Annotated in this window: 41 protein-coding genes, 1 tRNA gene and 2 pseudogenes; 16 read left to right on the top strand and 28 right to left on the bottom strand. The window is 63.1% G+C overall.

The genetic code is table 11. The annotated features are described in order from the left end of the window. The 8 genes from AC630_RS16305 to proB form a co-directional block, all read right to left on the bottom strand. A partial coding sequence (locus AC630_RS16305) for a divergent polysaccharide deacetylase family protein (RefSeq protein ID WP_074119525.1) occupies positions 1-820 on the bottom strand: 820 nt, incomplete at its 3' end. 185 nt (positions 821-1,005) lie between these two features. Beyond that, entirely contained in the window at positions 1,006-2,367 is a 1,362-nt protein-coding gene (locus AC630_RS16300) for a S41 family peptidase (protein ID WP_074119524.1), read from the bottom strand. Further along, positions 2,364-3,671 (bottom strand): murein hydrolase activator EnvC family protein, encoded by a 1,308-nt coding sequence (locus AC630_RS16295; RefSeq protein WP_074119523.1) that lies wholly within the window; start codon positions 3,669-3,671, stop codon positions 2,364-2,366. Before AC630_RS16295 ends, AC630_RS16300 begins: the two co-directional genes overlap by 4 nt. A gap of 33 nt (positions 3,672-3,704) precedes the next feature. Then, positions 3,705-4,187, bottom strand: coding sequence for a 23S rRNA (pseudouridine(1915)-N(3))-methyltransferase RlmH (gene rlmH / locus AC630_RS16290; protein ID WP_074119522.1), 483 nt, complete (start codon positions 4,185-4,187; stop codon positions 3,705-3,707). Positions 4,188-4,301: 114 nt separating this feature from the next. Beyond that, positions 4,302-4,658 (bottom strand): ribosome silencing factor, encoded by a 357-nt coding sequence (gene rsfS, locus AC630_RS16285; RefSeq protein WP_074119521.1) that lies wholly within the window; start codon positions 4,656-4,658, stop codon positions 4,302-4,304. 203 nt (positions 4,659-4,861) lie between these two features. Further along, a complete protein-coding gene (locus AC630_RS16280) occupies positions 4,862-5,506 on the bottom strand; it encodes a nicotinate-nucleotide adenylyltransferase (RefSeq protein WP_074119520.1) in 645 nt (214 codons plus the stop codon). Positions 5,507-5,525: 19 nt separating this feature from the next. Next, positions 5,526-6,821 (bottom strand): glutamate-5-semialdehyde dehydrogenase, encoded by a 1,296-nt coding sequence (locus tag AC630_RS16275; RefSeq protein ID WP_074119519.1) that lies wholly within the window; start codon positions 6,819-6,821, stop codon positions 5,526-5,528. A 224-nt stretch (positions 6,822-7,045) separates the two neighbouring features. Continuing rightward, positions 7,046-8,167 carry a glutamate 5-kinase gene (gene proB / locus AC630_RS16270; RefSeq protein WP_074119518.1) on the bottom strand — a complete coding sequence of 374 codons (1,122 nt, stop codon included), beginning with the start codon at positions 8,165-8,167 and terminating at the stop codon, positions 7,046-7,048. A gap of 192 nt (positions 8,168-8,359) precedes the next feature. On the opposite strand from proB, the gene AC630_RS16265 reads away from it, so the two are divergent. Continuing rightward, positions 8,360-9,325 carry a Bug family tripartite tricarboxylate transporter substrate binding protein gene (locus AC630_RS16265; protein ID WP_074119517.1) on the top strand — a complete coding sequence of 322 codons (966 nt, stop codon included), beginning with the start codon at positions 8,360-8,362 and terminating at the stop codon, positions 9,323-9,325. 381 nt (positions 9,326-9,706) lie between these two features. Here the strand turns inward: AC630_RS16265 and AC630_RS16260 are convergent, their stop codons facing one another. Both AC630_RS16260 and obgE read right to left on the bottom strand, forming a co-directional pair. After that, positions 9,707-11,341 carry an alkaline phosphatase family protein gene (locus AC630_RS16260; protein WP_074119516.1) on the bottom strand — a complete coding sequence of 545 codons (1,635 nt, stop codon included), beginning with the start codon at positions 11,339-11,341 and terminating at the stop codon, positions 9,707-9,709. Between the two features lie 109 nt (positions 11,342-11,450). Next, the gene (gene obgE, locus AC630_RS16255; RefSeq protein ID WP_074119515.1) at positions 11,451-12,491 is read right to left on the bottom strand and encodes a GTPase ObgE; all 1,041 of its coding nucleotides are present in this window, start codon (positions 12,489-12,491) and stop codon (positions 11,451-11,453) included. Between the two features lie 206 nt (positions 12,492-12,697). Here obgE and AC630_RS16250 point away from each other — a divergent pair, with 206 nt between their 5' ends. Further along, on the top strand, positions 12,698-13,639 hold the full coding sequence (locus tag AC630_RS16250) for an ABC transporter substrate-binding protein (RefSeq protein WP_167561223.1): 942 nt from the start codon (positions 12,698-12,700) through the stop codon (positions 13,637-13,639). Between the two features lie 3 nt (positions 13,640-13,642). On the opposite strand, the gene AC630_RS16245 is transcribed toward AC630_RS16250, so the two are convergent. Beyond that, positions 13,643-14,122 (bottom strand): MaoC family dehydratase, encoded by a 480-nt coding sequence (locus tag AC630_RS16245; RefSeq protein WP_074119528.1) that lies wholly within the window; start codon positions 14,120-14,122, stop codon positions 13,643-13,645. A gap of 260 nt (positions 14,123-14,382) precedes the next feature. Here AC630_RS16245 and AC630_RS16240 point away from each other — a divergent pair, with 260 nt between their 5' ends. Beyond that, on the top strand, positions 14,383-15,297 hold the full coding sequence (locus AC630_RS16240) for a DMT family transporter (RefSeq protein WP_074119513.1): 915 nt from the start codon (positions 14,383-14,385) through the stop codon (positions 15,295-15,297). A gap of 77 nt (positions 15,298-15,374) precedes the next feature. Here the strand turns inward: AC630_RS16240 and AC630_RS16235 are convergent, their stop codons facing one another. The 3 genes from AC630_RS16235 to AC630_RS16225 form a co-directional block, all read right to left on the bottom strand. Then, positions 15,375-16,292, bottom strand: a complete 918-nt coding sequence (locus AC630_RS16235) for an MBL fold metallo-hydrolase (protein WP_074119512.1) — start codon at positions 16,290-16,292, stop codon at positions 15,375-15,377. Between the two features lie 101 nt (positions 16,293-16,393). After that, positions 16,394-17,599 (bottom strand): NAD(P)/FAD-dependent oxidoreductase, encoded by a 1,206-nt coding sequence (locus AC630_RS16230; RefSeq protein ID WP_074119511.1) that lies wholly within the window; start codon positions 17,597-17,599, stop codon positions 16,394-16,396. Between the two features lie 43 nt (positions 17,600-17,642). Beyond that, entirely contained in the window at positions 17,643-18,473 is an 831-nt protein-coding gene (locus AC630_RS16225) for an alpha/beta fold hydrolase (protein WP_074119527.1), read from the bottom strand. Between AC630_RS16225 and AC630_RS43865 the strand changes: the two genes are divergently transcribed. Beyond that, positions 18,472-18,675: a hypothetical protein gene (locus AC630_RS43865; RefSeq protein WP_143198077.1), complete on the top strand. Its 204-nt coding sequence runs from the start codon at positions 18,472-18,474 to the stop codon at positions 18,673-18,675. The two genes, AC630_RS16225 and AC630_RS43865, sit on opposite strands and share 2 nt — an antisense overlap. 56 nt (positions 18,676-18,731) lie before the next feature. On the opposite strand, the gene AC630_RS16220 is transcribed toward AC630_RS43865, so the two are convergent. The 4 genes from AC630_RS16220 to AC630_RS16205 all read right to left on the bottom strand — a co-directional run bounded on the left by AC630_RS16220 (position 18,732) and on the right by AC630_RS16205 (position 23,069). Beyond that, positions 18,732-19,682, bottom strand: coding sequence for a helix-turn-helix domain-containing protein (locus AC630_RS16220; protein WP_074119510.1), 951 nt, complete (start codon positions 19,680-19,682; stop codon positions 18,732-18,734). A gap of 191 nt (positions 19,683-19,873) precedes the next feature. Next, positions 19,874-21,889, bottom strand: coding sequence for a PAS domain-containing sensor histidine kinase (locus AC630_RS16215; RefSeq protein ID WP_074119509.1), 2,016 nt, complete (start codon positions 21,887-21,889; stop codon positions 19,874-19,876). Positions 21,890-21,929: 40 nt separating this feature from the next. After that, positions 21,930-22,346, bottom strand: coding sequence for a response regulator transcription factor (locus AC630_RS16210; RefSeq protein WP_245330419.1), 417 nt, complete (start codon positions 22,344-22,346; stop codon positions 21,930-21,932). Positions 22,347-22,406: 60 nt separating this feature from the next. After that, positions 22,407-23,069: a response regulator transcription factor gene (locus AC630_RS16205; protein ID WP_074119507.1), complete on the bottom strand. Its 663-nt coding sequence runs from the start codon at positions 23,067-23,069 to the stop codon at positions 22,407-22,409. A gap of 483 nt (positions 23,070-23,552) precedes the next feature. Between AC630_RS16205 and AC630_RS16195 the strand changes: the two genes are divergently transcribed. Then, positions 23,553-24,473: an AraC family transcriptional regulator gene (locus AC630_RS16195; protein ID WP_074119505.1), complete on the top strand. Its 921-nt coding sequence runs from the start codon at positions 23,553-23,555 to the stop codon at positions 24,471-24,473. Between the two features lie 247 nt (positions 24,474-24,720). Here the strand turns inward: AC630_RS16195 and AC630_RS16190 are convergent, their stop codons facing one another. The 3 genes from AC630_RS16190 to rplU all read right to left on the bottom strand — a co-directional run bounded on the left by AC630_RS16190 (position 24,721) and on the right by rplU (position 26,201). Next, positions 24,721-25,314 carry a GNAT family N-acetyltransferase gene (locus tag AC630_RS16190; protein ID WP_074119526.1) on the bottom strand — a complete coding sequence of 198 codons (594 nt, stop codon included), beginning with the start codon at positions 25,312-25,314 and terminating at the stop codon, positions 24,721-24,723. Between the two features lie 140 nt (positions 25,315-25,454). Continuing rightward, positions 25,455-25,724 carry a 50S ribosomal protein L27 gene (rpmA, locus tag AC630_RS16185; protein ID WP_074119504.1) on the bottom strand — a complete coding sequence of 90 codons (270 nt, stop codon included), beginning with the start codon at positions 25,722-25,724 and terminating at the stop codon, positions 25,455-25,457. Between the two features lie 102 nt (positions 25,725-25,826). Beyond that, the gene (rplU, locus tag AC630_RS16180) at positions 25,827-26,201 is read right to left on the bottom strand and encodes a 50S ribosomal protein L21 (protein WP_074119503.1); all 375 of its coding nucleotides are present in this window, start codon (positions 26,199-26,201) and stop codon (positions 25,827-25,829) included. 332 nt (positions 26,202-26,533) lie between these two features. On the opposite strand from rplU, the gene AC630_RS16175 reads away from it, so the two are divergent. Beyond that, on the top strand, positions 26,534-27,664 hold the full coding sequence (locus AC630_RS16175; RefSeq protein ID WP_074119502.1) for an ROK family protein: 1,131 nt from the start codon (positions 26,534-26,536) through the stop codon (positions 27,662-27,664). A 265-nt stretch (positions 27,665-27,929) separates the two neighbouring features. On the opposite strand, the pseudogene AC630_RS16170 reads toward AC630_RS16175, so the two are convergent. Further along, positions 27,930-28,254: pseudogene (locus tag AC630_RS16170) on the bottom strand (alpha/beta fold hydrolase); the annotation flags it as partial. Between the two features lie 134 nt (positions 28,255-28,388). Here AC630_RS16170 and AC630_RS16165 point away from each other — a divergent pair. The 8 genes and pseudogenes from AC630_RS16165 to AC630_RS16135 form a co-directional block, all read left to right on the top strand. Continuing rightward, positions 28,389-28,478, top strand: a tRNA-Ser gene (locus AC630_RS16165). A gap of 156 nt (positions 28,479-28,634) precedes the next feature. Beyond that, entirely contained in the window at positions 28,635-29,438 is an 804-nt protein-coding gene (locus tag AC630_RS16160; RefSeq protein WP_074119501.1) for a HipA family kinase, read from the top strand. An 11-nt stretch (positions 29,439-29,449) separates the two neighbouring features. Next, the gene (locus AC630_RS16155) at positions 29,450-30,241 is read left to right on the top strand and encodes a DUF3037 domain-containing protein (protein WP_074119500.1); all 792 of its coding nucleotides are present in this window, start codon (positions 29,450-29,452) and stop codon (positions 30,239-30,241) included. 59 nt (positions 30,242-30,300) lie between these two features. Then, positions 30,301-30,786, top strand: a complete 486-nt coding sequence (locus AC630_RS16150; protein WP_074119499.1) for a hypothetical protein — start codon at positions 30,301-30,303, stop codon at positions 30,784-30,786. Between the two features lie 237 nt (positions 30,787-31,023). After that, the gene (locus AC630_RS16145; RefSeq protein ID WP_074119498.1) at positions 31,024-31,473 is read left to right on the top strand and encodes a hypothetical protein; all 450 of its coding nucleotides are present in this window, start codon (positions 31,024-31,026) and stop codon (positions 31,471-31,473) included. Positions 31,474-31,524: 51 nt separating this feature from the next. Then, complete coding sequence (locus tag AC630_RS16140) at positions 31,525-32,007, top strand: hypothetical protein (protein ID WP_074119497.1); 483 nt, start codon at positions 31,525-31,527, stop codon at positions 32,005-32,007. 199 nt (positions 32,008-32,206) lie between these two features. Next, positions 32,207-32,425 carry a restriction endonuclease gene (locus AC630_RS48335; RefSeq protein WP_083636290.1) on the top strand — a complete coding sequence of 73 codons (219 nt, stop codon included), beginning with the start codon at positions 32,207-32,209 and terminating at the stop codon, positions 32,423-32,425. Next, positions 32,365-32,667 (top strand): annotated as a pseudogene (locus tag AC630_RS16135) (restriction endonuclease); the annotation flags it as partial. The gene AC630_RS48335 and the pseudogene AC630_RS16135, both read left to right, overlap by 61 nt. Positions 32,668-33,142: 475 nt before the next feature. Here AC630_RS16135 and AC630_RS16130 read toward each other — a convergent pair. Beyond that, positions 33,143-34,519, bottom strand: a complete 1,377-nt coding sequence (locus AC630_RS16130; protein ID WP_074119495.1) for an aminotransferase-like domain-containing protein — start codon at positions 34,517-34,519, stop codon at positions 33,143-33,145. A gap of 162 nt (positions 34,520-34,681) precedes the next feature. Here AC630_RS16130 and AC630_RS16125 point away from each other — a divergent pair, with 162 nt between their 5' ends. Next, a complete protein-coding gene (locus AC630_RS16125; protein WP_074119494.1) occupies positions 34,682-35,542 on the top strand; it encodes a DMT family transporter in 861 nt (286 codons plus the stop codon). A 10-nt stretch (positions 35,543-35,552) separates the two neighbouring features. On the opposite strand, the gene AC630_RS16120 is transcribed toward AC630_RS16125, so the two are convergent. Further along, positions 35,553-36,764: an EAL domain-containing response regulator gene (locus AC630_RS16120; protein ID WP_074119493.1), complete on the bottom strand. Its 1,212-nt coding sequence runs from the start codon at positions 36,762-36,764 to the stop codon at positions 35,553-35,555. Between the two features lie 694 nt (positions 36,765-37,458). Further along, positions 37,459-38,622, bottom strand: a complete 1,164-nt coding sequence (locus tag AC630_RS16115) for a hypothetical protein (protein WP_074119492.1) — start codon at positions 38,620-38,622, stop codon at positions 37,459-37,461. A gap of 338 nt (positions 38,623-38,960) precedes the next feature. Between AC630_RS16115 and AC630_RS16110 the strand changes: the two genes are divergently transcribed. Further along, positions 38,961-39,584 (top strand): helix-turn-helix domain-containing protein, encoded by a 624-nt coding sequence (locus AC630_RS16110; protein WP_074119491.1) that lies wholly within the window; start codon positions 38,961-38,963, stop codon positions 39,582-39,584. A gap of 59 nt (positions 39,585-39,643) precedes the next feature. On the opposite strand, the gene AC630_RS16105 is transcribed toward AC630_RS16110, so the two are convergent. The 3 genes from AC630_RS16105 to AC630_RS16095 all read right to left on the bottom strand — a co-directional run bounded on the left by AC630_RS16105 (position 39,644) and on the right by AC630_RS16095 (position 41,224). Further along, the gene (locus tag AC630_RS16105; protein ID WP_074119490.1) at positions 39,644-39,892 is read right to left on the bottom strand and encodes a hypothetical protein; all 249 of its coding nucleotides are present in this window, start codon (positions 39,890-39,892) and stop codon (positions 39,644-39,646) included. Between the two features lie 97 nt (positions 39,893-39,989). Next, on the bottom strand, positions 39,990-40,367 hold the full coding sequence (locus AC630_RS16100; protein ID WP_074119489.1) for an Hpt domain-containing protein: 378 nt from the start codon (positions 40,365-40,367) through the stop codon (positions 39,990-39,992). 155 nt (positions 40,368-40,522) lie between these two features. After that, positions 40,523-41,224 (bottom strand): Crp/Fnr family transcriptional regulator, encoded by a 702-nt coding sequence (locus AC630_RS16095; RefSeq protein WP_074119488.1) that lies wholly within the window; start codon positions 41,222-41,224, stop codon positions 40,523-40,525. Positions 41,225-42,347: the final 1,123 nt, after the last annotated feature.

Below are 42,347 nucleotides of genomic sequence, written 5' to 3'. Positions count from 1 at the left end.
CCTGCATCCGGCTCAGATGCCAGTACAGGCGGTCCATGTTCTGGTCGGTACTGAGCGAGGTCAGCAGCGTCTGCGGCCCCGGATCGTTGTCGGGGAAGTCGTAGGGCTCCATCGGGATCTGGAGGAAGATCTCGTGGCGCTGGGCGCGGGCCCGCTCGGCGAGCTTGCCGGGATCGGTGCCATAGGGCGTGAAGGCGAGCGTAATTGCCGGCGGCAGCTTCATGATGGCGTCGGTGGTCTTGGCGGCGCCGACGCCGAGACCACCGATCACGATCGCGACCACTGGCAACCTGGCGGCCTTGGCGCGGTCGGCGTCCGCCGCATAGACGTTGAACGGCTTCAGCCCGTCGGAGACCACCGGGATCATGCCGTAGCGTGATTTCTCCAGAAGCTTCGGATCGATTCCGGCCATGACGGGCGGCGGTGCGGAAGCCGCCTCGCCCATATCCGCTGCATCGCCGCTGCCGATCACCACGTCATGGCGCGCGCCAGTGGAGCCGTCGATCATGGTGACGGTCTTCTGATCGCCCGGGGTGGCCTGCTTCGGCGTCTCCTTGATTTCGCGCTTGCTTTCCTGGCCCTGGCTGGAGGCGGCCGGCTTCTGGTCCGTGGCTTTGGGCTCACGGATCGCGATCCGCGTCATCGGCTCGCCGCCGAGCGGATCCCTGTTGAAGATGGCGAAGCCGGCGAAGGAGACCAGGAACAGGCCGAGAAGGACGGCAAGCGCCTGCATGGCCGTGAACGGCAACCGCAGCCGGCGTTTCCGGCGCGGGCTGTTCTGTCCGAGCGGGGCGCTCAGATCATCGGCCGTTTCAGTCATGCGCGATCCCGAATCACTCACGCCGAAGATACCACGCCGAGGTCAAGTGGCGGCAGGCCGGGATAGGCCGGGGACGGGCAGACTTCCAAGCAAAAAGAGCGGCTCCGGGAGCCGCCCTTTTCGAGAGATCGCGTGGGTTGCGCCGACCTGTTCGCCGGCCGGGTTCGCAGCCCTAATTCGCAGCCTTAATTCGCAGCCTTGGGCTTGTCGGTCGTCGTGCCCTTGTTGTCGCTGCCCGGCGTCGGTGCCGCGGAGGCGCTGTTCTTGATGCCGTGGAGCAGGTCGTCGGCCATCTTGAGCGCCTTGTCGTCCTTGGCGTCCGGCGGGACGTAGGACTGCGAACCGGTCTTCTCGTCGCCGTCGTTCTTCAGGTGGCCGCGCAGTGACGCCTCGCCCTTGGTGTCGGTGCGCGACTTCAGTTCGTCCGGCACGTCCTGGAGCACTTCGATGTCGGGCACGATGCCCTTGGCCTGGATCGACTTGCCCGACGGCGTGTAGTAGCGCGCCGTGGTCAGCCGCAGCGCGCCGTTGCCCGAGCCGAGCGGAATGATGGTCTGGACCGAGCCCTTGCCGAACGAGCGCGTGCCGACGATGGTCGCGCGCTTGTGGTCCTGGAGCGCGCCGGCGACGATCTCGGACGCCGAGGCCGAGCCGCCATTGACCAGCACGATGACCGGCTTGCCCTTGGTCAGGTCGCCCGCATGCGCGGTACGGCGCTGGGTCTCCTCGGCGTTGCGGCCGCGGGTCGACACGATCTCGCCCTTCTCCAGGAACGAGTCGGAGACGGTGACCGCTTCCTCGAGCAGGCCGCCCGGATTGTTGCGGAGGTCGATGATGTAGCCCTTGAGCTTGTCGCCGATCTGGTTCGAGAGGTTGGTGACCTCGCGTTTGAGGCCTTCGGTGGTCTGCTCGTTGAAGGTGGTGATGCGGATGTAGGCGATGTCGTCGGCCTCGATGCGCGCGCGCACCGAGCGGACGCGGATGTTGTCGCGCACCAGGGTGACGTCGATCGGATTGTCCTGGCCCTTGCGGATGATCTTGAGCTTGATCTTGGTGTTGACCGGACCGCGCATCTTCTCGACCGCCTGGTTCAGGGTCAGGCCCTGCACCGCCTCGTCGTCGAGATTGGTGATGATGTCGTTGGCCATGATGCCGGCGCGCGAGGCCGGCGTGTCGTCGATCGGCGAGACAACCTTGATGAGGCCGTCTTCCATCGTGACTTCGATGCCGAGACCGCCGAACTCACCGCGGGTCTGCACCTGCATGTCGCGGAAGCTCTTGGCGTCCATGTAGCTCGAATGCGGATCGAGGCCGGTGAGCATGCCGCTGATGGCGGATTCGATCAGCTTGGTGTCGTCGGGCTTCTCGACATAGTCGGAGCGCACGCGCTCGAAGACGTCGCCGAACAGGTTGAGCTGGCGATAGGTGTCCGCGGTGGCGGCTCGCGCGCTGGAGCCCATGAAGACCGCGCGCGGCTGGGTCACGAACAGCGTCAGCGCCGCGCCGGTGGCCGCGCTGAGGAGGATAACTGAAGTCTTGCGCATCATCCGCGAACCTTCTCGCCTTCATTTGCGGCCCACCATGGGCCTGGATCGATTGGAGTGCCGTCTTTGCGGAACTCAACATAGAGCACAGGTTGACTCGCGTTCGTGGCGAGAATGGAGGCGACTTGAGAGGTCGATCCCATGGTCGCGACCGGCTCCCCCGTGAGCACAAACTGTCCGATATTGACCGAAATGCGCTCCATCCCGGCGATCAGGACATGATACCCGCCCCCGGCATTGAGGATCAAGAGTTGTCCATAGCTGCGGAATGGGCCGGCGTAGACCACCCAGCCATCGCATGGCGTCGTGACCTGGGAGCCGGGCCTGGTTGCCAGCGAAATGCCCTTCTGGACCCCGCCGATCCCGTCGGAACCGCCGAAATCCCTGATCTTGTTACCGTTAACCGGAAGAGGCAGGAGACCCTTGGCCGAGGCGAAGGCGATCGCCGGGCTGGTCCGGGAACGGTCCTTGAAAGCGGCCGGGCCGGACTTGGCGCTGGCGGCCGCTTTCGCCTCGGCCTGCTTTGCGGCCTCGGCCGCCTTGGCCGCGCTTTGCAGATCCTGCTCCATCTTGGAGATCAGCCCCTGGAGATCGCCAACCTGCCTTGAAAGCGTGATTGCGCGCGAGTTCTCGGCATCGAGGTCCTTTTCCCGCGACGCCTGCTGGCGCTGCCGCTCGTCGACCAGGGCGGTGAGCCGGGTCTGATCGTTGCGGATCCTGTCGCGATCTAGGGCGAGCTGGTCGCGCTCGGTGGCGATGGTCTTGCGCAAGGCGACGAGCTCGCCGAGCTCACTTGCGAGTTTCTCCGCGCGGCCGCGCAATTCCGGCACGACGGCGCCGAGCAGCATCGCCGTGCGAAGCGATTGCAGCGCATCTTCGGGGCGTACCAGCAGCGCGGGCGGCGTGCGCCGGCCGGCGCGCTGCAGGGCCGCCAGCACCTCGATGATGTCGGCGCGGCGCGAATCAAGCGACGAGCGCATCTGCTGCTCGCGGCCGTTCAGCGACTGCAGGCGTGCTGCGGCTTCGTCGATCTTGCTCTCGACGGTGCGCACATTGGCGGCGGTATCGATCAACTGCTGATTGAGCTGGGTGCGGTCCTGGCCGAGCGAGGTGATCTCGGCCTTCAGCTTGGCCTGGGCTTCCTCCGCGCTCTTCTGCCTTGCACGGGCGGCTTCCAGCTCCTGCTCGCGCTGCTTGATCGCGTCGGGCGAGATCTCCGCGCTCTGCGGCGCCGCCGTCTGAGCTTGCGCGAGGCTTGCGCCTATGAGGCTTGCGATCAGCAGCAGGTGGAGGATCGGCGCTCGCATCGCTTTACGCAAAGGTGCTCGTTGTGGCGCGCATCACGCGCGGTGATAGGGGTGGCCGGCCAGAATGGTGGCGGCCCGATAAAGCTGTTCCAGAAGCATGACGCGGACCATTTGATGCGGCCAGGTCGCAGAGCCGAACGCGATCGCGAGCTTGGCCTTACGGCGTAATTCGGGCGAAAGTCCGTCCGCCCCTCCGATCACGAAGACAGTATGACCGGCACCCTCGTCGCGCCAGCGCCCGAGATGCCGTGCGAATACGGTGGAATCGAGATTCTGGCCGCGCTCGTCCAGCGCCACCAGGATCGATTTTTCCGGAATGTGCGCGCCGATCGCCGCGGCCTCTTCGGCCATCCGTGTCGCGGCGTCGCGCGCGCGGCTTTCGGGAATTTCGTGGATCGACAGCTCGCGGAATCCGAGCTTGCGGCCGGCCTCGTCGAACCGCTCGAAATAGCGGTCGGCAAGCTCCCGTTCGGGGCCCTGCTTCAGCCGGCCCACCGCAATGACAGCAACACGCATAACGTCTTCAGGACCACGTCTTCAGGGTCGCGTTTTCAAGACCGCGCGCATCTCGCGCGCGCACGACGCTAGCATGCGCGCCAGCCGATTCGAAATCGGCCAGTAGTAGCCCCTCTAGATCGCCTTCGCCGCCCCTGGGCCCTGCGTGTACAATCTCTCGAGATTGTAGAACTCGCGGACTTCGGGTCTGAACACGTGCACGATCACATCGCCGGAATCGATCAGCACCCAGTCGCAATTGGGCAAGCCCTCGACGTGGATGCTCTTGATACCGTTTTCCTTGAGGCTCTTGGTGACGTTGTCCGCGATCGCGCCAACGTGCCGGTTAACCCGGCCGGTGGTGACGATCATGTAATCGGAGTACGTCGATTTGCCGCGAAGGTCGATGGTGACCGTCTCTTCCGCCTTCATATCCTCGAGGCGGGAGAGGATCAGGCTCAGCGTCTTGTCGGCGTCGGGTTGCGCCTTCAAGGCCGCAGCTTTGGTCGATGTTTTACGCGCGGGTTTAGCTACCTTGGGTAAAACAGACTTGGACAATACAGATGTGGCCAGGGACCATTCCTTTCACTGTATCGCGAATGCCGAATCCGGCACTCACTGGTTATACTACATCATGTGGGGTTAAGGGTTTCAATATGCCAGAGAGCCCCGCTTCCACACACTCTGTATCAGTATCACTTCGTACCTTTCCAGCTCCCGTCCGGGTTCCGTAGGCCCGTCGAGGAGAGATTAAGCTTCAATCCGGTCAGGAAGACCCAGGCCGGCGTCGGCCGGTCTGCAAGGAATGCTGCCTCACTCTCGGGCATGCGATAGCGCGCCAGCGCCTGGGCGGCGGGTGAGGCGAGGGCGCGAAAACTCTGCGGCGGACGATCGATGACTGCAATCGGCACCTGGCCGGCGATGCGCCGCCAGTCCTGCCAACGATGGAATTGAGCGAGGTTGTCGGCGCCCATAATCCAGACAAAGCGCAAGCCGCTGAAGCGGCGGCGCAGGGTGTTGATTGTGTCGATAGTATAGCGGGTGCGAATGACGGATTCGAGACAGCTCACACCGATCCTGGGATCATCAGCGACATCGCGCGCCGCCTGCATGCGCTCGCCGAGCTCATGCAGGTTGCCGTTCTCCTTCAGCGGATTGCCGGGGGTCACCAGCCACCAGACGCGATCGAGTTGCAATCGCTTGAGTGCGAATTGGCTGATCGCGCGATGAGCCTGATGCGGCGGATTGAACGAGCCGCCGAGCAGGCCGATGCGCATGCCCTCGGTGTGGGGCGGGACCGCTTGCGCCACGGAACGCGGCACGACGAATTTGTTACTCAATGCCCGCGCCTCGCGCCGTTTACGGCCGCGTCTGCCCTGTGCCGTGGACGCGATACTTGAAGCTCGTCAACTGCTCGGCGCCAACAGGGCCGCGAGCGTGGAATCGGCCGGTAGCGATGCCGATCTCGGCGCCGAAGCCGAACTCGCCGCCATCGGCGAACTGCGTCGAGGCGTTGTGCAGCACAATTGCGGAATCGACCTCGCTCAGGAATTTCTTCGCGGCGGTATCATCCTGGCTCACGATCGCGTCGGTGTGATGCGAGCCGTGGTTCTGGATATGCGTGATCGCACCGTCGACGCCGTCGACCACCTTCGCCGCGATGATCGCATCGAGATATTCAGTGTCCCAATCGTCTTCGCTGGCGGGTTTGACGCGCGCATCAGTCTTCTGCACGGCGTCGTCGCCGCGCACCTCGCAGCCGGCATCGAGCAGCATCTCGACCAGCGGCTTCAGGCTCGTTGCGGCGCCAGCGCGATCGACCAGCAGCGTCTCGGCTGCACCGCAGACGCCGGTGCGGCGCATCTTGGCGTTGAGCACGATCGACTTCGCCATGGCGAGGTCGGCGCTGCCATCGATGTAGACGTGGTTGACGCCTTCGAGATGCGCGAACACCGGCACGCGCGCTTCCGCCTCGACGCGCGCGACGAGGCTCTTGCCCCCGCGCGGCACGATCACGTCGACGGCGCCGTTCAATCCCGACAGCATCATGCCGACCGCGGCGCGGTCTCGCGTCGGCACCAATGTGATGGCAGCTTCAGGCAGCCCGGCTTCGCGCAGCCCCTGCACCAGGCAATCGTGGATGGCGCGGCAGGAGCGGAAACTGTCCGAGCCGCCGCGCAGGATGACCGCATTGCCCGACTTCAGGCACAGCACGCCGGCATCGGCCGCGACATTGGGCCGGCTCTCGAAGATCACGCCGACGACGCCGAGCGGCACACGCACGCGCTCGATGGTCATGCCGTTCGGCCGCTGCCAGCTCGCGGTGACGACGCCGATCGGATCGGCAATGCCGCGCACGATGCCGATGCCCTCGGCCATGCCTTCGACGCGCGCCGGCGTCAGCGTCAGGCGGTCGATGAAGGAGGAGGTGGCATTGCCGGAGGCGCGGAACTCAGCGACGTCCTCGGCATTGGCGGCGAGGATCGCCGCGGCATTGCCGCGGATCGCCCGTTCCATGGCCTCGAGCGCCCGGTTCTTCTGCTCCGGCGGCGCCAGCGCCAGCACGCGCGCGGCAGCGCGGGCACGGGTGGCGAGATCGGACATCAGCGCCTGGAGATCGGCATTGCCGTCAACGGCTTTGAGGGGGGCGGCCATGGGGTTTCAACCTTCTGCTAAGGGCGTGTCCTAGCACGGAAATCCCGCGTCTGCGAAGGGCGGGGAGGGTATGGCAGGGCTTCGACCGGCAGTGCGCCGGCTAGGTCATTGGCCCAGCTCTTCAAACTCGCGGCGTCATTCCGGGGCGGTGCGTCAGCACCGAACCCGGAATCTCGAGATTCAGGGTCTGGTCCTTCGGACCATCCCGGAATGACGGGCTCGTACTACCCGCCCACCACCAGGTCGTCGCGATGGATCATCTCGGAGCGGCCACTGATGCCGAGGATGGTCATCACGTCCGGGGACGAGCGACCCTTGATCCGCTCGGCGTCCTCGGCGTCGTAGGCGATCAGGCCGCGGCCGATCTCGCTGGTGTCGGGGCCGCGCACGATCACGGCATCGCCACGGGCGAACTGGCCCTCGACCTTGATCACGCCCGCCGGCAGCAGGCTGGCGCCCGCGCGCAGCGCGGTCACCGCGCCGGCGTCGATGGTCAGCGTGCCCTTCGGCTCCAGCGTGCCCGCGATCCAGCGCTTGCGCGAGGTGATGGGATTGGCCGGTGTCAGGAACCAGGTGCAGCGGCCGCCATCGGCGATCGCCTGCAGGGGATGCTCGATCTTGCCGGAGGCGATCAGCATGTGCGTGCCGCCGGTGGTGGCGATCTTGGCCGCCTCGACCTTGGTGCGCATGCCGCCGCGCGAAAGTTCGGATCCGGCATCGCCCGCCACGGACTCGATCTCCGAAGAGATGCTCTCGACGACGGGAATGAGCTTTGCGTTCGGGTTGTTCTTCGGCGGGGCGTCGTACAGCCCGTCGATGTCGGACAGCAGCACCAGGAGGTCGGCGCTCGCCATGGTGGCGACACGCGCGGCAAGGCGATCATTGTCGCCGTAGCGGATCTCGTTGGTCGCGACCGTGTCGTTCTCGTTGATCACGGGGATCGCGCGCCACTCCAGGAGCTTGCCGATGGTGGAGCGCGCATTGAGATAGCGGCGCCGCTCCTCGGTGTCCTGGAGCGTCACCAGGATCTGGCCCGCGCCGATGCCGTGTGCCCCGAGCACCTCCGACCAGATGCGCGCCAGCGCGATCTGGCCGACGGCTGCCGCAGCCTGGCTCTCCTCCAGCTTCAGCGGGCCGCGCGGCAGTTTGAGCCGGCTGCGGCCGAGCGCGATCGAGCCCGAGGAGACGACGAGCACGTCGCGGCCCTCGCGGTGCAGCTTGGCCATGTCGTCGGCGAGCGCGGCGAGCCAGGAGGCGCGCACCTCGCCCCTGTCGGAATCCACCAGCAGCGCGGAGCCGACCTTGACGACGATGCGGCGGAATTGACTGAGTTCGGGGCTGGCCATGGCGTGTGCGACGAATTGCTCGGGCTTGGTAACGGCGGAGCAAAAAGCCGGCGCCGATGAGGCCTGCTTTTGCAGCAGGACGATGGCCGGCGCAAGGCGGCCGGCATGGTAAATGGCCAGCGTCGGCCTTGTCTTGGGCGTGCAGGCCCGGTTCTAATGCCGCCAACCGATAATGGGCTCGAGGGGAAACGTATGGATCGCCGCGAATTCATGGCTGGATGTCTCGGCCTGCCGCTGCTGGCACAGGCGGGCGCAGCGCAGGCACAAGCCGGGCTTACAAAAATCGTCTTCCCGTTCGCGGCGGGAGCCGGCGGCGACACGCTGTGCCGGCTGATCGCGCAGGAAATGGCGCCGGTGCTGCAACGGACCATCGTGGTCGAGAACCGCACCGGCGGCGACGGCCTGATCGGCATCAAGGCGGTCAAGGGTGGCAGCGCCGATGGCAGCATGGTGCTGGTGACGACAGGCCCCACCATGTACCTGCTGCCGATGGTGGAGACGATTCCGAGCTTCGACACGGCGAAGGATTTCATGCCGGTGTCGCTGCTGGCGCGGTTCGAATTCGCCGTCGTGACCGGTCCGGCGATCGATGCCGCCGATTTCAAGGGATTTGTCGCCTGGCTGAAGGCGCATCCGGACAAGACGTCGTTCGGCGTGCCGAGCAACGGCACGATTCCGCATTTCATGGGCTCCAAGCTCGGGAAGGATCTCGGCATTCCGCTGACCCGCGTGCCCTATCGCGGCAGCGCGCCGATCCTCAACGACATCATTGGCGGCCACATCTCGTTCGGCATCACGACACTGGCGGATGCGCTGCCGCAGCATCGCGCCAAGGGCGTGAAGATCATTGCGGTCTCGAGCGCGCAACGTTCACCCTTCGCGCCGGATGTCCCGACGCTGAAGGAGAGCGGCATCGATCTCGTCGCCGATGCCTGGTACGGCATGTGGCTTCCCGCCGGCAGCCCGCCGGAATTCGCCGGCAAGCTCGGCGCGGCCGCGAGCACCGCGCTCGCCAAACCCGACGTGAAGGAGAAGCTCACTGCGATCGGCCTGATCCCGGTCGGTAGCACGGCGGACGGGCTATCCAAGGAGCTCGCCGCCAACACGGCGTTCTGGCAGCCGATCGTGAAGGCGACGGGGTACAAGATCGAGAATTGAGATCTTCACCCTCTCCCCGCTTGCGGCAGGGCTATCGCATATGACGGTTGAGAGGGTGCCGTCCGTGCTCGGCCTACATGGTTCGAGACGCCCGCTTGGGCGGGCTCCTCACCATGAGGGTTTGATATCTCGCCGCGAAACGTGACCTCATCCTGAGGGCCCGCCGTAGGCGGGCGTCTCGAAGGACGGCCGCAGGCGAGCTTCCCGACACGTTTTTCTTCATATGCGATCGCCCTGCCGCTTGCGGGGAGAGGGTAGGGGTGAGGGGGAGTTTCCGCGAGGACGGTGACAGTTGGACTCGCGGAGAGCCCCCTCACCCGGATCGCATCTGGCGATGCGATCCGGCCTCTCCCCGCAGGCGGGGAGAGGCGAAGAAGCAGCTCATATCTTCGCGCGCTGCGCGATGCCATCCTGGATTGCCGCGAGCTCTTTCTCGTCCCAAATGCCGATCAAAATGCCGCCCTTCACCTGGAGCTGGTTGTCGGCATAGGCCGCGATCTTCTCGCGCGGCGTGGTGATGTGGTCGTTCGGATGCAGCGCCCAGTCGAACAGCTCGGCCTGAAGCCGCGCGATGATGCCGGCGCATTCGGGATCGTCGCCGCGATCGACGTATTCTTCCGGATCTGTTTCGAGGTCGTACAGCATCGGTCGGAAGCCGGAGGCGTGGATGTATTTCCAGCGGCCGTCGAACACCATGAACAGGCGGCAGCGTTCGATCGGCTGGTTCAGCTTCAGCCGGACATCCTGCATGGCGTAGTCATATTCGGAGAACGCCACCTTGCGCCAATCTGGCGGAGTGGGACCGCGTAACAACGGCAGCAGAGATCGTCCTTCGAGGATGTGGCCCGATACCTTGCCGCCGAAATAATCGACGAAGGTCGGCGCGAGATCGATACCTTCGACCAGGGCATTGCTGCGCGTGCCGCGCGTGGCATCAGCCTCCTTGGACGGATCGATGACGATCAGTGGAATCTTGGCCGACTGTTCGTGAAACAGATCCTTCTCGCCCATCCAGTGATCGCCGAGATAATCTCCGTGATCGGAGGTGAACACGATCATGGTCGTCTCCAGGAGGCCGCGTTCCTCCAGGAATTTCATCAGCACGCCCATCTGGTCGTCGATCTGCGTGATCAGGCCCATATAGGTCGGGATCACCTTCTCCCGGGCATCGTCCCGCGCCATGTTGCGTGAATAGCGCATGTCCATGTAGGCGCCGAACACCGGATGCGGGTTCTGCCGCTCGCGCTCGGAGCGGATCACCGGGATCATGTCGTCCGTCGAATACATGCTGGCGTAGGGTTCGGGCGCGATATAGGGCCAGTGCGGCTTGATGTAGGACAGATGCAGGCACCACGGCCGGCCATCGGTTTCGGCTTCGCTGATGAAGTCCATCGCGCGCCGCGTCATGTAGGGCGTTTCGGAATGCTCGTCCGGTACGCGCGCGGCCTTGTCGGCGTGCACGAGCAGCCAACCGTTCTGCAGGGAGCCGTCGTCGGCCGCGCCCGAATTGGCCCAGTGCTCCCATGGATTGGTGGCTTCGAATCCCTGCTGGCGCAGATACTCGTCGTATTTGGGGCGCGGCCTTCCCGTCGGGTGCAGGCCGTCGTCGCGCTCATAAGGCTCAAAGCCGCATTCGGCGACATGCACGCCGATCATCGACTCCGGCGGGATGCCGAGCGCCTTCATGCCTTCGAGGTCGGGCGCCATGTGGGTCTTGCCGACCAGCACGTTGCGCACGCCGATCTTCTTGAGGTGATCGCCGAGCGTGGGCTCGCCGACACGCAAGGGCCAGCCGTTCCAGTGCGAGCCGTGCGAGCGCATGTAGCGGCCGGTGTAGAACGACATCCGCGACGGGCCGCAGATCGGCGACTGTACGTAAGCGCTGGTGAACAGCACGCCACGCCTGGCCATGGCATCGATGTTGGGCGTCTTCAGCGTGGGATGGCCCGTGCAGCCGAGATAGTCATAGCGAAGCTGGTCGCACATGATCCAGAGTACGTTCTTCGCACGCGCCATGCATCGCTCCATCCATTCTTGATTTGCCGGATGCTGCGCTATCGATGGCGGGAAGACAACCTCTCCCATAGCCCCGTTGGGGAGAGGTATCGAGAGAGTGCCGCTCTAACTACGCCGACCAAGGCTCCGCTTCGGCCGCGCTCTTGGCCTTGCTGGACACCGGGCTCTCGCCGATCACGTCCGCAAGTGCGCGCAAGGCTTCCTTCACGCCCTGACCGGTCGCGCCGGAAAGCAGCAGCGGCGTCTTCTTGGCGGCGCGCTTCAGCCGGTCCTTCTGCTTCTTCAATTCGTCCGGCTCGACCGCGTCGATCTTGTTCAGCGCAACGATCTCGATCTTGTCGGTCAGCAGCCCGCCATAGGCGTCGAGCTCCTTGCGTACCGTCTTGTACGCCTTGCCGGCATGCTCGCAGGTTGCATCGACGAGATGCAGCAGCACGCGGCAGCGCTCGACATGGCCGAGGAAGCGGTCGCCGAGGCCCGCGCCTTCATGCGCGCCTTCGATGAGGCCGGGAATGTCGGCCAGCACGAATTCGCGGCCGTCGGCATTCACGACACCGAGCTGCGGATGCAGCGTGGTGAAGGGGTAGTCGGCGATCTTCGGCTTTGCCGCGCTGACCTTGGAGAGGAAGGTCGACTTGCCGGCATTGGGCAGGCCGACCAGGCCGGCATCCGCGATCAGCTTCAGCCGCAGCCAGATCCAGCGCTCTTCACCGGGCTGGCCGGGATTGGCGTTGCGCGGCGCGCGGTTGGTCGACGACTTGAAATGCGCGTTGCCGAAGCCGCCATTGCCGCCTTCGGCCAGCACGAACTTTTCACCGACCTTGGTGAAGTCGTGGACCAGCGTCTCGCGGTCCTCGTCAAAGATCTGCGTGCCCACGGGGACCTTGAGCACGATCGCCTTGCCGTTGGCGCCGTGGCGGTCCGAGCCCATGCCGTTCTCGCCCTTCTGGGCCTTGAAGTGCTGCTGGTAGCGGTAGTCGATCAGCGTGTTGAGGCCGTCGGCGACCTCGATGACGACATTGCCGCCGCGGCCGCCATTGCCGCCGGAGGGACCGCCGAATTCGATGAACTTCTCGCGGCGGAACGCCACGCAGCCGTTCCCGCCGTCACCGGAGCGGATATAGACCTTTGCTTCGTCGAGGAATTTCATGGGCCATAGGTAGGCCAGCCGGGCAGGCGCGGCAACCCGAATTGACCCGTGAATCGGCCGAATTTCCGCGAATTTTGGCCCTTGCTTAACCCTGAGCCGGGGTTTCAAGGCGCAGGCTGTGATATAGCTGGACTCGGGCGCGTGACGGGCAGGGAGCGCGAATGCGGCGGCGCGATTTCATCGGACTGGTCGGTGGTGCCGCCTTGTTGCCGCTGCAGGCGCAGGCGCAGCAGAAGCCCAGGCGGCTGGCGCTCGTTCACTCAGGCATTCCAGCCGACCAGTTGACCGAGCGTGGCGGACCATTCTGGGTGCGGCGCTTCCATGAGACGTTGCGCCGGCTAGGCAATATCGAAGGACAAAACCTTGTTATCGAACGGTTCTCGGCCGAAGGCCGCACCGATCGCTTTGCCTCGGTCGTTGCCGACGTCATCGGTCGCAAGCCTGATGTCATCGTCACCAACTTCAACGATCTGGTCAAAATCTTCGTGGCGACGACCAAGACGACCCCAATCGTCGCGCTGGTGGGCGATCCGCTCACGGGAGGCCTGGTGACCAATCTTGCGCGTCCGGGCGGCAACCTCACGGGCGTAAGTATCAATGCCGGAAGCCAGATTTACGGCAAGCGACTGCAGATCCTGAAGGAGGTGATGCCGGCCGCGTCGACGATCGGCTACCTCTTGTCCGGCGTCAATAACGATCCGGCCTATCAGGACGAGGTCGCCCGGCGCATGCAGGTCACGGTCATCCGCTCCATGCTCGCGCTGGTGGACGATGCGGCGCTGGAGCGAGGCTTTTCCGAGATGGCGCAGCAGAGAGTCGATGCTGTGATCATCGATGAAGGCGGCAGCTTTCTCGCGCAGCGTGCTGCCGTCGTCGAATTGGCGCAAAAGTACCGCGTTCCAGTCATGTACCCCTATCGCGATTATGTGGAGCGGGGTGGGCTGATCGCGTTCGCACCCGATCTTGCCGAGCTCGCCGAACGATTGGCCGCAGACGTGCACCATATTCTCAACGGCGCGAAGCCTGGCGACATTCCTTTCTATCAGCCCAGCATATTCCGGCTGATCATCAATCTGAAAGCCGCCAAGGCGATAGGCCTGGATATTCCGGCTGCGCTCGTCGCTCGCGCCGACGAGGTGATCGAGTAACCGTTACGTCGGCCGCCGGCGGATCAGGAATTTCTGCATCCCTTCCAGCACCAGTTCCTTGCGCTGGTTGAAGATCGTGCTCGCCAGCGTCACCACGCCGGTCGAACGGCCCGGCACGAGCTCGGTGACCTCGAGCGCGGGATAGATGGTGTCGTCGGCGAAGACGGGTTTGAGGAACCGGCTCGATTGCTCGAGGAAGCCGACCAGGGACTCCTCGACCATGAACGGAAACAAGCCCGCGCCGGGCGCGGTGTGAATCAGTGTCTGAAAGCCGTGAGCCAGCAGGTGCGGCATGCCGCGGCTGCGGCAATATTCCACATCGTAATGCACGGGGTGGGTGTCGCCGCTCGCGGTCTGGAACGCCGCGAACACCGCCGAGGTCTGGGTCCGGCTCGGCAGCACGAAGCGTTCGCCGACCACAAAATCCTCAAACCAGCGTTGCGTGGGGATCATGCGATGTTGGGCCGGGTCGAAGTCGGTCATGTCCATGCTCTCTAATTCGGAGACACCTATCGCTACCGCGTTGGAGGGAGTGCGACAATCCGTTCAATTCGATTAAGGTGGGCTTGTCCCTGTTGCTCACGTCATTAAAACGGCTAGCGTCGGTCCTATTGAGGCCGCCACCCGTCCTCCGTCATTGCGAGGAGCGAGGCGACGAAGCAATCCAGACTGGCGCCGTAGAGACGGTGTGGATTGCTTCGCTTCGCTCGCAATGACGAGCCCCCGAACTCACGCTCGTATCTATGCCCCTGTTCAAGAATCTCTCCGCCTATGACGAGCGCTCGGCACCCCTGGCCGGCATTGCACTCATGGTGCTGTCGATCTTCATGTTCTCGTTCGGCGACGCCATGGGCAAGTTCCTGGTCGGGACGTATTCGGTGGGGCAGCTGCTGTTCCTGCGCGCCTGTGCGGCGCTGCTGCTGCTGGCGCCGCTGATCTGGCGGCAGCGTCATCAGTTCCTGCATCTGGAGCGGCCGCTCCTGCAGCTCTTCCGCGTCATCCTGTCGACGCTGGAAGTGGCCGCCTTCTTCCTCGCGACGGTCTATCTGCCGCTCGCCGACGTCATCACCTATTATCTGGCCGGGCCCATCTTCGTCACTGCGATGTCGGCGATCTTCCTGGGCGAGAAGGTCGGCTGGCGGCGCTGGACCGCGATCCTGATCGGCTTCTGCGGCGTGCTGATCGCGTTGCGGCCGTCCGCTCAGACGGTGAGCCTGCCGGCGCTGATCGCGCTTGGCGGCAGCCTCTCCTTCGCCACCTTGATGCTGATCACGCGCAGCCTGCGCAAGACGCCCGACATCGTGATGGCATCCTCGCAATTCATCGGCACGTTTTCGCTGGGCGCTGCGCTGTCGGCGTTCCACTGGGTGCCGCCGACCCCTGGGAGCCTCGTGATCTTCGCGCTGGCGGGATGCGTCTCGGTGACGGCGCTGTTCTGCGTCAACCGCTCGCTTAAGCTGGCGCCGGCGAGCGTTGTGGTACCTTACCAATATTCGATGATCGTCTGGGCCGTCATCTTCGGCTTCGTCGTGTTCGGCGACGTGCCACAGATCGCCACCATCGTCGGCGCCGCCATCATCGTCGGCGCCGGCTTCTACATCTATTTGCGCGAGCGCGATCTTGGCCGCGAGAGCGCAGAGGTGAATCCGCCGGCTTAGTGCGGCAAAGAACGATAGGGCGCGAACTCATTGACGATCTGAGTGCGCGCCCCCGTTCGGCCTAACGCAACAATCGGTCAGTAATCCCAGAAGACCGGCACCCAACGAAAGGCGTCGCCGTCGACCGCGACCCGGCCGACGGACGGGAACGGCAGGTGAGTGGCCACCAGCATCTCGCCGGTCTCAGCAAGCTCTCGCAAGAGCCGGACCCGAACGCGCGCCGCCTCCTCGGGGTCGTGTTCGAAACCGTTGTGCCAGTCGGGTTGGTCGAATCCGACGGCAAACACGGCGTCTCCGGCGAACGTCAGCCCCTCGCCGCCGGACGCCACGCGAACCACGCTGTGTCCGGGAGTGTGACCGCCGGTGCGACGGACGACGACGCCCGGCGCAACCTCGTGCTCCTCATCGAACTGCCTGAGGTGACTCCCGTACTCGTTCACGAACCGCTTGGCGGCCGACCGAAGCGCGTCCGGGAACCCCGGCGGCATTGAGGTGTGGGTGAAATCGGGCGACTCCCAGAATTTGACTTCGGCGGCCGCCACGTGGATCCGCAGGTCTTTACGCAGCCGCTCCTTCACGCCGTCGACGAGCAGTCCGCCCACGTGGTCCATGTGCATGTGGGTCAGCACCAGGTCGGTCACGGACCCAAGATCGATGCCGGCGGCCTCGAGCCGCTTGATCAGCTGGCCGGCCCGCGGCAAGTGGAGGTCCGGATCGGACCCCAGTCCAGCGTCGATGAGGATGGTCTTGTCGCCGCTGCGGACCATGACCGCGTTCAGCGCCCAGTCGAAAGCGTCCGTCGGCAGGAACATGTCGTGCAGCCAGGTCGCCCGGTCGGCCGGGGCGGCGTTGTGCCCGAGCATGACGGTTGGTAGCGGTAGCACGCCGTCGCTGACCACCAGCACGTCGATCTCGCCGACCTTCACCGCGTAGCGCGACGGGACGAGCTCTTCGCGTTTCGATGCAGCGGGGTACGAGGTGTTGTGCAGGTTCATGTTTGTCTCCTGTTTCACGGTAAAGGCGCTTGGTTGGTCTTGGTCCTGGCTAGACTTGGTCGTGCAGGCCGCGCAGCCAGGGGAGTGCGGCCGTCATCGGTCTAGAGGTCAGTCACACGTTCCGGATCGGCCGACGCGAGCGCCGCGGCGCGCTCGGCGCGGGGCGGGTAGATCCAGACAGTGTTGATCTCCTGCTTGGTCTTCTTGGCGGTCTCGCCGACCATCTCGACCTTGCGTTCCCAGCCGCGCGTGAACAGCGCGCCGGCTTCGCCGAGATCGAGGCAGGTGACGTAGGCCTTCTGGTGATACGGCTTGATCGGAACGCCCAGGAGTTCGGCAGCGGCATTGTTGCCGGCAAAGGCGCCCATCCGTGTCGCGTGCTGGCACGACATCAGCGCGTAGTTGCCGTCATCGTCGCATGGGGCCCGCGCGGCATCGCCGGTGGCAAAGACGCCGTCCACGGAAAGCACGCGCAGTTCTCGGTCGACCAGCAGCCGGCCGAAATTGTCGCGCTCGGCGGGAATCTGCGCGGTCAACGGTGCGGCGCGCATGCCGGCCGCCCAGATCACCGTCGCGCTTTCGATGTGCTCGCCAGTGGAGAGCGTAACCCCGGACTTGTCGAGCGAGGTGACGCCGGCTCCGAGTCTTGTCTCGACCTCAAGCTTGCGCAGCGCATCCTCGATGATCGGGCGGGGGCCTGCACCCATGTCGGGTGCGATCGCCTGGTTGCGGTCGACGATAACGACGCGCGGCTTGGCCTCCTTGCCGAGGATCTCGCGCAGCCGCGACGGAATCTCGGTCGCGGCCTCGATACCGGTGAAGCCGCCGCCCGCAACGACGACCGTGTCGCGCGCCTTCGATGCGGGCCGGCTCGCCAGGCCATGGAGGTGCCGGTCAAGCGCGATGGCGTCGTCGAGCTGATCGACGCTGAAACCGTGCTCGGCGAGACCGGGAATGTTGGGCCGGAACAGCCGGCTGCCGGTGGCGACGACCAGCCGGTCATAGGGGAGCTGCTTCTTTACGCCCTTGGCCGCGGCGATATCGATCACCCTGGTCCTGGTGTCGATCGTCTCGGCACTGCCTTGGACGTAGATGACGTCGATCGCCTTCAGGACATCCTGAAGCGGCGCTGTCAAGGTTTCCGGCTTCGGCTCGTAGAGCCGCGGGCGAACCACCAGCGTCGGCTCGGGCGCAACCAGTGCGATCTCGAGCTTCTCGGGCGAAACACCCTGGATGTCGCGCAGTCGGGCGGCGGAGAGGGCGGCGTACATGCCGGCAAAGCCGGCGCCAATGATGACGAGTCGCATGTCGATTATTCCTTGGTTTGGTTCTTTCCAGTGAAAGCGAGGGCTACGCCGTCACGAATTTGAGCAAGTCGGCGTTGACGATGTCGGGATGTGTCGTGCACACGCCGTGCGGCAGCAGGTCGTAGATCTTCAGGGTGCTGTGCTTCAGGAGCCTCGCCGACAGCGGCGCCGAGTCCGCGACGGGAACGATCTGGTCGTCGCTCCCGTGCAGGACGAGCGTCGGCACGGAGATGGCTTTCAGATCTTCGCTGAAGTCGGTTTCGGAGAAAGCCTTGATGCAGTCGTAGTGAGCCTTGGCACTGCCCATCATGCCCTGACGCCACCAATTCCAGATCACCGCCTGTGAAGGCTCCGCGCCCGGCCGATTGTAGCCGTAGAAGGGGCCGCTCGCGAAATCGAGGTAGAACTGCGGCCTGTTGGCGGCGAGCTGCCGGCGCAGGCCATCGAATATCTCGAGAGGCAAGCCACCTGGATTGGCTTCGGTCTTCAGCATCAGGGGTGGCACGGCGCCGATGAGGACCAGCTTGGCCACACGATCCCGGCCGTAACGCGCGACGTAGCGCGTAGCCTCGCCGCCACCGGTCGAGTGGCCGATGTGAATGGCGTTGCGGAGATCGAGATGCTCGACGAGCGCTGCGACGTCGGCCGCATATTGATCCATGTCGTGTCCGTCGCTGACCTGACTCGAGCGGCCATGGCCGCGGCGATCATGCGCGATGACGCGAAAGCCTTTACCGAGGAAGCAGAGCATCTGCGCATCCCAGTCGTCGGAGCTCAGCGGCCAGCCGTGGTGAAAGACGATCGGTTGCGCGGACTTCGGTCCCCAGTCCTTGTAGAAAATCCGCACGCCGTCGCTGGTGGTGACTGACGTCATGGCACCGCTCCTTTCGGCGGGGAGAAGCGAAGCTTTCGCGTCCTTGCCTGCCGCCGAGGTCGAGCGGACGGTCATCGAAGCCGCGTACATGAGGGTGGTTGCGAGAATTTTTCGCCGCGAGATGCCGGCGATTCGACTGACGGAGCTGATCAAGGCCATCTGTTCGTTTCCGTTTCATTGCTATGGGCAAGACGATCACTAGCGAACTGCATGTGCCGATGCCCCAGCGCGATTGACGCGATTGCAGAGCGATTGCTGCTAACGTGCGCGTCGTCTCCAATCGGTGGGGGTTTCGCCGGTCAGCCGCCTGAACGCCGCGGCGAAGGCGGTCTGCGATGAGTAGCCGAGCGAGGCCGCTACCGAGACGACCGAAGCATCGGTGTCGCGCAGCATGTTCATGGCTTGCTCAAGACGATGCTGGCGCAGCCAGGCGTGCGGCGACAATCCGGTGCTCTCCTTGAAGGCGCGGCAGAAGTGGAAGCGCGACAGACCGGCATCCGAGGCGAGCGCGGCGAGCGATACGTCGGCATCGCTGTCCGAGCGCAGCCGTTCGATGGCCCGCCGCAGGATGTTCGGTGACAGGCCGCCCAACGCCGGCTGCACCACAATAGGCGCGCCCGCATGCGCGGCCAGAAGACGCGTCGCGAGAAGATCCGTCAGTTGCTGCCTGAACAGCGCGTCAAGCGCCGCATTGCCGTCCAGGACGTCCACGGCACTCATCAGCAAGCGGGATGTGATGGGGTCGGGATGTACTGTCCGCTCGACGAGATCGCTGGACGTGCTGACATCGGCTTCACCGGCCACGCGCATCAGCGTTCTGTCGGGCAGATAGAGCTGAAGCACATGCATGGGCTGGTGGATGTCCCAGCGCGACGTCGAACCGGCAGGAATGATGGTCACTACGCCCGGACGTGCCGTCCCGATCGAGGTCGCCTTTCCCGTGCGCCGCTCCAACCGCTGCACACCGGTCGGGTAGGTCATGATGACGTGATCGGTCATCGGCTTGACGGTCTCGTGGAGCGGCTCGTGCTTCCAGTAGGCGATGGTGCCGCTAGCCGGCTCGGAGGCCATGCGGAAGGGCCGGGTCCTGAGCACGCGCGCCATTTCCTCGTCGGCGGGACGGCGCGCGCCGATTGGCAGGTCACTTCCGCGCGCATCGGATGCCACGGGCTGATCTGCCGAAGGAGTATGCAAGATGGTCTTGCTCATGGAAGTCCGCTCGCATCGGGGCATGTCTCGCAAGTGGGCGCGACGCCGTGCTTTCCCTTTGCTGCGATCATGAGGTTGGCGGTCGCACGACGGAATCGTGCAGCGGGTCTGGTTGCGCTGTTTCAGCGAATAGACTGACCTGTACCTAGGGATAGTATGGGGTGGATGCGTGCCGTTGCGCACGCGGTGCCTCAATCAGGCACCGGAAGCGCGAAGTGAAAATGTGCGCCGCCGTTCGGGCGGTTTGCACCCGAAATGCTGCCGCCATGCGCGCCGATGATCGACTGGCAGATGGCAAGTCCAATGCCTATTCCGGCATCCTTGGTGCTGAAGAAGCTGTCGAAGACATGCGCGAGATCCGTTGCGGCAATTCCCGGCCCATTGTCGAACACGGAAAAGCCGACCGCACCTCCGTCGTCGACCGACGTCTGGATATCGATCCGCCGCGTCGGCTGTCCGGATTGCACCACTGCCTGGACGCTGTTGACGAGCAGGTTGATGATCACTTGCTGCAACTGAATCCGGTCCCCCAGCACCTGCGGAAGTCCCGGGGCAAAAGTCGTCGAGAGGGCGATCGATTTCGAATCGATATCGTGGCGAATGAACAGCAGGGCTTCCCTGGCAATCTCATTGATGTCCAGGAGACGCTTCTCCGGTTCGTGCTTCGCGGCCATGCTCCGGATGCGGTGGATGATCTCGCTCGCGCGGCGGGCATTCGTCACGATCCGGGAGGTGAGCTGCGTGACCTTCTCGATGTTTTGATCGGTGCGCGCCAGCCACCGCAGACTCGTCTCGCCATTGGTCACGATGGCCGCAAGCGGCTGATTGATCTCATGGGCGATCGACGTCGCCAGCTCTCCGAGTGTTGCGATGCGGCCAGCATGAGAGAAATCGGCCTGCAACTTGCGGAGCTGCCGTTCCGAGTTGAGCCGCTCGCTGATGTCCTGGATGGTGATGAAGGTGTTGTCCAGTTGTTCGGGGGGAACGGGATAGGTGACCGTGAACAGGACGTCGATGATCGAGCCGTCGAACGCGCGTATCCGGGTTTCCTCGATCAGATTGCGCCGGCCTTCGAAGTGCGCAACCATGACGCGCTCGGCAAGACCCGGCGCGGCCGCAAAGAGGTATCGAACCGGCTTGATCAGTTCGGCTGGATTTTGGGCGCGAAACAGTGACATCGCGTCCCGATTGACGTCCGTCACGCGAACGATGTCCTTGGCATGTTCGACGAGGTCGGGGGTTTGCCTCAGGTAGCTGGCAATATCGCGAACGCCCCTTGCCTTCAGCGCATCGAAAGCCTCGCCGGCGCGCCGTGAATCGACCTGCCACAGCGCCGTCGGCAGGTTTCGGATGAGCCGTCGGTATCGGTCCTCGCTCGCTTGCAGCTCCCAGGATGTGCGGTAATCGCTGACTGCGCCGTTGATCGTCACGAGCAGGCTGCCGGGCGGCTTCGGCTCCGCGGAATGCCAGACACGGACGATGGGATTGCGGATGGCCCCGCTCAGCACCATCCTGCGGGTCTCGAGGTGCGAACGGCCGCTTGCGACCTGTTCGATCAGCTCGGCTAGAATGGTGCGGCTCTCCGCCGGCCAGAACGTGCCAATCGGCTGACCGATCATCTGCTCGTGCCCGGCATGGGCACCGAACATGCGGACCGCGCGATCGTTGACAGCCAGGATACGAGTCGCGGTCAAGAGCCCATCAACCCAGTCCGGGCGCAGCTTGAGATCGACGGGCGCTCCATTGCGCCCATTCTCTGCGATCGCATCGAGCATCGGCCGGGCGGCCGATGTGTCCAGCTCCCAGGACGCGGCCAGCGAACCCTGCAATTCGGCGTCCATGCGCAGGTATGCGGTCTCGCTGAGCGGAGTCGCGTCGCGCCCGAACTCGACGATATCGCGCACGGCGCCGGTTGCGTCGCGCCGGACCACTTGCCTCACGATAGCAGCGACTTCCGCGCCCGTCACGCTGCGCCGGAAGACGATGCCATCCCATCGGCCCTCGCGCAGCAATGCGTCGATATGATCGATGCCGGCGCGCTCGCGCGATCCAATCTTGCCGAGTTGTCGGCCGATCATCGCCAGGGCCGGCCAGCCGTACAGGACTTCCGAGGCCGCATTCCAATACTGGATGACGCCGTGGAGGTCGCTGATGATAACGCTCTCGGAGGAGAGGTCGGCGAGCTCCGTTCCTTCAAGAGAGATCACGGGGGTTGTCTGATTCCCCGGAGAGGCCGGGCGGGTGAGATTAGTCATCTGACGTTGGATCCCGTCCATCGTTGCGTCGCGAGCGTCCGGCGTGATCCATCGCGTTCTGGAGAAGATGAAACAGCACCTCGTCATTGACCGGCTTGGTCAGGCACGCATAGGCGCCACCTTTCAGTGCCCGCACGCGCGTGTCAGGATCCGTGTCGGCGGTGATGAAGATGACCGGCATTGACGAGCCCAGTTCCCGTAGTCTCTCCTGCAACTCGAGCCCGCTACGGCCCGGCATGCTCACGTCGGTGATCAGGCAATCGAAGCGGTCTGGCGCGAACTCGGCCATGAAGGCTTCCGCCCGCTCGAAGGTGCGGCACGCAACGTCCAGGACCAGCAGGAGATCGGAAAGAGCCTCTCGCACCGCTTCATCGTCATCGACGATGGCTACTAAAGGCGTCTTGGACAAGCAGATGTCTTTCGCTGGCATGGCCCCGCGACCATCTGCCCATTGCTGGCGGGGATGTATCTATTCTTTGGTGTAGGATGGATGCTCCCCTCGAATTTCCTGCGGCAGTGCGCCCCAGATCCGGATGAGGTCACCGACCGACGCTGCCTCGAGCTTTCTCGTCACGTTGCCGCGGTGCAGCTTGACGGTGACCTCGCTGATGTCGAGGTCGAATGCGATCTGCTTGTTGAGCCGGCCTCTCGCCACCTCGCGCAAGACCTCGCGCTCGCGCGGCGTCAGCCTTTCGTAGCGATCGGCATATTGTTTGACGAGGCGGGTCGCGGCGCGCTGCGAGATGTCCTTCTCGATCCCAGCCGCGACCGCGTCGAGCAGCGTCTGGTCGCGCACAGGTTTCGTAAGAAAGTCGATGGCGCCGGCCTTCATCGCCTGGACGGTCATCGCGATGTCGCCATGGCCGGTCAGGAAGATGATCGGCCGCATATTGTTACGGGAGACGAGATGCTGCTGGAGATCCAGCCCGCTTGCGCCGGGCATGCGAACGTCGAGGATCAGGCACCCGGGCCGATCCGGAAGTTCGGCCCTGAGCAGTTCCTGGGTCGATCCAAAGCAGCATGCGTCGATGCCGACCGACAACAAGAGCTCATAGATCGCCGAGCGGATCTCCTCGTCGTCGTCCACGACCAGGACGAGCGGGCGGTTGGAATCGTCGGCAATAGTGTTCATGATTAGGCGCGATACCTGGCTTGAAGCAAACGAGCCGATCAATGCGCTTGCCGCAATCATCGTGACCTCTTGTCGATCGCTTCGCCGTCGTGACTTGCTGATCTCGATCCAGGTCCGTTCGGACTTTGAGACCGGTCATTTGCGGGTTCTAGGCGGTATGAAGGTCCTCGTCTTTCCCGATGCTGCCGTGTGTTGCCTGATCCTGCTCCACGGGCGCCTTGGCGCGACGTCGGGCCGCACTTTGCGTGCGTTTGTGAAAACTCGTGATGTCCTCGCCTCGGTTCGGCAACGGTTCCCCCGGGTCGGGAGGCGAATGAAATCGTACTGAAATTGCTCGAAAATGATCGGGCCCATCGCCCGGAACGAGCGGGTGAGCCCTGCGTCGGCGGCCGTGGACAGCTATCGGCGAATATCCGATAAACGGTTCTGCAAATTGCAAGGCGCTGTGGCCTGCCCTTGGACGTTCACAGAAGAGACAATCCAATGACGCGGACTGGCGCTTACGGAGAGCGGTTAGGGGAATTCCTGCGCCTCGGGGATACACCGCCTTCATTGGTGACCCGTTCGCTGCGCAGCACTGAGATAGCAGTGACCGAAACGCGCAACGACAATCCCGTGCCGGGTCTTTCCGGCTCGTTCGCTGCGGAAGATGCCTATCTCGTCAGCTTGAAGCTTCTTGACTATCCGGATTGCGAGATATGGGAACATGGGCGCCATCTCAAGAAGGCGGACGTCCACGCCGGCACGACCTATCTCTACGATCTCAAACGTGACCCGCGTTACGTGATCGACAAGCCGCTTCATTCCCTTCATTTCTACGTGCCGCATTCGGCGCTCGACAGCCTCGCCGATCAATCGGGTACGCCGCGCATTGACCCGCTCGATTGCAAGCCTGTCGGGCACGATGATGCCATCGTGCGCCATATCGGGGCTTCATTGCGCGAGGGGCTGCGACGGCCGGACGAAGCCAATCAGATCTTCATCGATCACATGATGCTTGCGTTCACCGCCCATGTCGCGCAGGCCTATGGCGGATTGCGGCACAAGACCGAGCCCAGCCGTGGTGCCCTTGCACCCTGGCAGGTGACGCGCGCCTGCGAAAAGCTTGAAGCCGACATCGGCGGCAAGCTGCCGTTGCAGTCGATTGCAGCCGAGCTCGGCCTCTCGGTCAGCCATTTCTCACGTGCGTTTCGAGCCTCGACCGGCCTGCCGCCGCATCGCTGGCTTCTGCATCATCGCGTGAGGACCGCCAAGCAGCTGATGAGCGTACGCGGTTTGTCGCTCTCCGAGATTGCGATCTCGGCCGGCTTTGCCAACCAGAGCCATTTCACACGGGTCTTCTCCGCGACGGTTGGCGTCAGCCCCGGCGCGTGGCGGCGAGATGCGCTGGGAGCACAGAGGTGAATCCGCCGGCGTAGTGCGGCCACACTGTCGTCCCGGACAAGCGAAGCGCAGATCTGGGGACCTCCGCGCGAGCGCTTGCGCTCGTCGCGACACCCACAAGGAGTAATTTTGCGAAGACTCGGAGTGGGAGCCTCGCGTCACAACTGCTTCCTGTGGTTATGGGTCCTCAGATGCGCAATTGCGCATCATAGCTCGCGACTTCGTCGCGCCCCGGGACGACAGTGGTGATTGAGGATGGGCCAGCGCCCTACCTCACCCGTCTCGCGCTGCTCCAGCTTTTCAGCGACGCCCACACCCCGCGCGAGAGGCGGAAGCAGTCGACGGGCGTGGAGGATCCCAGCGCCAGGAAGCGGTGCAGCTGGACGCCGCTCCACTGGAAGCCGCACTTTTCCAGCACGCTGCGCGAAGCCGGATTGGTGACGCGCGCGCCCGCATGGAGATGATCGTCCTCGAACTCCTCGAAGAAGAAGTCGATCGCGCCGCGCGCAGCCTCGGTGGCAAAGCCCTGGCCCCAGTGCTCGACGCCGAGCCAGTAGCCGAGCTCGGCATTGTCAGGCGTGGAGCAGTCGATGCCGACCATGCCGACCGGCGTGGTGTCGTACTCGATCAGGAACGCGGTCTCGCTGCCGAGCTCGGCGGTGGCGCGGACGAATTCGACGGCGTCGTCCTGCGAATAGGGATGGGGGAGGCGGCGGGTGTTCTCCGCGACGCGGCGGTCGTTGGCGAGCCGGGCAATGGTCCTGACATCGGCGAGTGTCGGCCGCCGCAAGGTCAGCCGCTCGGTGGCGACGACGCTCGGTCTTGCCTCCCGCAAGGTCACGCTCGAGAAATCCTGCAACATGTTCGGCTCCGTCAAAGTCACTAAGGTAAAGTGAACTAGTCAAACGAAAGGGGAGGCCGGTTTCCCGCCTCCCCTGGAGCCTTCTCGTGGACTCCGCCGGTTTGGTCAGGACCCGGCGGACTCCAAATTTGATCCACCGTCTATTCAGCCGCCTCTGCAATCGGGAGTACCGATACGAAGGTGCGGCCGTTGGCTTTGGCCTGGAACGCAACGCGCCCTTCAACCTTGGCGAACAAAGTGTGGTCCGTGCCCATGCCGACATTGAGGCCGGGGTGCCAAGTGGTGCCGCGCTGACGCGCAATGATGTTGCCGGGAGTGACGACCTCCCCGCCGAACGCCTTGATGCCGAGGCGCTTACCCTTCGAATCGCGTCCGTTGCGCGATGAACCGCCTGCTTTTTTGTGAGCCATGGCTCGTCTCCGAAATCCTACGTAGTTCTAGGTCAATTCCTTGACGGAATCATTTCAAAATTTCTCACGCATCAATTCGTGAATTGGCGTGATCGATTCTCGTTACTCGGCGGCTTCCTTTGCCACCTTTTCCTTTTTCGGACGCGGGCCCTTGGTGGGCTTGGCGTTGTCCGTCAGGATCTCGGTGACGCGCAGAACCGTGATCTCGTCGCGATAGCCGCGCTTGCGGCGCGAATTCTTGCGGCGGCGCTTCTTGAACGCGATGACCTTCGGTCCGCGCTTGTGGTCGAGCACCTCGACCGCAACGGACGCACCTGCGACCGTCGGAACGCCCAGGACCGGCGTGTCGCCGCCGACCACCAGGACTTCATTCAACTGCACGATCGTGCCGACTTCGCCGGCGATCTTGCCTACTTCGAGAACATCATCCGGAACGACGCGGTATTGCTTGCCGCCGGTTTTGATGACTGCGAACATCGTTTTTTTCCTTCGTGTTCAATCCCGGCCTCGTGACGGATTGTCCGGGCCGGCTTTTTGTCAGTCGCTAAGGGTTTATGCGAATTTCGCGTGGGCGGGAGTTATCCCTTTGAAAAACCACGCAAAAGCACGCGGCGCGAGAAACGCCCCGCGCCGGTTGTGGGACTTATAGCCGCCGGACGCCGAGAGTCAAGGAAAACCGCCGGAAAAGGCCCGGATTTGAAGGATTTGGACCGCATCCACCAGCTCGAATCGAATCCCGGCCCGCGCTGCAACCAACCGGTTCCCGCGCCGTTGTCCCGGCCGGAACAGGTAAGCGTGCAAAGGCTCCCATGGCAACAGACGAGCTGGTCAAGACGACGGGCATCGCCCATCACGGCGCCGAGCGGCTGCCGTCGGTGGACGTCGACAGTTTCAATATCGAGATGAAGGACGAGGACGGCTTCCTTGGCGACCGCGCCAGCAAGGGCGCGTTTCGCAAAATCCTCGACCGCTGGCGCAAGCCGCTGCGCAAGTCCGGCGAGGACCCGTTCGGCAAGGAGCCGTCTGAGAACATCAGCAAGAAGACGCTGGACGCCATGCTGGTCGGCGACGACACCGAGGCCTCGGCGGTCGTGCATAGCGCGATCGAGGATTTTGCCCAGGAGCTCGCTTACGTCACGCGCCGCTTCCTCAAGACCAAGGCCTGGGCCAAGACCGAGCGCATCGTGGTCGGCGGCGGATTTCGCGATTCGAGGCTCGGTGAACTGGCGATCGCGCGCACCGAGATCATCCTCAAGGCCGAAGACTTCAAGATCGATTTGCAGCCGATCCGCCATCACCCGGACGAGGCCGGCCTGATCGGCGCGCTGCATCTGGCGCCATCCTGGATCTTCGAGACCTATGACAGCATTCTCGCGGTCGATATCGGCGGCACCAACATCCGCTGTGGCCTGGTGGAGACGAACTGGAAGAAGGCCAAGGATCTCTCGAAGGCGCGGGTCGCGAAATCCGAGCCGTGGCGTCATGCCGACGACGAGCCGACCCGCGAAGGCGCGGTGAAGCGGCTCACGAAGATGCTGAAGGGGCTGATCACGGTGGCCGAGAGCGAAGGCCTCAAGCTCGCGCCCTTCATCGGCATTGCCTGTCCCGGCGTGATCAACGAGGACGGCTCGATCGAGAAGGGCGCGCAGAACCTGCCGGGCAATTGGGAGAGCAGCAAGTTCAACCTGCCGGCGAGCCTGATCGAGGGCATCCCTGAGATCGGCGAGCACGACACTGCAATCGTGATGCACAATGACGGCGTGGTTCAGGGCCTCTCCGAGGTGCCGTTCATGCAGGATGTCGATCGCTGGGGCGTGCTGACCATCGGCACGGGCCTTGGCAATGCCCGCTTCACCAATCGCCGCAAGGACGCGGGTAACGGAAAAAACCGTGATTCTACTGAGAACGGCAAGAAAAAGGGCAAGAACGGCAAGGAGTAACCTTGACTGGTTAGGTTAAGGAACACTTTGCGTTGCGGCGCCCGGGCTGCACGCTAGGGTCGAATCGTCGCCTCACCTGGCCGGCGAAGCCGCCCTTCCTGGCCAGAATTTCAATGAGCGGCAACGGGACCGCCAGTGTTTACCGCGTCTGGCGGTCCCACCCGTTCTTTGCGTGACGTGGCCTGCCGTTCAGCTCCAGCCGATACGCTGAAAGAACGCCGCGATTTCCGCTGCCGCGCGATCTGGATCTGCCCAATGCGGGAAGTGCCTGCCGCGCGAGGGTCTGCATGACGGGGCCGCCGACATCATGGCCAACCACCCCGAATCGCGCGATGCCGAATCGATCCATCAGCGCCAGCATGTCCGCCGCATGGCCCTCCGGCCCGTTGGGCCCGTCGGGCTTGTCGCTGTCGCCAAAGCCGCGCAGATCGGGCGCGATCAGCATGAAACGGTCCGCCAGTCGCGCCATGACCGGCTCCCAGGTCAGCCAGAATTCCGGCCAACCATGCAGCAAAAGCAGCGGTTTGCCCCCGCCCGGCGCGAACCAGGTGGAAATTGGCGCCATTGGCCTCGATCGTCAGATGCTCCATGGCGGTTCCTTCGTGAATGAGACCAGGGATGAAAGAGGCAGCGGATTTTCCCCTTTCGCGCCTTGTCTGGCCCGCCATCCTCGCCTATTACACGCCCCGACCACAGGGGTTCCTGCCCCGATTTGGCGCACCAAGGAGAGGTGGCAGAGTGGTTGAATGCACCGCACTCGAAATGCGGCATAGGTGCAAGCCTATCGGGGGTTCGAATCCCTCCCTCTCCGCCATGGTTTATTAGTATCATATTGAAATCGTTCTAAAAAATCACTGGCACGTAGCTAGGTCCCCAAAACCGTCCCCAGCGAGTGCCCATTTTGCTGATCGGGTATGCGGTGATTTGCCAAAGGACTTGAGATACAACTCCCGCTATTGCGGGGCTGGGTATGTTGTATTGTGGAGCGAATTGGCAACCGAATGGCGTCAAAAGGGTCATTGAGACTTTCCAGACGAGTACTCGTGTTGCTCTGGTTGCTACCAACGTCGGAAATGGCTTTCTAAAAGGCATGGGAAATCCCGCCGGCAATATGAGCTTGGCGGCAGAATTAGTAGCGGGGGAGCTGGCGCATTGGTTCGGCCTGCCCATCCCGCCATTTGCGGTTATCAATCTGAGCGGCGAAATTGAAATACCCATGATCGATGGGGGCCCGCTCCTCGCCGGACCGGCCTTTATCTCGAAAGAGGTCGACGGTTTCAGCGGGGCCGCTGGCATCAGCAAGATTAGCAATCCTGCCGATGTGTCCAGGCTGATTGTTTTCGATACTTGGGTTCGCAATGCCGACCGGTGCGCCCCAGAGCCGTTCGGCTATCCCCCCAACTACGATAACCTGTTCTTTACCCGCTCTGCGTCAAAGTTCCAGCTTACTGCCTTGGATCACTCTCAGGCCTTCGTCGAGAGTGGAGTTGAAGATAGCCTATCCGACCCATACCTCCTGACTGACGACGAAGTGTATGGCTACTTCCCTGAATTTGCTGATTTAGTTGACTCAGGGGCGGTGATGGACGCTGCGGGTAAGCTTAGGCAGATAGTACCTGCTACGGTACACGAAATAATAGCTTCTATCCCTGCTGCATGGGCGATATCAGATAGTGCGAGAGCGTCATGGGCAGATGTAATTCTCGCCCGCGCACGAGCAGTGGCAGACTATCTACCACCTAAGTTGTTGGTGAATCCGGGTCTTGGTTTATAGGGAGGCGGGTCATGTTTGAACGACAAGGCTATTACGCGCTCCTGCAGTACAGTGATGCGCCTGAGCGGCTTGAATATATCAACATCGGCGTTGCTTTGTTTTTGCCAAGCAAGAAAGAGGTGCTGGTCCGGTTTAGTCATGGATTGCGCAGAGTTGAGCGGATGTTTGGAAAGCAGCCGCATGGCTACCTCAATCTGCTCAAAACGGATTTCGCAGGTCGTTTGAGTGCGCTCAAAGGCGTTGACCACCGAGAACTGTCAAAGTTTGCTAACTCGCGCGTGAACAAGATACGGATTGCCGGTATCCAGTCCATTCTTGTTGAACGAGAGCCGCAGGTAGAGATCGACGAATTATTCGATCAACTCGTTGGGGAAGATGAGGTCGGTTCTCGCAGGAAAAAAGTCGCAGCTGAACTAAAGGACAAGTTTGAAGTTGCTGGCGTGGATTTGCTCTTAGAAAAGCCAGAGCCTGTTCAGCTGCCTCAGGGCGTGACCGTGGAAGCTCCGTATGCTTATCAGAACGGGTTCTACAATCTTATCGATGCGGTCCGTTTGGATGGAAACGGTGCAGATGCGCTTGCGCGTGCGAGCGAGCGGGCTGTCGTAGGTCAATGGCTGCGTCAATATTCGATTAAATTGGGACATCCAAAGCAGCTAGTCGTTGTTGGAGACTTCGCTTCGACCGACAATCGATTTCGAAGTGCTGTAGATCAAATGATGCGGGAGCATTTCGTAAAGCTCTACGATTTCGAAATGCTCGATATGTTGATTGAAGACATCCGCAAGAACTCACATCCTCATTAGCTAGGCTGATGGGCTGTTGGCCTGTTGCAGATAGCCGAGCAGCAAAACGGGACTGCGCCGTGAGCGAGGTTGTCGGCATTGCGTTCATCGCGCTGGGTGCCATGGTCCTGTTCGCCATGGGAATCCGGTTACCGAAGAGACCTAGCCCGCTTCATGTAAAGCCGCCGCCAATTCCCCAACCCGAGTTGCCGCTTACCGAAGTGCTCCAGCAATTCGAGCGTCAAGCCAACGAAAAAGCTCAGCTTTATGAGAGGCGCAGAAAGTGGCTGCGACCGTTCGGGATATTCGGGCGCTTAGTAATTTATGCTGGACTGTTTCTACTTCTCTACGCCTATTGGCCGGAAGATATATCGCATCAACCATTTGCGAGCCTGACGCTGTCAGACATTGCCAAGACTGCCGCCGCAATCGCTATTGCCTTGCTGCTGATCCGTGCCGCTTTTGAGCCGAGCGAGGACGAAGGTATCAAGGACGCTTGGGGCTGGATCGGAGTTGTGGTCTTGGGCAGCATTGGAATTGGCGCAATCCTGCTATTCAAGAGCTAAACTAACCCCTTATAGCCTGCCGACGAACGACTGCGTCTGTCGTGTAACGACCGTGCTTCAATGCGTTTCGATTGCCTTTCGGTGCCCCCGGCGACGGCCCACCGTGCATCCGCCACCTACCGTTTGCCCATTGCTGGTGACTGGCACGGCCCAAATCGGGGCCGGACTAGGAGGAAATTGCAATTGCCAATTGCATAAATCCAGGCAAAATCCCTTGGGGTTGGGGGGGACTAATTCATGCGTGTTCTTGGAATCTGCGCGCTTAGCGTCGCATTGGCTGGTTGTGCAATTCAGCGTTCGCAAGTCGCTCAGGAAGCAAAAGCCTCGATAGTCGGTATGACCAAAGAGCAAGTTTTTACTTGCATGGGGCCAGCCGCATCAAAGGCTGCGGAAGGGGCAACAGAGATTTGGTCGTATCCATCAGGGAACGGTTACCGATCAACGACAGTCGTAGCGGGCACCGATGGCAATTTCAACGCAACACGTTCCGGCAACAACGTGTCCGGCACGGTCAACACGTTCGGCTCCGCAACCGGCGTTAGCACCGCGCGTTTCTGCACAGTCAATATCGTCATTCAGGGCGGCGTTGTTAGTCAGGTCAACTATTCCGGGCCGACCGGTGGGCTTCTAACTGGCGGTGAGCAGTGTGCGTTCGCAGTTGAAGCTTGCGCCAAAAAACAGGGATGACCGGAAGATACCGTTAGCTTCCAAATCCTTTTGCCTCAGGTGAGTTTTCAGATGGTTCTGTTTCGCCCGCATGTTCGTGCGTTTATTGCAGCTTCTCTCGGCTCGGCTTGCCTCCCCCTTTTGTTGACCGACCACGCCTTAGCCGAAGATACAATTCAGTTGGAACAAATGCTTTCCGCAGATGAACAAGCGCAGCTTGGCATCTCTACCATGCCTCTGGCGAAGCGAGACGCGATGCGAGGGGCATTGATCAGAATGTACCAGCAGGGTTATCGGGCCGCCAAAGGGGCAGACCGGCTAAGCGCCGGCAGTGGGACGGGGGTGATAGAAACCCAGGTCGATGAGGACTTCAATGGCTGGGAAGGAGAAACTGTAGTCAAGTTGCTCAACGGACAGATTTGGCAACAGACAGAATACCACTATGAGTACCACTACGCCTACATGCCCAAGGTGTTGGTTTATGCCGCAGGCGCCGGCTATAAAATGAAAGTGGATGGCGTCTCAAAGGCGATAGGTGTCCAACGCCTAAGGTAGTTTCCGTTGTAAGCTTCAGAGCCTAGTCGATAATTTCAGCAATAAGCTTTTTCATTTTGCTTAGCTTCGCCGATATCTCTCGTCTAGCCATGATGGCTTCCAGCGCGCCGAGTGGGCCCGGGGCGACCGAGACCGAGAAGGCCGTCGATGAGGCCGAGCGAGCGCACCAGATGAGAAGGCCTACCTCAATCAAGATGCAATCCAGACGGGGCTTGTCCGCATCCTGCGCGGCATCACCGACAAAGTGTTCGAGGAATTGTGCGCGCGCTTACTGCGGCACATCGGGTTCGAGAACCTAAAGGTTAGCGGTAAAACCGGCGATCATGACATTGACGGTGAGGGTTTCTTTCTCATCAACCGCTTCGTGCAGACCAAGTCATGTTTCGATGCAAGCGCTATACAAGGACAGTGCAGGTAAAGGAAATCCGAGACTTCCGCGGCGCAATCCAAGTTCGTTCCGAACGCGGTATCTTCCTGACCACGGGCACCTTCACCAAGGGCGCCCGTGAAGAAGCGGCTCGCGAGAACACAACGGCGATCGAGCTTGTTGATATTGACCGCCTGCTGGCGCTGTTGATCGAGGAGGGCTTGGGTATCCGCGAGACGAGGGCACTTACCATCGACCGCGAGTTCTTCACGCCTTACCAGAAAGTGGGGTAACCGTTCGATCGTCGGTTACACGACCCGCAATGATGACATTGTGCCCCTGTTTTGCCCGACGAGTCAAACCACGCGCGACGTCATCCGAAACTCGCCGACACTGCGATCGCCGCCTATCTCTGCCGACCTCCGAAAGCGTTACCGGCAACAGGCGGCAGTGTCGGCGACAACGCTCTCCAGCGTCGATTCAAACTCATCATCACTCGGCGTGCGCCGCTCTTGGAATTTTGCCCGCCGCATCAGATGGTTTGTCGGATGCAGCGGGCCTTGCGCCGGCAGCCGCCGGCTACTGTGCATGGGGTTGTTTTCGACATTTTTGTTGTGAGGTCGCGGAAAGCCCCCACAGATTCGGTGATAGGTTGAACGTGCCACCGGCGCGGTTCGACCCAGCAACAGCCCGCCGCCGGCCGGCAGCCAGGTGATCTACGACGATGTTCGACCGAACCTATCGTTCCGACTCCGTCGGAATGGGGCTCTAGCTGCCGTTCGTTCCGGCCGCTTCCTTCAATGTCCGCCGCATCGCATCCCACATCCGCGGATCGTCCATTTGCGCGACGTTGAACCGCATGAAATTCGACGCCGTCTGCGACACGCTGAACACGTTGCCCGGCGCGAGCACCACGTTTTCTTCGAGCGCCGCGCGCGCAACCGCGGTGGCATCCTGCCCGCCCGCGAGGCGGCACCAGAGGAAGAAGCCGCCGTGCGGCATCAGCCAGGGCTCGATCCCCAGGGCCTGGAGCTTGCGCCCCACGTCACGCCGCGTGCGCGTGAGCTTTTGCCTGAGCTCGTCCATGTGCTTGCGATAGCTTCCGCCGGCCAGGACTTTTGCGATGATCTCGGTCGCGACCGGGCCCGGGCCGCCGAAGCTTGTTGCGACCTGGAGATCGACGAGATGCTCGACCCAGTCGGCGCGCGCGGCGATATAGCCGCAGCGCACCGACGCCGACAGCGTCTTGGAGAAACTGCCGATACGGATCACGCGGGTGAGCCCGTCGAGCGCGGCAAGGCGCGGCGAACGCTCCGGTTCGAAGTCGCCAAAGATGTCGTCCTCGATGATGGTGAGATCGTGCGCGCCTGCCGCGGTCAGGAGCCGGTGCGCGGTCTGCAGCGACAGCGTCGCACCGGTCGGATTGTGCAGCGCTGAATTGGTGATGTAGAGCCGTGGCCGTTCGCTCGCGAGGATCTGCTCGAAGCGTGCGACGTCCGGGCCCGACGGCGTGTAGGGCACGCCGACGATCCTGGCCTGATGCGCCCGGAGCAGCGCGCGAAAATTGAAGTAGCAGGGATCGTCGACCAGCACGGTGTCGCCGGGGCGGAGCAGGAAGCGGCAGACGAGGTCGGTCGCCTGAGTGCCCGAGCCCGTCAGCATGAGCTGGTCGACCGACGCCTCGATCGCGTCTTCGGCAAGGCGCGCGAGCAACAGCCGCCGCAGCACCGACGCGCCGCGCGTGCTGCCGTAGTTGGTCAGCAGGCTTTCATCGGCGCGGGCGAGTGCGCGGGCGGCGCGGCGCAAGCCTGCCTCCGGCATCCACTCCGGCGGCAGCCAGCCGCAGCCGGGCTTCGGCACAGCGGCGTCGGCATCGAGCGATTGCCTGGAAACCCAGAACGGGTCGACTTCCCGGTCGCGGCGCGGCTCGACCTCGGCAAGCGCCAGCGGCGGCATGGACGTTGGCGAAACATAGAAGCCCGAGCCGCGGCGGGCACGGATCAGGCCCTCGGCCGCGAGGCGGTCATAGGCTTCGACGACCGTGGAGGGCGAAACGCCGATCGTCGTAGCAAGGCTGCGGATCGAAGGCAGGCGGTCGCCGGCACCGAGCGCGCGGCCCGCGACCTTGGCGCGGATCACGCTCATCACATCGGAGGTTCGCGTTCCGCCGCGGCCCTTCGGGCGAGGTTCTTCGTCCAAGTGTATCGCCTTCCATATCCATACAGTTTTGCCGGATTGTACTGGATTGTCGCTGGTTCCGCTATCGGCCACGACAGAGTATCGCCGTCCAAAAAAAGGTAAGGCGACATGCAATCTGCGGGCAGCGGCTGGGGCAACGGGCTTCTCGGCGTCATCATCTTCAGCGGTTCGTTGCCGGCGACGCGTGTCGCGGTTGGCGGATTCTCCGCTCTGTTCCTGACCTCCGCCCGCGCCGTGATCGCTGCGCTGCTGGGTGCGGCGCTGCTCGGTCTGCTCCGTCAGGCACGGCCGGCGCGCAAGGACCTCGCCTCGCTCACCATCGTCGCTGTCGGTGTCGTGGTCGGCTTTCCGTTGCTGACCGCGCTCGCGCTCCAGCACATCACCTCGGCGCATTCGATCGTCTTCATCGGGCTCCTGCCGCTGTCGACCGCGGTCTTCGGCGTGCTGCGCGGCGGCGAGCGGCCGCAGCCGCTGTTCTGGCTGTTCGCTGTGATCGGCAGCGCCACGGTGGTCGGCTTTGCTCTCTCAAACGACGGCGCGACATCACTTACGGGCGATCTCCTGATGGTCGCCGCGATCGTCTTGTGCGGGCTCGGCTATGCCGAAGGTGCCGCGCTGTCGCGCCGCCTCGGCGGCTGGCAGGTGATTTCCTGGGCGCTGCTGCTCGCGCTTCCGCTGATGGTGCCGATCATGCTCTGGACCTGGCCGTCGACATGGAGCGGCGTCAGTGCGCCCGCCTGGGTCGGGCTCGCCTACGTCTCGGTCTTCAGCATGTTCGTCGGCTTCATCTTCTGGTACCGGGGCCTTGCGATCGGCGGCATCGCGCGCGTCGGCCAGCTGCAGCAGCTCCAGCCGTTCTTCGGCCTCGCGCTCGCCGGCTTCCTGCTGCATGAGCCGGTCGCATGGAGCATGATCGCCGCGACCGTGCTCGTGGTCGTCTGCGTTTTCTTTGCGCGGCGATTTGCCTAAGGCCGCTGCTTCACTCCGCCATCACGGTCCGTGTCAGCTCGCTCCGTGCAAATTTCTTCAGCGGCATCGGCTTGCCGAACAGGAAGCCCTGGACGTGATCGAAGCCGAGCTCGTTCGCGGCCACGAGGTCGGCGCGGCTCTCGACGCCTTCGGCCACGGTGTGCACGCCATAGCCCTGCGCGAGCTCGACGATGTGGCGGCACACCGTGCGCTTCAGGCGGTCATTGCCGCTGCCGGTGACGAAATGCCGGTCGGCCTTCAGCTTGATGAAGGGAATTTTGCCCATATCCATCAGCGACGGCCAGTTGGCGCCGAGATTGTCGATCGACAGGCCGATATTGTGCAGGCGCATCTCGCGCGCGATCTCGGTGAGGAGATCGAGGTCGCGGATCGCTTCCTCGCTGTCGATCTCGATGGTCAGTCCGCCGAAGGCCGGATGCGTCGGCATACGGCGGCAGAGATCGCGCACGGCCTGCGGCTCCTTCAGATACGATGCCGGCAGGTTGACCGAGAGATCGACCGGGCTCTGTCGCTCCAGAAGGTAATGCCAGTCCTGCACGGCGCGCTCGATCACGAATTCCGAGAGATCGCGCAGATGCGGGTCGCGCTCCTCGGGAATGAAATAGGCGGGCGGCACCACGCCCCAGGTCGGATGCCGCATCCGCACCAATGCCTCGGCGCCGCAGCGGATCAGTGTGCGCGCGTCAATCTTGGGCTGGTACCAGAGTTCGAGCCAGCCGGCGTGAAGGGCTTCGCCGACGTGCACGGCTGGGCTCGGCGCCGGTTCGTCCGGCAGCAGCATCGCGACGCGCTCGCGCAGCGTCTCCGCGGCAAACGGCGTCGTCAGCGGCGGCAGCATCGCAAGGCCATATTCCTCGCCGACCTGCTGCACGGCCCTGACGATGATCGACTCGCGGGCGCCGACGGTCAGAACCCTGCCGTCGAATGCCTCGCGAACCAGCGTCTGAAGGAATGTCCCGGGCTCGATGCCGTCGGCAGCGATGCCGAGCAGGATCAGGTCGGGCAATTCGCTCGTCAGCACGGTTTGCAGCTCGTCGGCGCTGGCGCATTCGCTGGTGACGAAGCCGAGATCCTCCAGCACCTCTGCGAGAAAAGCGCGCAAATGGCGCTTGCCATCGACGACGCATGCGCGCGGCGTCATCTTTCGCCGTCCGAAGGTCCTGGGCCTTCGTCCGGCGAGTTCAACAATCTGATCGTTCATCGCAAACCACTCCCGTTCCGCGATGGTGTTTAGCGATGTGGAAGGCTTCAAATATGGAGAGCTTCAGCGCTATCCCCGAATTGTCCGGGTAACGTTAAAGCCTGCACCATGTCTAAAATTGTAGGGATATCCTTGGAGAAGTTTTTACATCTGCCGCCGCCTTGCGCGCGGCGGTGCGGTATCGCACGAGACTTCGGCAACGCGCGGTTTGACAGCGAGCGCGCGCGGTGTCCTGCAATTGGACGAAGCCGTGCACGCTTCGCCCAATTGAATAATTCCGGACTCAATTGCCCGCGGCTTTGTCGTGCTGGGCCGTGTCGACCGCCTTGGACTCGTGACCGTTCTGCGACAATGCGTCCGGTCGCGGCGGCGCGAGTGTGAAGCACATCACAAGTGGATTGCTGCACCTGCGCTAATGCTTCGCGCAGCCGGTGGTGGGCTGTCGAGGATTGCAGCGATGACGACGCGGCGGCTGATCTATTGGTGGTTCAGACTCGTGCTGTCGGGGCGATTTCTCGATCGCTTCCTGAGCCTGCCGCGCGCGCGCTAAAGCATGGTCAGGACCCGAAGGGCCGCGTTAGCGCAAAGTTGCAGTTGTTTTCCTTCGCGACAAACGCGGAACGCGTTTGCGCGGAGATCGTGCTGAGCCGATAAGCTAAAGTGCGCTGGTCGCGCTTTAGCGCGCTGCGCGATATCAGGTTTGCCCGATCAATTTGCGAAACGCCGCCGCTCCATCCTGCACGGCGTCTCGTCCCTTCCAGGCCAGATAGGACAGCTTGCCGCCGAGCGTATCGTGGCTGCGCAGTCGGCGCGATCCCAAGATGTGACCGACATTGGTGGGGAAGCGGCTCACCTCGGCGGACACCAGCGCCGCGATCGCGTCCATCAATTGCTGGAGGCGGATGCCCCATTCGCAATGTTCGATGCCGTCGATGCGGACCTTGAGCGCATATTCCGTGTCGTAGATCTCGGCGAGCAGATCGCGAGCGACCAGCACCCGATTGTGCCGGAGCGCGATCCTGAGAGCGAGGCGCTTGTCGTCGAGCCGGTCGAGCACCATGGGCACGACGCAGGCATAGGGCGTGGCGGCGACGTCGGCCGCGCTCTTGCTTGCCGCGGCCTTGGTGGCAAGGCGGACCAGCTCCCAGGATGTCTTCAGGCGCCTTGCCACCAGCGCCAGCGCGAAGGGCAGCGCCTCCGGATGGGCCTTCTTGAAGGCGTCGAGCTGTGCGGTGATCCGGGCAACTTGGCCGTCGTCGAATTTCGCGATCTTCTCGGGCAGCTTTTCGTTGAACTTCGGCAGTGCGTCGCCGGCGCGCAGCACATGCTGCATCTTCTTCACGTCGTCGAAGGCCGTGTGCGATGCCGTGTATTGCGCGAGCTTGCCGCGTGCAAACTCGGTGCTCTCCGCCGAGACCAAGGTGTTCTCGAGCACCTTGATCACCTTGGTCTGGAAGGTCGAGGCGATCTTCAGCACTTCCTTCGGGTTGTTGGCGGTGACCTGGTCGTTGATGGCCTTGATGTAGTCCCGCGCCATTGTCGGCAGCAGGTCGCGGCAGATCCACTCCCAGATCGGGGTCAGCGTGTTGCGCGAAATCCGTCCTGCATTGGCATGCTCAGGCGCGCCGTCGATCAGGAGCAGCTCGAGCGGGGCGAAGAAATAGCGCGAGGGACTGGTGGCGCGCGCCTGGGTCGATCCGTCCTTGCGAAACTCGGCGCGCAGGCGGGCCTGGATGTCGGCCGAGCCCGGCATGTCGACGCCGCAGAGCTCGAGCCGCTCGAGCTCGCTGAGCAGGCAGCTGCGCGACAGTGGCGTCAGCCTCTGCAAGAACTCCGACAGCCGATCGATCTCGTTCATGCACGCAATCTTCCGCAGCGTTTCCCGCAGGCTTACCGGCCCGATGCGAGGAGGCATTTGCGCGCTCTCAATCGACGCTAAGAGAAGCAAGTCATTGTTAATTTATCCGTAAAATCCGAGGCCGACCGGGCCGGAAGGAGCTCGACCATCAATTGGGCAATGGTCCGGATGCCAGTGGCGTGGGCAGATCCATCAACTTCCACGCGGTCTTTCTCGGCTCACCGCAAGCATAAATTGTGCCGGTGCCGATATTTCAGCACAAAACTGACAAAATCACCGTAGTCTTACGGTGCAGAAAGTTAACTACAGACCGCCTCGGGTTCCGCTAAACGAGTCACATGGAGTCACAGAACGATACGGCTGCTGATTCGCAGCCGTCGGAATGGTTCGAAAGCGGCGCTTCTCCGCCTGAAGAGCTCGATTTCGTCGGCCTGAACGCGGTCCGCGCCAAGGCGGCCGACGAAATGGCCGCCGCCATCGCCCGCGAGCTCAACGGTCCCCTGACCGCGCTTCTGCTCTACATGGGCGAGATCAAGCACCACAGCGACCAGCTCGCCCCGGTTTCGGGCGACCGCGCCTATTTGCAGCGCGTGGTGGAGAATGCGCTGGAGCAAACCGAGCGTGTTTGCGGCCTGGTCAAGCAGCTTGTCGGCTCTCACCAGGGCGCTCTGCCGATCGCGACCCGGACCGAGGATCCCGAGCCGAAGGTCGGCCGCACGCCGCAGGCACAGCGCGCGCCGCGCGCCGAGCTCGCGGGCCTGTCCGGCCAGAAGCGGTTGACCAAGCGCGAGCGCGAGGTGCTGAGGCTGATCAGCGAGGGCTATTCGAACAAGCAGGGCGCGCTTCGGATGCAAATCAGTCCGCGCACGTTCGAGAGCCATCGCGCTGAGGCGATGCGCAAACTCGGTGCGCGCAACACCGCCGACCTCGTCCGCGCGGCGCTGCTGCATTCGATCGACTGACGCTGTTGCGTTGCGCCGCTGGCCGGCGGGGCGCCCAAAGCCCGGGAACCCGATCGCGTTCAGAAATAGTCTTCAGCAAAGGGACGCGTGCGCGAGCCGGACCGCAGCGGCTTGGGCTCTTCCTTCGGCGTGTTCGGGATGATCGTGATGGTCCAACGGGGAGGGGTGCTCGATTCCTGCTCCAGCACCGAACGCACGAAACCTGTCACCGTCGACTCGCCAGACTTCACCGTCACCATCCGGCCGTTGAACTGTGCGATCCGGAAGCGACGGACCTCCTTCTGGTCCGCGGTCTCGTAGGTGAACATGGAAACCCTCCTGGTTTCCCGCGACTATCGCCACCTATGATTAGCCATCTGTGAAAATCCCAAGCCGTAGAAGTACGGCGGGGTCGTGCGCGTTTCGCTAGCCCTGCGGTTCCTGTGCGCGTGCGGCGGCGTAGGCGACATCCATCAGGTCCAGGAGATCGTGGAATTCGCTGCTGCCGAGCTGCTGCGCAGTCTTCTCCAGCCGCAGCGCCAGCGCCGCGAGCCTGACATAGCCAAACGTTCCGGCCGCGCTCTTCAGCGAGTGCGCTTCGCGCGAGATCCTGGCGTGGTGCTGCTCGAGCGAGAGCGTGCGGAACAGTTGCAGGCGCGCGCAGGTCTCGCTCCAGAACACGGCGCGCACCTCACAGGCGCCGTCCTCGCCGATCTCGCGCACGAGCGCCGCGTAGGCGCCTGGCTCGCGCACGGGCCCGGCATCGAGCGCCTTCTGCGCAGGCGCGGCGGTCACTTCAAACATGGCTTTGCCTGTCCTGATCCCGGTTCGTTTCTCGCGCGGCTCGCAACGCGCGAGGCACGCCCTTGTCTACGGCATTTGGATTTCGGGTCCGGTAGCAGGACTGACGGTGTTTGCAGGCCGGCGTTAGCCGCAGGTTTACCACGCAACGGTGCCGGTCAGCGCGGCCCGAGCAGACGGTCGTACTGCGCCTTCACCGTGGCGTAGCATTCGCATGTCGTCTGGCGCAGGCCGTCCAGATTCATGATCTGGATGTGTCCACGGCTGTAGTGGATGAAATTGGCCTGCTGCAGGGTATTGGCGACCAGCGACACGCTGTTGCGCCGCGCCCCGATCATCTGCGCCATGGCTTCCTGCGTCAGCAGCAGCCGGTAATCGCCCGACAGGTCATGGGTGTGCAATAGGCAGCGCGAAAGCCGCGATTCCACTGGATGCGCGGCGTTGCAGCCCGCGGTCTGCTGCACCTGCGCGTAGACCGCCAGCCCGTGGCGCGTGAGCAGGCTTCGCATCGTGCTGCTTTGCTCGGCCGCGCCATGCAGCCGGTCAAGGTCCATCATGGAGGCGGTGCCGGGAACCAGCACGATCGCTGTATTCAGCGCGCGCGCATCGCCCATGGTCGAGAGCGTCCCGAGCAGGCTGTCGCGGCCGATCATGGCGACCTGCACATGCTCGCCCTTGGCGAGTTTCACCACCAGCGAGATGACACCGCGGTGCGGGAAGTAGGCGCGCTGGAGCGTCTCGCCGGTCTCGACCAGCACCGCGTCATGCGGCAGGTCGATCGTGCGCAGGTGCGGACGGAGCAGTTCATAGTCGTCTGCGGACAGCGCAGACAGGAAACCATTGGATGGACGAGTTTCCAAAGCTGGTCTCTCCCGTCTTCCTCAGCCGGCTGATCTCAATCGCGAATTCATTCCTTGCTTTGGCGCGGTTCCATATTGTTCCCAGCGGGATAAGTTGGCAATCGCGGACATTACGAGGCGCGGTGACCTTTTTCGTCGATGCCGCGCTTGTGCTACGGGCATCCCAGCTCTGCGCATTTCCGCAAGGAGACTGGCCGGACGGCTTGCTCGCCAGGCAAGACTGCCGGCCTCCATCACAGCGCGAAGTCACTGCACCGAAGTATCGCACAGGTTGCGTAAAGAATTATATGCCCGCTAGAGGGCGGGCATCATGTCGCATTTGTGGCGGAAATAAGAATGGCGCGCCTGAATCGCGCGCGAGGACGCGCCCAATGCGGCGCGGGACGACGCGGGACAGATCGGCAAGGGCGTCTCATGTCGGCGAGAGTCGGCAAGCATTGCAGTCATGACGCCTTGGAGCTTTCGTGTCGCCGCGCGCCGTCTGCGCAAGCCGTTCACGCGCGATGCGCTGCCACCATCAACGAATGCCTGCTGGAACGCGCCATCTCCCGCACAGGCCTCCTCGCCGCAAGGTTGCGTTAGGCTGCATCGCCGGTCGCGGTCATTGCGTAAGCATTGGTTTACTGCGCGCGCGGATCGCGCGCATGCCGCGCGTCAGACGCGAAGCGTGTCGCAGGTGCGCCGCCGATCGCCAGTGATTTGATTCAAATTCACGCGAGCCGTGCGTATGGCCCCGCAGGAGCGGGACTTTCCCGCACGTGTCATGCCGCCTTTATCGGCGCGTTTACCTGTTGCATCCCCCACAGGGGCACGCGCTGCGGCGTTTGCCGAAAGACGCTGTCGCATGCAGTCGAGCGGCAAAGTTGTCTTCAATATCCGTATTAGCACGGAGGCTGAAATTAACGGGACCGTGAAAAGGGATGTCTAACGATCCAAGGGCGGACTTCCGCCGATTCCAAGCGCGGTTCAGGCGACGAAGTCCGGCTCAGTAAGGCGTAGCTCATGGATGATCTGTTGCGGGAGTTTTTGACGGAGACCAGCGAGAGCCTGGACACCGTCGACAATCAGCTGGTGAAGTTCGAGCAGGAGCCGAACAACGCCAAGATTCTGGATAACGTCTTCC

This window comes from Bradyrhizobium sp. AS23.2, from assembly GCF_001908185.1.
Taxonomy (GTDB): Bacteria; Pseudomonadota; Alphaproteobacteria; order Rhizobiales; family Xanthobacteraceae; genus Bradyrhizobium.
This window is presented reverse-complemented; position numbering and strand designations above follow the sequence as displayed.

What these genes read in the sequence shown, in the direction of transcription:
- AC630_RS16110 (WP_074119491.1), top strand. Translation starts at nt 38,961, where the DNA reads ATGGAGTCACAGAACGATACGGCTGCTGATTCGCAGCCGTCGGAATGG.
- AC630_RS16140 (WP_074119497.1), top strand. Translation starts at nt 31,525, where the DNA reads ATGGTTCTGTTTCGCCCGCATGTTCGTGCGTTTATTGCAGCTTCTCTC.
- rpmA (WP_074119504.1), bottom strand. Translation starts at nt 25,724, where the DNA reads ATGGCTCACAAAAAAGCAGGCGGTTCATCGCGCAACGGACGCGATTCG.
- AC630_RS16260 (WP_074119516.1), bottom strand. Translation starts at nt 11,341, where the DNA reads ATGGCGCGTGCGAAGAACGTACTCTGGATCATGTGCGACCAGCTTCGC.
- AC630_RS16220 (WP_074119510.1), bottom strand. Translation starts at nt 19,682, where the DNA reads ATGAGCAAGACCATCTTGCATACTCCTTCGGCAGATCAGCCCGTGGCA.
- AC630_RS16175 (WP_074119502.1), top strand. Translation starts at nt 26,534, where the DNA reads ATGGCAACAGACGAGCTGGTCAAGACGACGGGCATCGCCCATCACGGC.
- AC630_RS16115 (WP_074119492.1), bottom strand. Translation starts at nt 38,622, where the DNA reads ATGAACGAGATCGATCGGCTGTCGGAGTTCTTGCAGAGGCTGACGCCA.
- AC630_RS16205 (WP_074119507.1), bottom strand. Translation starts at nt 23,069, where the DNA reads ATGAACACTATTGCCGACGATTCCAACCGCCCGCTCGTCCTGGTCGTG.
- AC630_RS16300 (WP_074119524.1), bottom strand. Translation starts at nt 2,367, where the DNA reads ATGATGCGCAAGACTTCAGTTATCCTCCTCAGCGCGGCCACCGGCGCG.
- AC630_RS16295 (WP_074119523.1), bottom strand. Translation starts at nt 3,671, where the DNA reads ATGCGAGCGCCGATCCTCCACCTGCTGCTGATCGCAAGCCTCATAGGC.
- AC630_RS16100 (WP_074119489.1), bottom strand. Translation starts at nt 40,367, where the DNA reads ATGTTTGAAGTGACCGCCGCGCCTGCGCAGAAGGCGCTCGATGCCGGG.
- AC630_RS16145 (WP_074119498.1), top strand. Translation starts at nt 31,024, where the DNA reads ATGCGTGTTCTTGGAATCTGCGCGCTTAGCGTCGCATTGGCTGGTTGT.
- AC630_RS16195 (WP_074119505.1), top strand. Translation starts at nt 23,553, where the DNA reads ATGACGCGGACTGGCGCTTACGGAGAGCGGTTAGGGGAATTCCTGCGC.
- AC630_RS16230 (WP_074119511.1), bottom strand. Translation starts at nt 17,599, where the DNA reads ATGCGACTCGTCATCATTGGCGCCGGCTTTGCCGGCATGTACGCCGCC.
- AC630_RS16105 (WP_074119490.1), bottom strand. Translation starts at nt 39,892, where the DNA reads ATGTTCACCTACGAGACCGCGGACCAGAAGGAGGTCCGTCGCTTCCGG.
- proB (WP_074119518.1), bottom strand. Translation starts at nt 8,167, where the DNA reads ATGGCCAGCCCCGAACTCAGTCAATTCCGCCGCATCGTCGTCAAGGTC.
- AC630_RS16160 (WP_074119501.1), top strand. Translation starts at nt 28,635, where the DNA reads ATGTTGTATTGTGGAGCGAATTGGCAACCGAATGGCGTCAAAAGGGTC.
- AC630_RS16275 (WP_074119519.1), bottom strand. Translation starts at nt 6,821, where the DNA reads ATGGCCGCCCCCCTCAAAGCCGTTGACGGCAATGCCGATCTCCAGGCG.
- AC630_RS16245 (WP_074119528.1), bottom strand. Translation starts at nt 14,122, where the DNA reads ATGACCGACTTCGACCCGGCCCAACATCGCATGATCCCCACGCAACGC.
- AC630_RS16235 (WP_074119512.1), bottom strand. Translation starts at nt 16,292, where the DNA reads ATGAACCTGCACAACACCTCGTACCCCGCTGCATCGAAACGCGAAGAG.
- AC630_RS16155 (WP_074119500.1), top strand. Translation starts at nt 29,450, where the DNA reads ATGTTTGAACGACAAGGCTATTACGCGCTCCTGCAGTACAGTGATGCG.
- AC630_RS16240 (WP_074119513.1), top strand. Translation starts at nt 14,383, where the DNA reads ATGCCCCTGTTCAAGAATCTCTCCGCCTATGACGAGCGCTCGGCACCC.
- AC630_RS16190 (WP_074119526.1), bottom strand. Translation starts at nt 25,314, where the DNA reads ATGTTGCAGGATTTCTCGAGCGTGACCTTGCGGGAGGCAAGACCGAGC.
- AC630_RS16120 (WP_074119493.1), bottom strand. Translation starts at nt 36,764, where the DNA reads ATGAACGATCAGATTGTTGAACTCGCCGGACGAAGGCCCAGGACCTTC.
- AC630_RS43865 (WP_143198077.1), top strand. Translation starts at nt 18,472, where the DNA reads ATGGCACCGCTCCTTTCGGCGGGGAGAAGCGAAGCTTTCGCGTCCTTG.
- rplU (WP_074119503.1), bottom strand. Translation starts at nt 26,201, where the DNA reads ATGTTCGCAGTCATCAAAACCGGCGGCAAGCAATACCGCGTCGTTCCG.
- AC630_RS16130 (WP_074119495.1), bottom strand. Translation starts at nt 34,519, where the DNA reads ATGAGCGTGATCCGCGCCAAGGTCGCGGGCCGCGCGCTCGGTGCCGGC.
- AC630_RS16125 (WP_074119494.1), top strand. Translation starts at nt 34,682, where the DNA reads ATGCAATCTGCGGGCAGCGGCTGGGGCAACGGGCTTCTCGGCGTCATC.
- AC630_RS16265 (WP_074119517.1), top strand. Translation starts at nt 8,360, where the DNA reads ATGGATCGCCGCGAATTCATGGCTGGATGTCTCGGCCTGCCGCTGCTG.
- rlmH (WP_074119522.1), bottom strand. Translation starts at nt 4,187, where the DNA reads ATGCGTGTTGCTGTCATTGCGGTGGGCCGGCTGAAGCAGGGCCCCGAA.
- obgE (WP_074119515.1), bottom strand. Translation starts at nt 12,491, where the DNA reads ATGAAATTCCTCGACGAAGCAAAGGTCTATATCCGCTCCGGTGACGGC.
- AC630_RS16225 (WP_074119527.1), bottom strand. Translation starts at nt 18,473, where the DNA reads ATGACGTCAGTCACCACCAGCGACGGCGTGCGGATTTTCTACAAGGAC.